Annotated in this window: 44 protein-coding genes and 6 pseudogenes (2 of these 50 only partly in view); 32 read left to right on the top strand and 18 right to left on the bottom strand. The window is 59.4% G+C overall.

Going from position 1 to position 57671, the window contains the following annotated elements:
- On the bottom strand, window positions 1-684 hold the 5' portion of the coding sequence (locus AC0L7L_RS14205) for an Ldh family oxidoreductase (protein ID WP_473509679.1). Its footprint begins 321 nt before the window's first position; the window shows 684 of its 1005 coding nt (coding positions 1-684); its start codon is at window positions 682-684; its stop codon lies beyond the left edge, outside the window.
- Between the two features lie 106 nt (window positions 685-790).
- Between AC0L7L_RS14205 and AC0L7L_RS14200 the strand changes: the two genes are divergently transcribed.
- The 5 genes and pseudogenes from AC0L7L_RS14200 to AC0L7L_RS14180 all read left to right on the top strand — a co-directional run bounded on the left by AC0L7L_RS14200 (window position 791) and on the right by AC0L7L_RS14180 (window position 5692).
- Window positions 791-1477 (top strand): GntR family transcriptional regulator, encoded by a 687-nt coding sequence (locus AC0L7L_RS14200; RefSeq protein WP_272212672.1) that lies wholly within the window; start codon window positions 791-793, stop codon window positions 1475-1477.
- Window positions 1474-3048: pseudogene (locus tag AC0L7L_RS14195) on the top strand (sugar ABC transporter ATP-binding protein); the annotation flags it as partial. The gene AC0L7L_RS14200 and the pseudogene AC0L7L_RS14195, both read left to right, overlap by 4 nt.
- A pseudogene (locus AC0L7L_RS14190) lies at window positions 3029-4025 on the top strand (ABC transporter permease). The pseudogenes AC0L7L_RS14195 and AC0L7L_RS14190, both read left to right, overlap by 20 nt.
- A 39-nt stretch (window positions 4026-4064) precedes the next feature.
- Window positions 4065-5030 (top strand): substrate-binding domain-containing protein, encoded by a 966-nt coding sequence (locus AC0L7L_RS14185; RefSeq protein WP_473509676.1) that lies wholly within the window; start codon window positions 4065-4067, stop codon window positions 5028-5030.
- Between the two features lie 68 nt (window positions 5031-5098).
- Entirely contained in the window at window positions 5099-5692 is a 594-nt protein-coding gene (locus AC0L7L_RS14180) for a DJ-1/PfpI family protein (protein ID WP_473509674.1), read from the top strand.
- Between the two features lie 389 nt (window positions 5693-6081).
- Here AC0L7L_RS14180 and AC0L7L_RS14175 read toward each other — a convergent pair whose 3' ends face one another.
- From AC0L7L_RS14175 to AC0L7L_RS14165, 3 genes are read right to left on the bottom strand one after another with little or no spacing between them, the layout of a single operon-like run.
- Entirely contained in the window at window positions 6082-7080 is a 999-nt protein-coding gene (locus AC0L7L_RS14175) for a LacI family DNA-binding transcriptional regulator (RefSeq protein ID WP_473509672.1), read from the bottom strand.
- A 48-nt stretch (window positions 7081-7128) separates the two neighbouring features.
- Window positions 7129-8118 carry an ABC transporter permease gene (locus AC0L7L_RS14170; RefSeq protein WP_272212666.1) on the bottom strand — a complete coding sequence of 330 codons (990 nt, stop codon included), beginning with the start codon at window positions 8116-8118 and terminating at the stop codon, window positions 7129-7131.
- A gap of 12 nt (window positions 8119-8130) precedes the next feature.
- Window positions 8131-8871, bottom strand: a complete 741-nt coding sequence (locus tag AC0L7L_RS14165; protein ID WP_473509670.1) for an ATP-binding cassette domain-containing protein — start codon at window positions 8869-8871, stop codon at window positions 8131-8133.
- A gap of 152 nt (window positions 8872-9023) precedes the next feature.
- On the opposite strand from AC0L7L_RS14165, the gene AC0L7L_RS14160 reads away from it, so the two are divergent.
- From AC0L7L_RS14160 to AC0L7L_RS14140, 5 genes are all read left to right on the top strand, one after another.
- The gene (locus AC0L7L_RS14160) at window positions 9024-10007 is read left to right on the top strand and encodes an NAD-dependent epimerase/dehydratase family protein (RefSeq protein ID WP_473509668.1); all 984 of its coding nucleotides are present in this window, start codon (window positions 9024-9026) and stop codon (window positions 10005-10007) included.
- Between the two features lie 45 nt (window positions 10008-10052).
- The gene (locus tag AC0L7L_RS14155) at window positions 10053-11045 is read left to right on the top strand and encodes a substrate-binding domain-containing protein (RefSeq protein WP_272212659.1); all 993 of its coding nucleotides are present in this window, start codon (window positions 10053-10055) and stop codon (window positions 11043-11045) included.
- Window positions 11046-11178: 133 nt separating this feature from the next.
- The gene (locus AC0L7L_RS14150) at window positions 11179-12126 is read left to right on the top strand and encodes a sugar-binding protein (protein WP_473509666.1); all 948 of its coding nucleotides are present in this window, start codon (window positions 11179-11181) and stop codon (window positions 12124-12126) included.
- 102 nt (window positions 12127-12228) lie between these two features.
- Window positions 12229-13725 carry a sugar ABC transporter ATP-binding protein gene (locus AC0L7L_RS14145; RefSeq protein ID WP_473509664.1) on the top strand — a complete coding sequence of 499 codons (1497 nt, stop codon included), beginning with the start codon at window positions 12229-12231 and terminating at the stop codon, window positions 13723-13725.
- Between the two features lie 12 nt (window positions 13726-13737).
- Window positions 13738-14739, top strand: coding sequence for an ABC transporter permease (locus AC0L7L_RS14140; protein ID WP_473509662.1), 1002 nt, complete (start codon window positions 13738-13740; stop codon window positions 14737-14739).
- A gap of 281 nt (window positions 14740-15020) precedes the next feature.
- Here the strand turns inward: AC0L7L_RS14140 and AC0L7L_RS14135 are convergent, their stop codons facing one another.
- A complete protein-coding gene (locus tag AC0L7L_RS14135) occupies window positions 15021-15668 on the bottom strand; it encodes a TetR/AcrR family transcriptional regulator (RefSeq protein ID WP_272212652.1) in 648 nt (215 codons plus the stop codon).
- A gap of 213 nt (window positions 15669-15881) precedes the next feature.
- On the opposite strand from AC0L7L_RS14135, the pseudogene AC0L7L_RS14130 reads away from it, so the two are divergent.
- Window positions 15882-18378, top strand: a pseudogene (locus AC0L7L_RS14130) (beta-glucosidase).
- On the opposite strand, the pseudogene AC0L7L_RS14125 reads toward AC0L7L_RS14130, so the two are convergent.
- The 3 genes and pseudogenes from AC0L7L_RS14125 to AC0L7L_RS14115 form a co-directional block, all read right to left on the bottom strand.
- Window positions 18364-19153, bottom strand: a pseudogene (locus AC0L7L_RS14125) (ABC transporter ATP-binding protein). The pseudogenes AC0L7L_RS14130 and AC0L7L_RS14125 sit on opposite strands and share 15 nt — an antisense overlap.
- On the bottom strand, window positions 19150-20187 hold the full coding sequence (locus AC0L7L_RS14120; protein WP_272212648.1) for a FecCD family ABC transporter permease: 1038 nt from the start codon (window positions 20185-20187) through the stop codon (window positions 19150-19152). The pseudogene AC0L7L_RS14125 and the gene AC0L7L_RS14120 overlap by 4 nt, the downstream one beginning before the upstream one ends.
- Complete coding sequence (locus AC0L7L_RS14115) at window positions 20184-21152, bottom strand: ABC transporter substrate-binding protein (RefSeq protein ID WP_473513942.1); 969 nt, start codon at window positions 21150-21152, stop codon at window positions 20184-20186. The genes AC0L7L_RS14120 and AC0L7L_RS14115 overlap by 4 nt, the downstream gene beginning before the upstream one ends.
- Window positions 21153-21630: 478 nt before the next feature.
- On the opposite strand from AC0L7L_RS14115, the gene AC0L7L_RS14110 reads away from it, so the two are divergent.
- The 10 genes from AC0L7L_RS14110 to AC0L7L_RS14065 all read left to right on the top strand — a co-directional run bounded on the left by AC0L7L_RS14110 (window position 21631) and on the right by AC0L7L_RS14065 (window position 31207).
- The gene (locus AC0L7L_RS14110) at window positions 21631-22452 is read left to right on the top strand and encodes a PaaX family transcriptional regulator C-terminal domain-containing protein (RefSeq protein ID WP_473509659.1); all 822 of its coding nucleotides are present in this window, start codon (window positions 21631-21633) and stop codon (window positions 22450-22452) included.
- Between the two features lie 227 nt (window positions 22453-22679).
- Complete coding sequence (gene pcaF / locus AC0L7L_RS14105) at window positions 22680-23885, top strand: 3-oxoadipyl-CoA thiolase (protein WP_272212646.1); 1206 nt, start codon at window positions 22680-22682, stop codon at window positions 23883-23885.
- A gap of 19 nt (window positions 23886-23904) precedes the next feature.
- The gene (gene paaA / locus AC0L7L_RS14100; RefSeq protein ID WP_272212645.1) at window positions 23905-24903 is read left to right on the top strand and encodes a 1,2-phenylacetyl-CoA epoxidase subunit PaaA; all 999 of its coding nucleotides are present in this window, start codon (window positions 23905-23907) and stop codon (window positions 24901-24903) included.
- A 27-nt stretch (window positions 24904-24930) separates the two neighbouring features.
- Window positions 24931-25215 (top strand): 1,2-phenylacetyl-CoA epoxidase subunit PaaB, encoded by a 285-nt coding sequence (gene paaB / locus AC0L7L_RS14095; protein WP_174802953.1) that lies wholly within the window; start codon window positions 24931-24933, stop codon window positions 25213-25215.
- 38 nt (window positions 25216-25253) lie between these two features.
- Window positions 25254-26051: a 1,2-phenylacetyl-CoA epoxidase subunit PaaC gene (gene paaC / locus AC0L7L_RS14090; protein WP_473513940.1), complete on the top strand. Its 798-nt coding sequence runs from the start codon at window positions 25254-25256 to the stop codon at window positions 26049-26051.
- Window positions 26045-26578: a 1,2-phenylacetyl-CoA epoxidase subunit PaaD gene (gene paaD, locus AC0L7L_RS14085; RefSeq protein WP_473509656.1), complete on the top strand. Its 534-nt coding sequence runs from the start codon at window positions 26045-26047 to the stop codon at window positions 26576-26578. The genes paaC and paaD overlap by 7 nt, the downstream gene beginning before the upstream one ends.
- A gap of 14 nt (window positions 26579-26592) precedes the next feature.
- Window positions 26593-27669 carry a 1,2-phenylacetyl-CoA epoxidase subunit PaaE gene (gene paaE, locus AC0L7L_RS14080; RefSeq protein ID WP_473509654.1) on the top strand — a complete coding sequence of 359 codons (1077 nt, stop codon included), beginning with the start codon at window positions 26593-26595 and terminating at the stop codon, window positions 27667-27669.
- The gene (locus AC0L7L_RS14075; protein WP_473509652.1) at window positions 27659-28429 is read left to right on the top strand and encodes a Phenylacetic acid catabolic protein; all 771 of its coding nucleotides are present in this window, start codon (window positions 27659-27661) and stop codon (window positions 28427-28429) included. Before paaE ends, AC0L7L_RS14075 begins: the two co-directional genes overlap by 11 nt.
- Window positions 28430-28507: 78 nt before the next feature.
- Window positions 28508-30589 (top strand): phenylacetic acid degradation bifunctional protein PaaZ, encoded by a 2082-nt coding sequence (gene paaZ, locus AC0L7L_RS14070; RefSeq protein WP_473509650.1) that lies wholly within the window; start codon window positions 28508-28510, stop codon window positions 30587-30589.
- 3 nt (window positions 30590-30592) lie between these two features.
- Window positions 30593-31207, top strand: a complete 615-nt coding sequence (locus AC0L7L_RS14065; protein WP_272212636.1) for an acyltransferase — start codon at window positions 30593-30595, stop codon at window positions 31205-31207.
- Window positions 31208-31213: 6 nt separating this feature from the next.
- On the opposite strand, the gene AC0L7L_RS14060 is transcribed toward AC0L7L_RS14065, so the two are convergent.
- The 4 genes from AC0L7L_RS14060 to paaG all read right to left on the bottom strand — a co-directional run bounded on the left by AC0L7L_RS14060 (window position 31214) and on the right by paaG (window position 34488).
- Window positions 31214-31813, bottom strand: a complete 600-nt coding sequence (locus AC0L7L_RS14060) for a TetR/AcrR family transcriptional regulator (protein WP_272212635.1) — start codon at window positions 31811-31813, stop codon at window positions 31214-31216.
- Between the two features lie 87 nt (window positions 31814-31900).
- On the bottom strand, window positions 31901-33217 hold the full coding sequence (gene paaK / locus AC0L7L_RS14055; RefSeq protein ID WP_272212634.1) for a phenylacetate--CoA ligase PaaK: 1317 nt from the start codon (window positions 33215-33217) through the stop codon (window positions 31901-31903).
- A gap of 27 nt (window positions 33218-33244) precedes the next feature.
- Window positions 33245-33691, bottom strand: coding sequence for a hydroxyphenylacetyl-CoA thioesterase PaaI (gene paaI, locus AC0L7L_RS14050; RefSeq protein ID WP_272212633.1), 447 nt, complete (start codon window positions 33689-33691; stop codon window positions 33245-33247).
- 2 nt (window positions 33692-33693) lie between these two features.
- A complete protein-coding gene (gene paaG / locus AC0L7L_RS14045; protein ID WP_272212632.1) occupies window positions 33694-34488 on the bottom strand; it encodes a 2-(1,2-epoxy-1,2-dihydrophenyl)acetyl-CoA isomerase PaaG in 795 nt (264 codons plus the stop codon).
- Window positions 34489-34587: 99 nt separating this feature from the next.
- Between paaG and paaN the strand changes: the two genes are divergently transcribed.
- The 11 genes and pseudogenes from paaN to AC0L7L_RS13990 all read left to right on the top strand — a co-directional run bounded on the left by paaN (window position 34588) and on the right by AC0L7L_RS13990 (window position 50667).
- The gene (gene paaN, locus AC0L7L_RS14040) at window positions 34588-36240 is read left to right on the top strand and encodes a phenylacetic acid degradation protein PaaN (protein WP_473509647.1); all 1653 of its coding nucleotides are present in this window, start codon (window positions 34588-34590) and stop codon (window positions 36238-36240) included.
- A 48-nt stretch (window positions 36241-36288) separates the two neighbouring features.
- The gene (locus AC0L7L_RS14035; RefSeq protein ID WP_272212629.1) at window positions 36289-37431 is read left to right on the top strand and encodes an ABC transporter substrate-binding protein; all 1143 of its coding nucleotides are present in this window, start codon (window positions 36289-36291) and stop codon (window positions 37429-37431) included.
- A gap of 94 nt (window positions 37432-37525) precedes the next feature.
- A complete protein-coding gene (locus tag AC0L7L_RS14030) occupies window positions 37526-38398 on the top strand; it encodes a branched-chain amino acid ABC transporter permease (RefSeq protein WP_473509645.1) in 873 nt (290 codons plus the stop codon).
- A 4-nt stretch (window positions 38399-38402) separates the two neighbouring features.
- Window positions 38403-39359: a branched-chain amino acid ABC transporter permease gene (locus AC0L7L_RS14025; protein ID WP_272212627.1), complete on the top strand. Its 957-nt coding sequence runs from the start codon at window positions 38403-38405 to the stop codon at window positions 39357-39359.
- Window positions 39356-40138, top strand: coding sequence for an ABC transporter ATP-binding protein (locus AC0L7L_RS14020; protein WP_473509643.1), 783 nt, complete (start codon window positions 39356-39358; stop codon window positions 40136-40138). Before AC0L7L_RS14025 ends, AC0L7L_RS14020 begins: the two co-directional genes overlap by 4 nt.
- Window positions 40125-40826, top strand: a complete 702-nt coding sequence (locus AC0L7L_RS14015; RefSeq protein ID WP_473509641.1) for an ABC transporter ATP-binding protein — start codon at window positions 40125-40127, stop codon at window positions 40824-40826. Before AC0L7L_RS14020 ends, AC0L7L_RS14015 begins: the two co-directional genes overlap by 14 nt.
- Before the next feature lies 1 nt (window position 40827).
- The gene (locus tag AC0L7L_RS14010) at window positions 40828-42807 is read left to right on the top strand and encodes a 3-hydroxyacyl-CoA dehydrogenase NAD-binding domain-containing protein (RefSeq protein ID WP_473509639.1); all 1980 of its coding nucleotides are present in this window, start codon (window positions 40828-40830) and stop codon (window positions 42805-42807) included.
- A gap of 454 nt (window positions 42808-43261) precedes the next feature.
- Window positions 43262-43444: a hypothetical protein gene (locus AC0L7L_RS14005; RefSeq protein WP_473514030.1), complete on the top strand. Its 183-nt coding sequence runs from the start codon at window positions 43262-43264 to the stop codon at window positions 43442-43444.
- Window positions 43445-43544: 100 nt separating this feature from the next.
- A pseudogene (locus AC0L7L_RS14000) lies at window positions 43545-43724 on the top strand (transposase); the annotation flags it as partial.
- A 621-nt stretch (window positions 43725-44345) separates the two neighbouring features.
- On the top strand, window positions 44346-49310 hold the full coding sequence (locus tag AC0L7L_RS13995) for a beta strand repeat-containing protein (protein WP_272212619.1): 4965 nt from the start codon (window positions 44346-44348) through the stop codon (window positions 49308-49310).
- Window positions 49311-49584: 274 nt separating this feature from the next.
- Window positions 49585-50667 (top strand): ABC transporter ATP-binding protein, encoded by a 1083-nt coding sequence (locus AC0L7L_RS13990; RefSeq protein WP_272212618.1) that lies wholly within the window; start codon window positions 49585-49587, stop codon window positions 50665-50667.
- A gap of 101 nt (window positions 50668-50768) precedes the next feature.
- Here the strand turns inward: AC0L7L_RS13990 and AC0L7L_RS13985 are convergent, their stop codons facing one another.
- From AC0L7L_RS13985 to AC0L7L_RS13960, 6 genes and pseudogenes are all read right to left on the bottom strand, one after another.
- The gene (locus AC0L7L_RS13985) at window positions 50769-51611 is read right to left on the bottom strand and encodes a carbohydrate ABC transporter permease (protein WP_272212617.1); all 843 of its coding nucleotides are present in this window, start codon (window positions 51609-51611) and stop codon (window positions 50769-50771) included.
- Complete coding sequence (locus AC0L7L_RS13980; RefSeq protein WP_272212616.1) at window positions 51611-52492, bottom strand: carbohydrate ABC transporter permease; 882 nt, start codon at window positions 52490-52492, stop codon at window positions 51611-51613. Before AC0L7L_RS13980 ends, AC0L7L_RS13985 begins: the two co-directional genes overlap by 1 nt.
- A 173-nt stretch (window positions 52493-52665) precedes the next feature.
- Window positions 52666-53943 (bottom strand): extracellular solute-binding protein, encoded by a 1278-nt coding sequence (locus AC0L7L_RS13975; protein WP_272212615.1) that lies wholly within the window; start codon window positions 53941-53943, stop codon window positions 52666-52668.
- A 146-nt stretch (window positions 53944-54089) separates the two neighbouring features.
- Window positions 54090-55597: pseudogene (gene arfA / locus AC0L7L_RS13970) on the bottom strand (arabinosylfuranosidase ArfA).
- A gap of 126 nt (window positions 55598-55723) precedes the next feature.
- The gene (locus tag AC0L7L_RS13965) at window positions 55724-56650 is read right to left on the bottom strand and encodes an ArsR/SmtB family transcription factor (RefSeq protein WP_272212612.1); all 927 of its coding nucleotides are present in this window, start codon (window positions 56648-56650) and stop codon (window positions 55724-55726) included.
- Between the two features lie 242 nt (window positions 56651-56892).
- Window positions 56893-57671: the 3' end of a glycoside hydrolase family 3 N-terminal domain-containing protein gene (locus AC0L7L_RS13960; RefSeq protein WP_272212611.1), read on the bottom strand. It continues 1612 nt past the right edge of the window; 779 of the gene's 2391 nt are visible here — the last part of the coding sequence; its start codon lies beyond the right edge, outside the window — the gene reads right to left on this strand; its stop codon occupies window positions 56893-56895.

Here is a 57671-nt window from a genome sequence, read left to right as displayed (position 1 = left end):
GCCGTATCCCTTGGCGTCGCCGAAGGGCGCGATCGCGCCGGTTCGCGCCGCTTCGGGATCGGTAGTGCGGCGGCCGTCCGCATCGACGGCCCAGTCATCCGGTATCGGCGCGCCTGTCATGGCGTGGTGATGTATCTTCCCCATCGAGACGCGACTGGTTGCGATGTCGAGGATAAAGGGTTCGGCTCCGGTAGGGATGCCGATGGCGATCGGGTTGGTTCCCAGCATCGCTTCCGTGCCGCCATAGGGATGGACCAGCGCTTCGCTGGTGGTCATCACGATGCCGATCAATCCCCGCTTTGCCGCGGCCTCGACATAATAGGCGAGCATCCCGATGTGGTTTGCGTTGCGGATCGAGGCCAGCGCGATGCCCTGTTCGGGCGTCACCGCCGCAAGCTGCTCGATAGCGCGCATCATGACGACCGGACCGAGCCCGCGCTCGCCATCGATGGTGAAAGCGCCGGAACCAGTGCGGCGCGCCTTGCCGTCTGCGACCGGATGGGCAAGTCCGGCCCGCAAACGCGCAATGAGCCGGGGCAGTCTTTGTACGCCGTGGGACGGCAGGCCCCGCAGTTCCGCTTCGATCAGAAGGTCGGCTTGAAGTCGGGCATTCGAGGACGCGACCTGCTGCGCAACAAGTGCTTTCTCCGCGACCTCCCGCAGATAACCGGCCGAAACCAACAAATGCCAACCCTCCCAAATCAAATCGTATATGATATTGTATTTGACATTCGATATCATATCGGGAATAAATTGAGCGATGTCAAGAATGCAGAGTAGGGAGGTTCAGATGGCTGCAGCGACGGATCACGACCACAAAGGCGGGTTCGCGCGGCCTTTGAGCATTTCCGAAAGCGTTCACGAGCAGATCTACCAACGCATCATGTCGCTGGAGATTCTGCCGGGAGCCCGGATCCCCATCGACCAGTTGGCGCGAGAACTGAATGTTTCCCAGACCCCGGTGCGCGACGCCCTCACGCGGCTTGAGCGCGAAGGGCTGGTGCGCAAGGCGCACCTGATCGGCTACTCTTCCGCACCGCAGCTCACACCGAAGGAATTTGAAGAGCTGTACAGGTTCCGGCTGATGCTTGAGCCGGAGAGCGCCCGACAGGCTTGCCTCAGATTGACCCCTGAAAAACTTGAGCGGATCGTGAGCGCCGCTGCGGACATGGAGAAGGGCGAGCAGCCCGTGACCCGCAACAGCCGCTATTCCCGTTTTGCGCGGGCGGATGCGCATTTTCACGACGAGATTCTGAAGGTTGCAGACAACGAGTTCGCCCGGCAGGCGCTGAACGACCGGCACATCCACCTGCATATCTTCCGCCTGATGTTCCACAGCCGCGTGACCCAGGAGGCGCTGGAGGAGCACGAGCGCCTGCTCGCTGCATTCCGCGCGGGCGATGCGGACGCCGCTTACAATGCAATGTACGATCACATCGAGCGGTCGCGTGACCGGCTCGCGGCGGCCTTCGAATGAGCTTCGCTGCGACTGATACCGCCTGCACTGGCACAGTGCAGCAAGAACCTGTGCTCCGCGCCGAGGACCTTTCCAAGGCCTATGGCCCGATCACGGTCTTGAGCGATGTAACGCTGGATATCCGAGCGGGAGAAGTGCACGCGATCATCGGCGAGAATGGCGCTGGCAAGTCGACCCTGATGAAGCTTCTTTCGGGTCACGCCAAACCGACAGGCGGCGCGATGTCGATGTCCGGAAAGCCGGTTGTCTTCGCAGACGCCGTTCAGGCCGAAGATGCCGGGGTCGTCCTGGTGCATCAGGAAATCCTGCTCGCCGCCGATCTCACCGTGGCCGAAAACCTTTTTCTGGGGCGCGAATTGTCCCGCGGCTTTGCAGTCGATGACCGGATGATGAACCGCCGCACGGCCGAGGTGCTGGCTCGCGTCGGCTCCACGGCGCGCCCCACCACGCGGGTGGGCGATCTGCCGCTCGCGCAGCGGCAGCTTGTCCAGATCGCCCGCGCCCTGCTCGACGATCGCAAGGTCGTGATCCTGGATGAGCCGACAGCGATGCTGGCCAATGACGAAGTCGACGCACTTCTGGACATCGTCAGGAACCTGCGCGCGCACGGTGTCGCGGTGCTCTACATCTCGCACCGGCTGGAAGAGGTCGAGGCGCAGGCCGATCGCGTCACCGTGCTTCGCGATGGCAAAATGATCGGCACCTGGCCTGGGCAGGAACTCGATCAGCGCCAGATGGCCGAATTGATGGTCGGGCGGGAACTGTCGATGCTTTATCCGCCGAAACGGGAGCAGGCGACCGCGGAACCGAGTCTGAGCGTCGAGGAGCTCTCGGTCGACCACGGCAGGTTCGCCGGCTCCTTCAGCGTCCGGCCGGGAGAAGTCCTAGGCATTGGCGGCATGATCGGGGCCGGCCGCACGGAACTGATAGAAGGGCTCATGGGACTTCGCCCCGCCCAGGCGCGCGCAATCTCGATCAACGGCACGCCCGTTGCCAAGCCCGACGTCGGTTCGATGATGGCCGCAGGCGTCGTCTACCTGACCGAAGACCGCAAGGGCAAAGGCCTCCTTCTCAACGAGGGATTGGGGCCGAACCTCACATTACAGGCACTCGACATGATTCTTCCCGGCCTGCGTCTCAACCGCAGGAAGGAAGCAAGCGCCGTGCAGTCGGCTGTCCAGGATTACGACATCCGGGTTCGCACACTCTCGGTGGAGGCCGGGCAGCTTTCGGGCGGCAACCAGCAGAAGCTGCTGCTGGCCAAGGTGATGCTCGCCGAGCCCTCGGTCGTCATCATAGACGAGCCGACGCGGGGGGTCGACATCGGCAACAAGAGCCAAATCTACCACTTCGTCGACGACCTCGTCCGGGCCGGCAAGGCCTGCATCGTCATCTCGTCGGAATTGCCTGAACTCGTCGGCCTGTCCGACCGCGTGCTGGTGATGCGTGGAGGACGTTTCGTTGCCGAACTGACGGGCGACGACATCACCGAGCAGAACGTCGTCTATGCGGCCGCAAGCAGCAGACATGATACCCAGGGAGGAGACGCGCATGAGCAGCGCAGAAATAACAACGCTTCCGGAAAGAGAGGGCTTCAAGATACGCTGGAGCGATCTCGCTCCATTCATTGCCCTGGCATTGATCGTGCTGCTGGGCACGATGATCAATTCCAACTTCATGGCGACGAACAACATCCTGAACGTCATCACGCGCAGCGCCTTCATCGCCATTATCGGCGTCGGCGCGACCTTCGTGATTGCCACCGGAGGACTGGATCTGTCCGTTGGCTCAATGCTGGCCTTCGTCGTCGGCATCATGATCATGGCCATGAATGCGCTTGTCCCGTGGCTTGGCCCCTGGGCCATCCCGGCGGGGGCGCTGGTCGCGCTGGTCGTGGGCTCGCTCTGCGGGTTGCTGAACGGTCTGATCATCACCGTGGGGCGCATAGAACCCTTCATCGTCACGCTCGGCACAATGGGGATTTTCCGCGCCTTCATCACCTACCTGACCGATGGTGGCTCGCTGTCCATTGATCGCAGCCTGCGCAATGCCTACCGGCCTGTGTATTTCGGTGATTTCCTCGGCATTCCCTATCCGGTCCTGATCACCGCTGTTATCGCCCTGCTCGGCGCTTTCATACTCTACCGGACAGAAATACGGTCGCCGTGTCACCGCCGTCGGGTCGAATTCAGACGTCGCGCGGTTCTCCGGCGTACATGTCGGCCGGGTTCGGACCATGGCCTTCGTCATTCAGGGCTTCTGTGTTGCCGTCGCAGCCATCTGCTACGTCCCGCGCCTTGGCGCCGCCACTCCGACCACCGGTCAGCTCTGGGAGCTTCAGGTCATCACGGCCGTCGTTATCGGCGGCACGCTTCTGCGCGGCGGCAAGGCCCACATCTGGGGCACCGTTGCCGGCGCTCTCATTCTCGAGGTTATCGCCAACGTCATGGTTCTTTCGGACATGGTGTCGGAATACCTCGTGGCTGCGGTCCAGGGGGCGATCATCATCGTCGCCATGCTGGCTCACCGCTTCACCAGTTCTCGCTGAAGGGGCGAGGCTCATATCTAAACAGAGGAGGAGGAAACTATGACAATCAAGACCGGAAGGCTGGCGCTCCTGTCAGCCACAGTGGTGGCGGGAACGCTGTTCGGGCACGCCGCATTCGCCCAGGACAAGGAATTCACCATCGCGGTCTCCGTACCGGCGGCCACACATGGCTGGACAGGCGGCGTGGTCTACCATGCCGAGGAGGCGGAAAAGCAGATCGAGGCCGCGTTCCCGAATATCGACGTTATCGTCTCAACAGCCTCGTCAGCGACGGCACAGGTGTCTTCACTGGAGGACCTGTCGGCGACGAACGAGCTCGACGCTCTAGTGATCCTGCCCTTTACGTCGGAGGAACTGACCGGCCCGGTGGAGCAGGTCGCCTCGAATGGCACCTTCATCACCGTCGTGGACCGGGGTCTTTCGGATCCTTCGATCCAGGACCTTTATGTCGCAGGCGACAACATCGCCGTTGGTGCAAACACGGCGAAGTGGCTGGTCGAGAAACTGGGCGGAGAAGGCGAGATCGTCGTGCTGCGCGGCATCCCCACCGTGATTGATGACGAACGCATCCAGGGTTTCAAGGATGTCATCGACCAGTCCGACATCGAGATCCTCGACATGCAGTATGCCAACTGGAACCAGGATGAAGCCTTCACCCTGATGCAGGACTACCTCGCACGCTATCCGAATATCGATGCGGTCTGGGCCAATGACGATGACATGCTGCTCGGCGTCATCGAAGCTGTCGATCAGGCCGAACGGGAAGACATCAAGTTCGCCCTTGGTGGTAACGGCATGAAACAGGTGATCGAGATGGTGAAGGCGGGCGACGAGCGGACGCCCATTTCCACGCCTTACCCGCCGTCCATGATCGCCTCGGCCATGTATATGACCGCGGCGCAATTTGCGGGTCAGGCGCCGATGCGCGGATCGTTCAAGCTGGATGCCCCGCTGATCACCCCCGAGAACGCGGACCAGTTCTATTTCCCCGACTCCCCGTTCTGAACCGAAACACCCTGTCCGGTCGCTCTCGCAGCGGCCGGACGTACCATTCCCATAATCAGGAGATCGAGATGAGCGGCAAGAAAATCCTCATGCTCACCGGCGAATTCACGGAAGAATATGAAATCTTCGTCTATCAACAGGGTATGGAGGCCGTCGGTCACACGGTTCACGTCGTCTGCCCGGACAAGAGCGAAGGCGACCTGATCAAGACATCGCTCCATGATTTCGAGGGTGATCAGACCTACACCGAAAAGCCAGGCCATTTCGCCGAGATCAACAAGACCTTCTCCGAAGCCGAGGCCGAGCTCGACAGCTATGATGCGGTCTACGCCGCAGGTGGTCGCGGGCCGGAATATATCCGGACCGATCCCCGCATCCAGGCGATGGTGAGGCATTTTCACGATGCCGGGAAGCCCATCTTTACGATCTGCCACGGCGTGCAGATCCTTATGGCTGTGCCCGGCGTCCTCAAGGGAAAAAAGGTCGCTGGTCTCGGCGCTTGCGCGCCGGAGGTAGCGGCGGTCGGCGGGACTTTTATCGACGTCGAGCCGAAAGAGGCCTTCGTTGATGGCACGATGGTATCGGCTAAAGGCTGGACCGGTCTCGCCGCCTTCATGCGTGAGTGCCTCAAGGTCCTCGGCACGGAAATCCGTCACACTTGAGCGACCGATAAGGCAAAAGTGCAGGGTCGCAGAAACGCGGCCCTCGCCACCTGTCCGGACCACATTGCCCCAGATAAGGGGGAGTGGGGTCGAGGATATCGCCAGTCGCTTCTGTGAGAGCTGCGGTTTTGCGCCGATAGCAGTCTGGCAAATAGATGATGTGGTCCGCCAGCAATCTGCATGACAGCCCTCGGTCCGATCTTGTACCTGAACGTAGTGTCCTTGGTAGCGCGGTGTTCATCGGCGCTGTCCGGCAGGAGCGGGTTGTTTAAGCCAGCGCCTGACTTGAAGCAGTTCCGATGACCGATGGTATGATGAACCTGCGCTCCCTCGCTGAGAAGAGCGCCGACGCCGCGTCGGTGGTGCTCAGATTGCCACCACCCAAGCAGTTAACCTGAAATACGTTCGATCAGTGGGCATTCGACCTTGAGTTGGTCGTGCGTGCTGGTCAGTCCGCCGGTGATGTCGTCCAGTAGTTCGACGGCCATCGTTCCCATCGCAAACATCGGGAGATGGAAGGTCGTGAGTGGGGGCATGGTGAATTGCGCGATATCGCGGTTGTCGAAGCCAACGACGGCGACGTCTTCCGGGATGGACTTTCCGAGCTCCTTGAGCGCTTCCAGACAGCCGATCGCCATCAGATCATTGGCGCAGAAAATGCCGTCCGGCGGCGCGGGAAGCTTCATCAGTTCGTGGGTCTTTTCATAGCCGGACGAGGGTTCCCAGTTGCCGTAATGAACGAGCTTCGGGTCATAGGCGAGATCGTTGCTCGCAAGCGCCTGCTTGTAACCGCGCAGGCGGTCGCGGGGGTTGTCCAGGCCCTCCTGGCCGTTGATGAGCGCGACGCGCTTGCGACCGCCTGCGATCAGCCGTTCCGTCGCAGCCCGTCCTCCGGCGACGTCACCCGGCACGATTGAAGGCAGCCTGCGTTGCTGGTCGTAACAGTTAACGAGCACAGTCGGGGCATCGAGAAGCGCTTGAGGCGGATCAATCTTGCGGGTCAGTATGGTGCCGAAGATATATCCCACCAGCGTCTGGCTTTCGCAGATTGAAAGCACGCCTTCATCCGGGTCTTCGCCCTTGCGGAACACCCCAAGCGTGACGATGATACCGAGTTCAAGCGCCTTTTCGCGGGCGCCTTCAAAGGCGAGCGCCATCCATGGGTCGGTCGTAAGCTCGTCGACGATGAAGACGATGACCTTGGCGGCCGTGTGGCTGGCTGCTGCCGACTTGTTTGAAAGGCGGTATCCCAGCGCCTCGGCCGCATCGAATACCCTCTTGCGCGTGGCTTCACTGAAGCGCGCGCCGGAACTGCCATTGAGAATGAGGGAAACTGTGGCCTGAGAAACGCCAGCGCGCGCCGCGACATCCATCATCGTCGGTTTCAATGCATTCTCCATTACGAACGGCGCTGTCATCCGGGTGACCTGCAGGCTTCACGATCTGAAATGCCTGATTCGGTCGAATGCCACCGCAATAATTATGAACGTACCTATGAACATTCCCTGCCAGAATGTCGAGATGCCAAGAAGGATCAGGGAGTTGCGAATGACCTCGATCAGAAGTGCGCCGACGACGGCACCGATGGCTGTGCCTTCGCCGCCTGCGAGATTGGCACCGCCGATCACAGCGGCGGCAATCACGGTCAGTTCGAGCGCCTGACCGAGATTGGTCGTGACGCTGCCGAGCCATCCGGCCATGAGGATACCGGTGATCCCCGCGGTGAAGGCGGAAAACATATAGATACTGACCTTCAGGCGCTTGACCGGAATGCCGGTCAACCGAACCGCATTCTCATTGCTGCCGATGGCATAGACATGCTGGCCCCATCGCGTCCATTTCAAAACCAGCGACATGATGACCGCTAAAAAGGTCAGGGCGTAAAGCGGATGCGGAATGCCAAGCGTGGAGCCGCCGCCAATCCACAACAGCAGATCATGGTCGGGCCCAAACTCCCAGATCATCTTGTTGTCGGAGAGAACCATGGCCAGCGACCGGGCGGCAGACAGCGTGCCTAGCGTGACGACGAAGGGCGGCATGCCGCCATAGGCGATCAGTACGCCGTTCAACAGCCCCACCAAAAGGGCCGCACCCAATGCCATTGGCGCGGCAAGCCAGAACGACATGCCGCCAGACATCAGCACGCTGATCACCATGGCGCTCAGAACCACGGACGAGCCCACAGAAAGATCGATGCCACCGGCGGCGATCACGATGGTCATGCCGATCGCAATGATGCCGACGAAGGCAAAGTTGCGGGCAACATTGAAGAGATTTCTTTCGCTGGCGAAGGTATCGGTGAGCAGGCTCAGCGCCAGGCAGGCGGCGATTGCAGCGATGAAAACCCAGAACAACTGCTGGGTTGCGATCTTGGACAGCCAGTTGCGATGCTGGCTTCTTGATATCACGTGGTCGATTGTGGTCATCGGTCTGCCTTTCTATGCCGCTTCGATCGCGCCGGTGATGAGGCCGGTTACTTCTTCTGGAGAGGATTGCGCCGCAGGTTTGCTGGCGACCAACTCGCCTCGCCGCAACACGGCAATCCTGTCGGCGACGCCAAAGACATCCGGCATCCGGTGACTGATGAGGATGACGCTGATGCCCTGATCCTTGAGCCTGAGGATCAGATCGAGGACCTCCTTGACCTGCCGGACCGAGATCGCGGCCGTCGGCTCGTCCATCATCACAATCTTGGGATTTGAAAGAAGGGTCCGCGCGATCGCGACGGCCTGGCGTTGCCCGCCCGACATTTTTCGGACGAGATCGCGTGGGTGCGTCTCCGACTTGAGTTGTCGGAAGAGGTTGCCCGCGATCTCGTTCATGTGACGGTAGTTCAGATATCTCAGGGGGCCGACGCCGTGCATGGCCTCGCGACCGAGAAACACGTTCGAGGCGGCCGACAGGTTATCGCAAAGCGCCAGATCCTGATAAACGACCTCGATCCCCTGCCTCTGGGCATCCCGCGGCTTGTTGAAAACAACCGCTTGTCCGTCGATGCGCATTTCACCGGCAGAGGGCGCAAAATTGCCGGCGATGATTTTCACAAGTGTGCTTTTGCCCGCGCCATTGTCGCCCATCAACCCAAGCACCTCTCCCGGCTCCAAAGCAAGCGACACCGAAGACAGGGCCTGAATGGCCCCGTAGTTTTTCGATATTCCTGACAAAACAAGTCTCGACACAAATTCCCTCCCTCTTGTTCAGCGCCCGTTAGAAGAGCACGAAGCTCTCCCCGCCTCCAAGGCTATAACTAAAATCAATAATAACTTGACTTAATATTATTAGTAAATAATTATCTCGACGGACACAAGGAAATATCGAGAGGGGATTGCTGATGAAGCTGCTTGTCACGGGTGCGGCTGGAAAAGTGGGGCAGGTGTTTCTTCCCGCTTTTCTGAGCGAGCAGCGCTTCTCGGGCTGGGAGGTGGTCGCACTTTGCAACAACCGCGTGATCGAAACAGACGATCGCCGGGTGACCGTGATCCGCGGCTCGATGGCAGACGACCAAACCGTTGAACGGGCACTGGAGGGCGTCAGCCACGTGCTTCATCTGGCAGCCGTAAAGGAATCGCCCGACCTTGCTATCGATGTCGCACTCAAGGGGCTTTATCTTCTGCTGGATCGGTTCCGTCGTTCACAGAACGCCCGCCAGTTCATGCTGCTCAGCGGCGATTGCGTTGTCGGCCATATTTTTCAGAACTACGCCGCACCTATCACCGAAGCGTCTCCCCGACGGGCCTATCCGGGGATCTATGGGCTGACCAAGGTGATGGAAGAGGTGATGCTGGAACAGTTCGGCATCCAGTATGACCTCCATTACACGATATTGCGGGCGCCCTGGATCATGGAAAAGGATGACTTCAGACATGCCTTCGCACTGGACGACGCCCAGTTTGGCGGCCCGCCCTGGGAAACGCTCGTTGATGAGACGACGCTCCAAACGTTGCGCCGTGGCGATTTTTTTCCCGCGATGCACGATGCAAGTGGCGGCTTTCTGAAGCGCAACTTTATTCATGTCGATGATCTGGTTGGTGCGATCCTGCTGTCGATCGACAACCCGAACGCCTATGGCGAACTGTTCAACATCGCGATGAACGACCCGGTTGATTACGGCGAAGTGTCGAAGCTGCTCGAAACCAGCCGACAGGTGCAGCGGGCGGACATAGCGACGCCGTTTCACAGCAACTGGCTGGACAATGCCAAGGCCCGCAAGGTGCTGGGCTGGCGTCCCGAGATCAGTCTCGAAGAACTCGTTGAACGTGCATGGAATTACAGGCGCGGTGAGAACGATCCGCGCATTGTCTGGTATCCCGGCTGAGGAAGGAGCCTTTGTCGGCGATCTCAAAGAGGAGGAGAAACTGCAATGAAAATCAGATATTTGGCAATAACCGCCCTGTCGGCGGCCATGCTTCTTGCCGGTCAGGCGGGGGCGCAGGATAAGAAGACGCTGGCGATCGTGGTCAAGGGGCTCGACAACCCGTTCTTCGAGCAGATCAATCTGGGCTGCAAGAAGTGGCTTTCCGAGAACATGGACAGCGAATACGAGTGCCTTTACACAGGACCTGCGTCGTCGTCAGACGAAGCCGGCGAAGTGCAGATCGTTGATGATCTGCTGACCCGCGGCGTTGCGGCTATTGCGATTTCACCATCGAACGCACCCGCCATGGCCAATCGCATCCGCCAGATTGCTCCGGACGTGCCGGTCATGACAATCGATGCCGACTTCCTCGAGCAGGATCGCGATCTGCGCTCGACCTATCTTGGCACCGATAACTACCTGATGGGCGTCAAGATGGCCGAAGAAGCCAAGATGCTTCGCGCTGATGGCGGCACCGTCTGCCTGCAGCTCGGCAATGTCGCGGCCGACAACATCAACGCCCGCGCTCAGGGCTTCCGTGACACCATCGCCGGTGAAAAGAAAGTCGACAGGCTCACAGGCCAGAATGGCTGGACCGAGATTGAGGGGTGCCCGGTATTCACCAACGACCAGGCGGATCTCGCCAACCAGCAGATGTCGGACGTGTTCACCGCCAATCCGGATCTCGACGCCTTCATTCTGATCGGCGGCTGGGCCCAGTTTGCCCCGCAGGCCTATACACAGGTGACGGACCAGGTGATGGACAGGTTGAAATCCAAGGACCTGATCATCATTGCGGGTGACACGCTGCCGCCGCAGACCAAAGCCTTCCGCGAAGGTCGCAGCCACGTACAGGTTGGCCAGCGCCCCTTTGAAATGGGCTATCGGGCACCTGACGTCATGATCCAGCTGATCAATGGCGAAAAGGTCGATGACCCGCTGTTCACCGGGCTCGACGTCTGCACCGCTGACGCCCCGGGCTTCTGCGAGAACAACTGAGACCTCGGGCGGGTGGCCTGCTTTCAATGTGGCCCCCCGCCCGCGAGGCGCGGTGTTTTGCAACGCTCGGGCGCGTGATGGGAACACCATCTTCAACCTGATGAGAGCGATCCGAGGGTCGCGGGAGGACATCATGAAAACAACATCAATGATCCTGGCAACAGCGGTTTTCGCTATAAGCGCGACGACCGCAATGGCCGACGATAAACCGGCTCTCGCCTTCGTCGTCAACGCCGCATCTGACTTCTGGAAACTGGCCGAGGCGGGCGTGAACGCGGCGCAGGCAGAACTTCCGGGCTATGAGCTGCAGTTCCGCTATCCGGCACAGGGCACAGCCGCCCTGCAAAACGCTCTGATGGACGATCTGGTTGCCGCCGGCACCGACGCGATCATGATCTCCTCGGCCGATCCGAATAACTCGATCGACGCATTCAACCGCATTGCAGCCCAGGTTCCGCTGTTCACGACCGACAGCGATGCCCCCCAATCCAACCGCATCGCCTATCTTGGGTCCTCAAACACTGAGGCCGGCATTCAGGCCGGCGAGATTGCCGTCGGCGCCATGCCGGACGGCGGTAAATGCATGGGGTTTGTCGGTTTCCTCGGCGCGGACAACGCCAAGGAGCGCATTGCCGGCTTTCGTCAGGCCGTCGACGGCAAAGGCATAGAACTGGTGGATGTGCGCGGCGATGACGTCGATTTTGCCAGAGCCCGATCGAATGTTGATGACGTGCTTGCAGCCAGCCCCGACATCAACTGCATGGTGGGTTTTTATTCCTACAATCCGCCCAAGATCTACGAAGCGCTGCAGGCAGCAGGAAAGCTGGGTGACGTCACGGTCATCGCCTTCGATGAGGACCCGATCACGCTGGGCGCTGTCCGGGAAGGTTCGTTTGCGGGGACCGTGGTCCAGGACCCCTATCAGTGGGGTTATCAGGGCATGAAGCTGATGGCCGCCTATCTCGAAGGTGACAAGTCGGAAATTCCGGCAGATGGGCTGATCATCGTTCCCACAAAAATCATCGACAAGGCCAATGTCGATGCCTTCGAGGCTGAGCTCAAGAAGCGCATCAACGGCTAGAATTGACTAGGGAGATGCGGCGGCCCTCCTGTCGCCACATGCATTTCCCGCCCGTGCGGGCTTCCCGTTCCGCACGGGTCAATCAGACAGCTTGAGGACGGCATGGCACGGATCCAAAACCCCATCTCCCTGCGACTGGCCGGCATCACCAAGGTCTATTCCAGCGTCATCGCCCTCAACGATGTATCCCTGGACATAAGGGGCGGCGAGGTGGTCGGGTTGATCGGTGAAAACGGCGCCGGGAAATCAACGCTGATGAAGGTGCTCGGCGGTGCGATCCGGCCGGATGAAGGCGAGATCGTCATTGACGGTGTCAGCATGGCAAACCTTACAGCCGCCCGCGCATTGTCGCATGGCATTGCTTTCGTTCACCAGGAGCTGAACCTGTTTTCCAATCTCGATGTCACCGCCAACGTCATGCTGGGGCGGGAAATCCGCAGGGGCATTTTCATCGACCGCAAGGCGATGGAAGACCGCGTCCGCCCGCTGCTTGATATGCTTGGCACGCGGTTCGGCCCTTCCGATGCGGCCTCGGAACTCTCGCTTGCCGATCAGCAATTGCTGGAAATCGCGCGGGCGCTGTCGACCAATGTCAGGCTGTTGATCCTCGATGAACCGACATCGAGCCTGACCCTGTCGGAGACGCAACGCCTGCTGAAGGTCATCCGTCTTCTTCGCGACGATGGCGTCGCCGTGCTGTTTATTACCCACCGGCTGGGCGAGGTGGAGGAAGTCACCGATCGCGTCGTCGGCCTGCGTGACGGCAGGAACGCCGGAGATCTGTGCAGAGCGGAGATCGGCAAGAAGGCCATGGTGCGCCTGATGATCGGTCGACCGGTTTCCGAATTCTACGAAAAGCCCGATCAAAATCGCGGCGCGGTCGTGCTCGAAGCGCGGGGGCTGCGCACAGCCGCCTATCCGCACGAGAGCGTCGACCTTACACTGCACGGTGGTGAAATCCTCGGCCTTGCGGGACTTGTGGGCGCGGGACGTTCTGAGCTTGCGCGCGCCATTTTTGGCATCGATCCGGTCCAGCAAGGGGTGGTCACGGTCTCGGGAAAACCGATTTTGACGGGCTCGGTGCCCGAGGCGATCAAGGCCGGTATCTGCCTGGTGCCCGAAGACCGCAAGTCCGAGGGGCTGTTCCTCGACTTCGAAATCTCACAGAATATTGCAATGCCGAGCCTCAGTACCCTGTCGCGACACGGTTTTGTCGATCGGCGGGCCGAACGCGAACTTGCCATATCGGCGCGCGAAAAGCTCGCGATCAAGGCGACGCGGCTTGATCGGCCGGCTGGCGAGCTTTCCGGCGGCAATCAGCAGAAAATCGTGCTGGCGAAGTGGCTGGCCACACGCCCTAAGGTTATCATTCTGGACGAGCCGACCCGCGGGATCGACGTCGGCGCCAAAGCCGAGGTCTATCGCCTGATGCGCGAACTGGCCGCAGGAGGCACGGCGCTTTTGATGATCTCGTCGGACATGGAGGAGGTGATCGGCGTATCGAGCCGGGTCGCTGTCATGTGCCGTGGCCGGATCGCCGGGATGCTGGAACATGAGGAGCTGTCGGAGGAAAATATCCTGCGGCTTGCTGTCGGATAGAAGGTCATGACAATGAATAGAAAAGATCTGGGACTGGCGGTTCTGGTTTTCTGTGTTGGTGCGATTGTGGCGCTGGTCAATCCACGGTTTCTGTCGCCGATCAACCTCGCCAACACAGCCAATCTGATCGGACTCTTCGGCCTGTTCTCCATCGCTGAAGCCTTTGTTATCGTGACCGGCGGCATCGAGCTTTCAGTCGGTTCGGTGATCGCGCTTCTGGGCGTTATATTTATCGACCTCATCGCCACGCACGGGGTAGCGTGGCCGGTCGCCCTTGCGATCGTTCTCGTGCTGGCCGTTTTCATCGGGCTCCTGCATGGCCTGCTGGTGACCAGACTGAAGCTGCAGCCCTTTGTGGTGACGCTGTGCGGCCTGCTGATCTATCGCGGGATTGCGCGTTTCTACACGCGCGACGGCACGGCCGGGTTCAGCTTCGGGAGCGACTTCCCCGCGCTCGAATATCTCGTCGCCGGACGCACTGCGGGCATTCCGCACTCTGTCATCGCGTTTGCCATTGTCGCGATTATTTCCTGGTTTGTGCTGCATCGAACGGTTTTCGGCCGGCATCTTTTTGCGGTGGGCAAAAATGAAGAGGCCGCCCGCTATTCCGGGATAAACACGCGGCGCGTGATTGTTTCTGCCTATGTGCTCTGCATGCTGCTGACCGGTCTCTCCGCCATCTTCTTCGCGATGTATACCCGCTCGGTGCAGCCGGCCTCGCACGGCAATTTCTATGAGCTTTACGGCATCGCGGCGGCGGTGCTAGGCGGGTTTTCGCTGCGTGGCGGCGAGGGCTCGATCATCGGTGTCGTTCTTGGCGTCATCCTGCTTCAGGTGCTCCAGAACCTCGTCAACCTTCTCGGCATTCCCTCATCCCTGAACTTCGCGGTTATGGGCAGCGTCATTCTGGCCGGTGTGATCACCGACACGCAGTTCTCTGCCTATCGCGAACGGCGCCGGCATCGGGCCACGATGTCTCTCGTTGATAAACCGGCAAAGACGCCTCGACGTTAGTCCTGTTTGGTCCTTTGTCTCTTTCGCGCACGGATAACATGCGCAAAAGCATTTTGCCTGTCGCTCGCGCGCAATACAGTGGCAACGAAATCGACCGAACAGCATAAACGGCGGAGTCTTTACCGTGATAGGCGTCCAGAACCTCCGGTACGACTCCTTGATTGATTGCTATCGTCGGTTATTCGAAGGGGTAGAGAAGGCCGACGGAAAGGCGCCAGCGGTCGAGAACCCTCATCTTGCCGACGATGAGCAGCGCTTCCTGCTGTTGCTCCGAGGGCATGTCACGCCGTCGCTGTGCTGCACCGGCCTTTAAAGCTGTCGATATAGTTTGCGAAGACCCTGGTCATATCGATCGTTTCGCCCGAGCGCAGCCATTGCTCCTGCAAACCATCCATCACGGCTATGACTTCGAAGGCGAGCTCGTTCGCGTCGAGAGCTGCATCGAAAGACCCCTGCGCCTGTCCGGTCCTGAACGCACCGGCGATCATGGCGTGGGTTTTTCGGGTTCGCTGTTCGAACCAGGTGGCGGCTGGATGGTCCGTCGACAGACTTTCGACCGAGAGAAGGGCGAATGCGCGGATCACACCCGGGATTGACTGATTATATCGCACGATCTCCACCAGCGACCCGAGAAATGCCAGCCAGTCGCTTTCCGCCGGCAGCATATCGGCTGTGACTTCGTCACGCTGTTCCAGCACGGCCAGCAGCAGGTCGGTCTTGCTCGGAAAATGGTGCAGCAGACCGGGAAGCGTAAGCCCCACGTCTGCCGCTACGGTGGCGATGGCTGCATTCTGATAGCCGGACTGGCTGAACACCCGAACCGCGGCTTCGACAATTTCTGCGCGGCGGCGCCGGCCCTTGCCATAGCTGCCCCGTGCTCCAGAAGGCGCTTTGTTTGCCTTTCGTTCAGTCCGGTTGCTGTCGGCCATGTCGGCTCTTCTCCTTCTTTCGCCAGAATATACGAAGCCATATAGAATTTAAAAACCTAGCGAATAGTAGTTTTTTGTGGTTTCCTGTTTCCGGTATCGGTTGCGCGACCGTGCGTGCCCGCGGCCCGTGCAGGATAGCGCATGGGGAAGCCTGCTTTCTACAGTGGCTCTCCACCTCAGGTCGGGCTTTGTCGAAAAGAAAAAGAGGCTTCCATGAACTACGACCCGAAAACCGGAAATCCCGTCGACATCGAACGTCTTCTGGAGCAACTGACCCTGGAGGAACAGGTGTCGTTGATGGCCGGCGCGGACTTCTGGACAACCGTTGCCGTTCCACGCCTCAACATCCCGGCGGTGAAGGTCTCCGATGGCCCCAATGGCGCGCGCGGCGCAGGCGGGCTGACCAACGGGAACCCCGGCTGCGGCTTTCCCCTGCGCGATCGCGCTCGGTGCGGGCTGGAACAGCGATGCGGCTTATGAGATGGGCGCCGCTCTCGCCGCCGAGGCCCGTTCGAAAGGCTCCCGGATACTGCTGGCGCCGACGGTCAATATCCACCGCTCAGGTCTCAATGGCCGGAACTTCGAATGCTATTCGGAGGACCCAACGCTGGCATCCATGCTCGCGGTTGCCTACATCAAAGGCCTTCAGGACAATGGTGTCGGGGCGACGATCAAGCATTTTGTCGCCAATGATTCGGAAATCGAACGGCAGACTATCTCGTCCGACGTCGACGAACGCACACTGCGCGAAATCTATCTGCCACCCTTCGAAGCAGCGGTCAGGAAGGCTGGTGTCTGGGCCGTGATGACCGGGTATAACCGCCTGAACGGCGTTCATATGGACAGCCAAAAATGGGCGATGACGGACGTCATGCGCGGCCAGTTCGGCTATGACGGTATCTTCATGTCTGACTGGTTTGGCACGAATGGGACTGCGGAACCGGTCAATGCCGGACATGACCTCGAAATGCCGGGCCCCACGCGCCACCGGGGAGCCAGGCTGCTGGCTGCCGTAAAAGCGGGGGAAGTCGATCCGGACACAATCCGTTCTGCTGCACGCCGTCTGCTGGTTTTATTCGAGCGCGTCGGCGCGTTCGAAAGCGCCGGTCCCGAGCCCGAAACGACGCGCGACCTGCCTGAAACCCGCGCGCTGATCCGCCGTCTCGGCGCGGAAGGCGCGGTACTTTTGAAGAATGAAGGGGGGCTTCTGCCGCTCAAAAGCGATGTGTCGATTGCCGCGATCGGTCCTAATGCAGGTGTATCGCGCCTGATGGGGGGTGGTTCGGCACAGATCAATGCGCCTTACCGGGTGACGCCCATCGATGGACTGAAGGCTGCCTTCGGCGACAGCCGGGTCGCTTATGCCAAGGGCTGCTCCAACAACCGGCTGACCCAGATCCTGAAGTCTGACATCAAGCTTTGCTTTTTTCACGGGCGCAGACTTGAGGGCGAGGTCGTTCACACCGAACAACAAACCGAGCTGGACTGCTTCTGGTTTGATCTTCCTTTGCCGGATTTTAACCAGAACGACTTTTCGGTGCGTGCTGAAACCATCTTCAAGCCGGAAGAAACCGGGACATATCGTGCAGGCATGACGAATGCCGGCCTTGCTCGCGCCTTTATCGACGGTGCGTTGTTGATCGATGGCGAGAGTGACTGGGAAAAGGGCATGAATTTTTTCGGTACGGCCAATGATGAACGGCAGGTCGAAATCGAGCTGCAGGCTGGCAAGAGCTATCGTCTCGTCATCGATTATTGTTCTCCGGATACCGCCGACCCCGGGATCACGGTTCGCGCGCTCCGGTTCGGAATCGAAAAGACGATGGGACAGCAGGACATCGACGATGCCGTCAGGCTCGCCGCTGGAAAGGATGCTGCAATTTTGTTCGTCGGTCGCCAGGAGGAGTGGGACAGCGAAGGTCACGATCTGCCGGACATGGTCCTGCCCGGCGCCCAGAACGCACTGATCGCGGCGGTCGCGGCGGTCAACCCGAACACGATTGTGGTTCTGCAAACCGGCGGACCGGTGGAAATGCCGTGGCTCGACAGGGTGACATCGGTGATCCAGTTCTGGTATCCGGGGCAGGAGGTCGGCCATGCTGTTGCCGATGTGCTGAGCGGAGTCGCTTATCCGGGTGGACGTTTGCCGCAAACCTTTCCGCTACGCATGAAAGACAATTCGGCATGGAGCGATGACACGCTGACCTATCCCGGTAAGGGCGGGCATGTGCGCTATGACGAAGGTGTTTTCGTGGGATACCGCCATCACGACAGCTTCAATGTTCCGACGCTTTTCCCCTTTGGCTTCGGTCTGGGCTACACCGAGTTTGACTGGGGCGACGCAAAGGCAGACGCCGGGGTCATGACAGAAGCCGGTATTGCCGTGACCGTGCCGCTCGCCAATACCGGCAAGACCGATGGCGTCGAGGTGGTTCAGCTTTATGTCCGGCCCGATACCATGAAGGCGGACGTGCCCGTTGCCCGGCCCGAAAAGGAACTGCGCGCTTTTGCCCGTCTGAAGCTCAAGCCAGGTGAACGCGGGACAGCCGAACTGCGCGTCTTGCCGCGCGATCTGGCCTATTTCAACATCGGACGCCAGCGCTGGGTTGCGCCTGCGGGACGGTATGAGCTTGTCGTTGCTGCCGACGCGGGCGATATCCGTCAGCGCCTGCCGGTTGACCTGCAGGCTGAATGGTCAGAACCGGCCTGAACGCGCTGGCTCAGAGGGCTGGAAGTGGATCTGGGGGCGGCCGTGATGCGGGGAAGTTCTGACGGTCGCGGCGACCCGGAAAACGTTTCCGATCAGCTCTTCCGTCAGCACGGCCTCCGGCGCGCCGGAGGCAACAACGCTACCGTGCTGCAGGACGGTGATCCGGTCGCAGAACATCGCGGCAAGATTGAGATCGTGGAGTGCGACGATGCTGGTCAAGGCCAGCTGCCGGATCGTTTGCAGAATTTCGATCTGGTGATGAATATCGAGATGGTTGGTCGGTTCATCCAGAAACAGAACCTGCGGGCTCTGGGCAAGGGCCCGGGCAATGTGAACGCGCTGCCGTTCGCCGCCGGAAAGGGTCTGCCAGGACTGGCCCTGCAGATGCTCCATGCCAACCTGCCTGAGCGCGCTCGCCACTGCATCCTGATCGGCAGGCGTCCAGCCTGAAAGGGCGGAACGGTGTGGGGTCTCGTCCCAGCCGCACCACATCGCGAACGGAAACGTTGGTGTCTGTCGCGGCATTCTGCTGGACGAAGGCTACCTGCCGTGAAAGCGCACGCCGCGGCACATGGGCAATGTTCCGGCCCGCGATCATAACATTGCCCCGATCCGGCCTTTTCAGCCCTGCAAGCAGTCGCAGAAGGGATGATTTGCCTGAACCGTTCGGCCCGATCAGCCCCAGCGTTTGGCCTTCCGCCACATCAAGACTGATATCGTCCACGATGGTCTTGCGGCGGACACCCCAGGATAGACTTTCGGCAACCACACTCATGTTTGCGGCCTCGCGCGATAAAGAATGACGGCAAAGAAGGGAACGCCCACAAGTGCTGTCACGACGCCGATCGGAATCGTTTGCTGGGCGACGAGCACCCGCGAGGCAATATCGGCAATGACCATGAACACGGCCCCAAGAATGGCCGAGGCGGGGAGCAGCCGCATGTGCACAGGTCCCACAACATAGCGCGCCGCATGCGGGACCACCAGTCCGACAAAGCCGATGGCGCCGACCTGGCTGACGATTGTTGCCGTCATTAGTGCCGTCAAGCCGAACAGGATCAGACGTGTGCGGGCAACGGGTATGCCCAGCGCCGCGGCATCTTCGTCGCCGAAGGTGAAGGCATCGAGTGTTCGTGCCATACATATGCAAATGACAAGGCAGAAGCACAGGACGACAGCGAGCAACTGAAATTGCGGCCAACGCACACCGCCAAAACTGCCGAGAAGCCAGAACATGACGCTGCGTGCCTGCTGCGCGCTTGCGGATGTCGTGACAATATAGGCAGTGAGCGCATTGAAAAGCTGCGAAGCGGCGACACCAGCCAGAATCGTGTGACTTGGGCCGCTGGTGGCGCCATTCGAAAGAATGGCCACGAGCGCGAATGCGGCAAATGCGCCGACAAACGCACCGAGCGACAGCGACATGACGCCCGCACCGATGCCCAGCACGATAACGCAGACGGCACCCGTCGAGGCCCCGGCCGACACGCCCAGCACAAACGGTTCTGCCAGCGCGTTGCGCAAGAGAGCCTGCAGGATAGCTCCGCATATCGCCAGGCCGGCACCGCAAAGGGCCGCGACAAGGCTACGGCTCAGCCTCAGATTCCACACCACGCTTTCCTCGATTTTCGGCACATCAGCGGCAGTGAGGCCGAAATGGTTGGTCACCGAGAGAAAGACGGTCCTGATCGGAATGTTGTACTCGCCGATCGCGGTCGCGAAGGCTATGGTGCCGATCAGGATAATGGCAGAGACTGTCAGAAGCAGGACGAGCCTGAGACCGCCTCGGGAGTCGCCGTCCGTGCTCATTCGGACAGGTCGATCGTCTTGAGCTGACCAGCGATCTCCTCGGCACCATAAAGCGTGCGGATGCTGGGGTTCATGGCTGCGCCGCTCATCACCACGATGCGGCCCTTGCGGACGGCTTCCATCTGGCTCACGGTCGGGTCCGACTGAAGAAACGCGATCTTGTTCTCGGCCTCGTCGAGCTCCCAGCGGTTACGGTCTACCTGTGTGGCAACGATGACGGTCGGATCGGCTGCTATGATGCCTTCCCAGTTGGCTGTCGGCCATTCCGCCTTGGTTTCCAGTGCATTGTGCCCACCCAGAAGATCGGCGATGAATCCCGAAGGACCGTTGCCACCGCCCAGATAGGCGTCATCTGCCGGTGATGCGCTGGAAAACCAGAACAGGAAGGTCAGGTCCTCATTCTTCGAAAAGGTGTTGCGCAAGGCAGCCTCGCGCGTCTTGAAATCCGCAATCACGGTCTGGCCGCGATCCTGCACGTCAAAAATGCGCGAAAGGTCGTCGATTTCCTGGTAGAGCAGGTCCATGTTCCAGAGCTGATCGCGGCTGCCATAGGCATCGCCAGTATCCTGCGTTGTTGAGCAGGCGCTGGGGGAGAGGTAGGCCGGAATATCCAGGTCTTCGAAGTCTGCGCGCTTGGCGACCTTGCTGTCGGGCCCCATCAGCGTGGTCAGCATCGCCGCAACAAAATCCGGCCGTTGCTGAAGAACGGATTCCAGTGTCGGGAACTCGACGGTCAGCAGCTTGATCTGATCATTGGCATCCGCCAGTTCGGGAAGAACATCATTGGGCCAGAAAGCCGTGGCGGCCATCTTGTCTTCAAGGCCCAGCAAAAGCATGATCTCAGCGCTGTTCTGGCCAAGCGCCACCGCGTTTTCAGGTGCCTTTTCGAAGATGACGCTCTCCCCGCAGTTTTCTATCGCAAGGGGGTAGGTGGTGGAGGCGGCCAAAGCCGGGACAGACGTCATAAACGTGACGAGGCAACCGACAAAGCTAAGTTTTTTCTTCGTATTCATAGCGGGTCCTGTTCGCTTGTAACTTTGGCCCGCTCCTTAGAATTGGTGGCTCTTTAAATCAAGACAAAAAAAGTCATGTTAAATGACGGCTTTGCCCCAAGATGCCTCGTGCCTGCCTCCGGAGGTTCCTTCGATCAGGTTGCAGCACATGCTCTCGGCAAGACCCTCGCGGCGGCACAATGCAGCGATACTAACCAGCCGCGAAAGCCATCCAGCACGATACGGGTCTCTTCCTCAGTCGAATCGGACCTACGTGTGGCCTGGCGAATATCTCTAATCGTCTTGTCTGCCGTCGGTTTTTGTTTCAAAGGCGTTGAGATGGAACATTTGAAAACACAGTTGGATTGGCTTAACTCGATGTCCGAAAAAACGGCAGCAGACCAGTGATATGGAAAGAGCATCGCATCGACGAATAGGGAGTGCAGCAGAAGTGCACGCGCTTGTAGGCACAGCCAGCCCGCGCGCAAGTGGCTTTATCGTCACGCTATACGGTGATGTCGCGGCCCCGCGCGGGGGTACTTTGTCAATGACAACGCTGATCGAGTGCTGTGCGGCTCATGGTGTTTCTGAAAGTCTGGTGCGTACGGCAGTCTCGCGACTTGTCGAAAACCGCCGACTTGTCGGCGAGCGGATCGGGCGCAGGAGCTATTACCGGCTGACGAAGGCCGCCGAGTTGGAATTTTCCGGTGCGGCGGAAATCCTTTATTCGCCGCCGCTGCCGCCTGCACATTTCCTGCTGGCGCTCGGGGCGCGCGATCTGCCCGAAGGCTGGGTCAGGATCGGCCCGGAAGCAGCGCTTGCGCCGGAGGGAACGGGCGGGCCGGACAGCGCGGTCCTCACAACGCAAATGCTTGACGGGGTCGGGAACCTGTCAGACTTTGCCCGCCGTCTTTGGCCCCTCGACGCGGTTGCCGCCGCCTACCGCGATTTTATCACGACGTTCGCGCCGGTGGACGATGCGCTTTCTTCCGGTTTTTCTTTTGACGGGGCGACGGCGCTCGCGCTGAGGTTGCGGCTCGTGCATCTTTTTCGTGCGGCCGCACTTGCCGATCCGCGCCTGCCGGGCGATGCGCTGCCCTCAGGCTGGCCGGCCGCAATCGCGCGCCGGCTTTTTGTAAGGCTCTATCTCAAGGTGACGGCTTCTGCCGACCGCCATATCGGTCTCACATTTCAAAACAGCGATGGTTTCCTTCCGGAAGGCACCGCTACTACCCGTTTTCGGGTCGCCTCCATGAAGCGCGAGATCTCATAGTAGATCAATTAAAATCAGCATGTTAGGCTATTCGAGAGCCAAAACATCACACTAAATGGAATAAAACCCTTTTTGTGTGATGTTTTATGCGTTATATAAGTGACCGGTCGGTCGGTGAATTGAGGGTTCCCGACTGAGTGTCGGGCAAATGCGGTCCAGGAGACCGCTGGCCAGGACAAGACGTTTTGCTGCGACAGCCGGGACCTGTCGCCGAAGGAGGAGCATTCATGGCACAAGCCTTTATCTGCGACGGAATACGCACGCCTGTCGGCCGCTACGGCGGAGCGCTCTCGTCTGTGCGCGCCGATGATCTAGCGGCCGTGCCGCTTTCAGCGCTTCAGGAAAGAAACAGCAAGGTTGACTGGGAAAGCGTCGATGACGTCATACTCGGTTGCGCCAATCAGGCGGGCGAGGACAATCGTAATGTGGCGCGCATGGCCGTGCTGCTCTCGGGCCTGCCTGTCGGCGTACCGGGCACCACGGTCAACCGGCTTTGCGGTTCCGGCATGGATGCGATCGGCTTTGCCGCACGAACGATTCGCGCCGGCGACGGTCGTCTGATGATTGCCGGCGGGGTGGAAAGCATGAGCCGCGCGCCCTTCGTCATGGGCAAGGCGGAAGCAGCTTTTTCCCGAAAGGCGGAAATCTACGACACCACCATCGGCTGGCGCTTCAAGAATAGGAAGCTCGACAGCGCGCTCGGCACCCACACCATGCCGGAGACCGCTGACAATGTCGCCGCCGACTACAATATCGCGCGAGAGGATCAGGACCGGTTTGCGGCGATGAGCCAGGCGCGCTGGAAGGCCGCTCAGGATGCTGGAGTCTTTGCCGGGGAGATCGTCCCGGTAACCGTTCCCCAGAGAAAGGGCGCACCGATTGTCGTCGACACCGACGAACATCCGCGTCCTGGTACCACCGCCGAGGTTCTGGCAAAGCTGAAAGGCGTCAATGCGCCGGAACTTTCGGTCACCGCCGGCAATGCCTCGGGCGTTAATGACGGTGCGGCGGGGTTGCTGATCGCTTCGGAAGAGGCGGCAAATGCCAACGGGCTTACCCCGAAGGCCCGGATCGTTGCCATGGCTGCTGCCGGCGTCCCGCCGCGCGTCATGGGTATCGGCCCGGTTCCGGCCACTCGAAAGGTGCTGAAGCTTGCCGGGCTCACGCTTGCCGAAATGGATGTGATTGAGCTCAACGAAGCCTTTGCCGCGCAGAGCCTTGCCGTATTGCGCGAACTCGGGCTGCCGGATGACGCGGCTCATGTCAACGCCAATGGCGGCGCGATTGCCATCGGCCATCCCCTCGGCATGTCCGGCGCCCGTCTGGTGCTGACAGCGGCAAACCAGCTTCACCGCACCGGCGGACGATTTGCTCTTTGCACTATGTGCATTGGCGTCGGCCAGGGCATCGCGATGATTATCGAACGGATCTGATCAAGGAGGCCTTGAGACCATGTATGCACAGATGGTGAAATCAGAAGGCATGAAATCCAGCGAAGACATGTCGCCGGAGGAACTGGCCTTCCAGGAGCGCATTGACCGCGGCGAGAAGATCGAGCCGAAGGACTGGATGCCGGAAGGCTACCGCAAGACGCTGGTGCGCCAGATCGGACAGCATGCCCATTCGGAAATCGTCGGCCAGCTTCCGGAAGGTAACTGGATCACCCGCGCGCCATCGCTGGAGCGCAAGGCTATCCTGCTGGCAAAGGTGCAGGACGAGGCCGGTCACGGGCTTTACCTCTATTCCGCCGCCGAAACGCTTGGCGTCTCGCGCGACGACCTGATGGAAAAGCTGCATGACGGGCGGATGAAATATTCCTCCATATTCAATTATCCGACGCTGAACTGGGCTGACATGGGCGCGGTTGGCTGGCTGGTCGATGGTGCCGCGATTATGAACCAGGTTCCGCTGCAGCGCACGTCCTTCGGGCCCTATTCGCGGGCGATGATCCGCATCTGCAAGGAAGAGAGTTTCCACCAGCGTCAGGGCTATTCGATCATGATGAAGATGGCCTTCGGCACACCAGAGCAGAAGGAGATGGCGCAGGATGCGCTGAACCGCTTCTGGTACCCCTCGCTGATGATGTTCGGACCTTCCGACAAGGATAGCGTCCATTCGACCCAGTCGATGGCGTGGAAAATAAAGATCAACACCAATGATGAGCTGCGCCAGAAATTCGTCGACCAAACGGTCCCGCAGGCAAAATATCTCGGCCTGTCGATCCCGGACGACAACCTTGCCTGGAACGAGGAGAAGGGCGGCTACGACTTCTCCGAGCCCGACTGGTCGGAATTTTTCGAGGTGATCAAGGGTAATGGTCCGTGCAACCACGAACGTATCGCCGCCCGTCGCAAAGCCTGGGATGACGGCGCCTGGTTTCGTGATGGGCTCAATGCTCATGCCGAGAAGGATGCGCGACGTGCGAAAGCGCCGGGCGCAGCCGCCGAATAGACCGAAACGTTTTCAAGGGAGGAAAACATGTCCAAGGAATGGCCGCTCTATGAAGTCTTCATCCGGGGTCAGCACGGTCTGAACCACCGCCATGTCGGCAGCCTGCACGCACCCGACGCGGAAATGGCGATACGCCACGCCCGCGATGTCTACACCCGCCGCAAGGAAGGCGTGTCGATCTGGGTGGTGAAGTCGAACGATATCACCGCATCCTCGCCTTCGGAAAAGGGCCCGCTCTTCGATCCGGCCGAGAGCAAGGCCTATCGTCATCCAACCTTCTTCGATATCCCGGATGAAGTGGGGCATATGTGATGATTGCGACCGTCGAACATACGGGCAATGTCACGCCGATGGCGATCTCGACGACGCCCGATCCCTTCATTGGTGATGAAGCCCTGCGCGCTGTCTTCTTCGAATGGCTCTGTCGCCTAGGCGATACCACGCTGGTGCTCGGGCACCGCGTTTCCGAATGGTGCGGCCATGCGCCCGTGCTGGAGGAAGATATTGCCTTTGCCAATACCGCGCTTGATCTGATCGGCCATACACAGATGTGGCTCGGGCTTGCCGGCGAGGTCGAAGGCGAGGGCCGCAGCGCCGATAATCTTGCCTATCTGCGCGACGCTGCCAAGTTCCGGAACCTGCTGATCGCCGAATTGCCGAAGGGCGATATCGGCATCACCGTGATGCGCCAGTTCCTGTTCGATGTCTGGCATTTTGCGCTCCTGAAGCAACTGACGGAATCGAAAAGCCCGCGCGTTGCAGAGATCGCGGCAAAGGCGGTCAAGGAGGCAGCCTATCATTTCGAGCGCTCTGCCGATCTGGTGATCCGGCTTGGCGACGGGACCGATGAAAGCCACAGACGCATGCAGGAGGCGCTTGATTACCTCTGGCCTTATACCGGTGAGATGTTCATCACCGATGAAGTCGACCGGCAGGTGGCGGAGGCGGGGATTGCCCCTGCACCCGATACGCTGAAGGCCGAATGGGACCGGACGCTTGCCTCGGTGCTTTCCGAAGCGACACTGAAGGCGCCGGACGGCGGCTATGCCCATACGGGTGGCAAGACCGGCCGGCACACGGAACATCTGGGCTTTATCCTTGCCGAGCTGCAGTTTCTGCAACGGGCCTATCCGGGAGCGGAATGGTGAGCACTGCAACCACCGTTTTGCCCTCGCCGGAAGAGGTGATGGCCTGGCTTTCCGAAGTGCCAGATCCCGAAATTCCGGTGATTTCGGTCACCGAGCTCGGCATCGTGCGCAAGGTCAGCCATGACGGGGGGACACTGGTCGTCACTGTGACGCCGACCTATTCCGGTTGCCCGGCCGTCTCACTGATCAATCTGGAAATCGAGGCCAAGCTTCTGGAGAAGGGCATCGAAGACTTCCGGATCGAGCAACAGCTTTCCCCGCCCTGGACCACCGACTTTCTGAGCGGGGAGGCGCGGGAGAAGCTTCGCGAATACGGCATCGCCCCACCGATCGATGGCACGGCTGCCGATGGAAGGCTTGTTGCCCGCGCGGCCCGTCTTTCCGGCCGATCAAATCTCGTCATTGCCTGTCCGCGCTGCGGTTCGGGCAATACGGAACGCGTTTCCCAGTTCGGCTCGACCCCCTGCAAGGCGTCATATCGCTGCAAGGATTGTCTGGAGCCGTTCGATTATTTCAAGTGTATCTGAGGAGGAGTGTTCAGATGGCACGGTTTCATCCGCTGGAAGTGACTGACGTTCGCCGCGAAACAAATGATGCGGTGGTTCTGACGCTGAAGCCCCGCGATGAGGATGCGGGCGTCTTCGGCTTTACCCAGGGTCAGTATCTGACCTTCCGCCGTCAGTTTGACGGTGAGGAGGTGCGCCGGTCTTATTCGATCTGCGCGGGTCTCGACGAGAATTGCCTCAAGGTCGGCGTCAAACGTGTGGAAGGTGGTGCCTTTTCCACCTTTGCCAACGAGGAACTGAAGCCTGGCGACGTCATCGAGGCGATGCCGCCCATGGGTAAGTTCTTCACGCCGCTCAGTGCCGATGTGGGCAAGGACTATCTCGGCTTTGCCGGCGGTTCCGGCATCACACCGCTACTCTCCATCGTCAAGACAGTACTGGCCCGCGAGCCGCTCTCGCGCTTTACGCTGGTCTATGCAAACCGGCAGATCAAGTCGATCATGTTCCGCGAAGAGCTGGAAGACCTGAAGAACACCTATCTTGGAAGGCTTTCCGTGATCCACGTGCTGGAGAGCGACAGTCAGGAGATCGATCTCTTCACCGGCCGGATCGACGAGGCGAAGCTGGAAGCCTTCTTCAATCTCTGGATCGATCTTCCTGCCGTCGATACCGCCTTTATCTGCGGGCCGGAACCGATGATGCTGACCATTGCCGCATCGCTGAGGAAGCACGGCATGAAGGACGAACAGATCAAGTTCGAGCTGTTTGCCTCCTCGCAGCCCGGCCGCGCGCAGCAGAAGGTGGTTTCAAAGGCAGCTGCGACCGCTGGTGAGACAGTGGAAATTCAGCTCAAGCTCGATGGCACCACGCGGTCCTTCACCATGCAGCGTGACGGCACGGCGGTGCTCGATGCGGCGCTTTCCCACGATATCGACGCGCCTTACTCCTGCAAGGGCGGCATCTGCTCGACCTGCCGGGCCAAGGTTGTCGAGGGCGAGGTCGAGATGATCAGCAACCACGCCCTGGAAGATTACGAGGTGAGGGCGGGCTATGTGCTTTCCTGCCAGTGCCTGCCGCTCTCTGAAAAGGTGGTGATCAGCTATGACGAATGACATGTCGATTGCCCAATATCTGGCCGAAGGCGGCAAGCTTTCCTCGCCGGACAACCCCCCGCCGCTCTACCGCGCGGAACTGATGCGGATGATGTCCTCCTTCGTTGACAGCGAGCTGGCGGGATCGGCGGGCTTTGCCTCCGCCATCAACTGGGCGCCCGGCATTGCCGAGCGCATCGCTGCAAGCCGTATCGTCCTGGAAAAGGCCGATCATGCCGAGCGTGTACTCGATCTGATGGGCGATTTCGGAACCGATACGGCACTCTATAATCGCGCGCATAGCTGGGCGGCGAGGCTTCCCCGCGATGCGGAGATCGATCCGCGTCGGATGGGCGGGGATATGCGGCTTTCCGTCTTCCACTACCCCTTTGAAAACTGGACCGATGCGGTGGTGATGAACGTGCTGATGGGGCTTGCGACCGTCATCCAGCTTGAGGAGATGACGCACGTCTCCTACACGCCCTTCGCGGAGGTGCTCCGGGCCGTGGCACCGCGCGAGAAACGGCATACGGAGCTTGGGCTCGAAGGCTTGCGCAAGCTTGCTGAATCCGGGGAAGGCGGCAAGGCCGCGCAGATGGCGGTCGCCTACTGGCATCCGCGCGTTGCCGCAACCTTTGGCCCGGCGGTGTCCGAACGCTTTGCCCGGCTTTCTCGCTTCGGCCTGCGTCACACGGAAAATGATGCGCTCAGGACCCGGTGGCAGAACGAAGCCCAAAGTGTTCTTGAAGAGTGCGGGCTGAAAACACCCGTGGCGGCCTGATCGCCGCTCCCACAACATTTCATAAGTCCTGTCTGGTCCCCCTGGTGGCCGGCAGGGCCGACGAGGAAGGATATCCCCATGACTGAGACGGCAGCACGCCGCCTTGAGAGCTATGTGGTCGGCTCCTGGCAGACGGGATCGGGGGCGGGAAAGCCGCTTGCCCATGCCGCAACCGGTAAAACCGTCGCGCTGATTGGCGCCGAAGGGCTGAAATTCGCCGATGCGCTGGCCTATGGTCGCGAGAAGGGCGGCAAAGCGCTTCGGGCGATGACCATTCACGAGCGCGCGCTGATGCTGAAGGCGGTTGGCATGGCGCTGATGGAGCGCAAGGAGAAATTCTACGTCGAAAATACCTGGACCGGTGCCACGCGTCGCGATGGCTGGGTGGATATCGAGGGCGGCATCGGCACGCTTTTGACATTCGCGTCCAAGGCCAGGCGCGAATTGCCGAACACGAAGGTGTTGAGCGAGGGCGATGTCGAGCCGTTGTCGAAGGATGGCAGCTTCATCGGTCGTCATATTCTGACGCCGATGAAGGGGGTTGCGATCCATATCAACGCCTTCAACTTTCCCGTCTGGGGGATGCTGGAAAAAATCGCGCCGGCACTGATTGCCGGCATGCCCTGCCTTGTCAAACCTGCCTCGCAGACGGCCTATCTGACCGAGTGCGTCACCCGCGCCATTATCGAAACCGGGATCTTGCCGGATGGTGCGCTGCAGCTTGTCTGCGGAAGTGCTGGCGATCTTCTCGATCATGTAACCGGTCAGGATGTCGTCACCTTCACCGGTTCCGCGACAACGGGGCGCAAGTTGAAGACCGGTGCGGCGATGGTCGAAAATTCCGTACGCTTCAATATGGAGGCCGATAGTCTTAATGCCGCGATCCTCGGTGCCGACGCAGGGCCCGGCACGCCGGAATTCGATCTCTTTATCCGTGAGGTGGCCAATGAGATGACCTCGAAAGCCGGGCAGAAGTGCACTGCAATCCGCCGTATCATCGTCCCGCGCGCCCACGAGCAGGTTGTGGTCGAGGCGATGTCAGCACGACTTTCCAAGGCGACAATCGGCCTGCCGGACGACGAGAATGTCCGCATGGGCGCGCTGGTCTCGCTTTCCGATCGGCACGGCGTACGCGAGAAGATCTCGGCACTTTGCGGTGATGGCGAGATCGTTTACGGCGACCCAGACAATGTGGCGCTCGTTTCGGGAGACCCGGAAAACGGTGCCTTCATGAGCCCAGTTCTCCTGCGCTGCGAAAAGCCTTTTGAAGCGAAGTCCGTTCACGATGTTGAAGCCTTCGGTCCAGTCGCAACCGTGATGGCCTATGATGATGGGCAAGAGGCGGTGGCTCTGGCCGAACGCGGCAAGGGATCACTGGTCTCCTCGCTGTTTACCAATGACGGCACGGTTGCCGCAGAGATTGTTACCGGCCTTGCCGCCTATCATGGCCGCGTCATGATCGGCAATCGCGGCTCGGCGAAGACCTCAACAGGTCATGGCTCACCGCTTGCGCCGCTGATCCATGGCGGTCCGGGACGGGCCGGCGGTGGTGAGGAAATGGGCGGCATGCGCGGGGTGAAGCACTTCATGCAGCGCACCGCCGTGCAGGGAACGCCCGATATGCTGACCGCTATCACCGGAGAGTGGGTCGATGGCGCGGACAGTCATCGCGGCAAACACCCTTTCCGCAAATCGCTCGAAGAACTGAAGATTGGCGATCAGATCGTCACGGAAACCCGCACGATCACCCGTGAGGATGTCGAGCACTTCGCCGAATTCACCGGCGATACATTCTACGCCCACATGGACAGCGATGCAGCCAAGGCCAATCCCTTCTTTGAGGACCGGGTGGCGCATGGCTATCTGATCGCGTCATTTGCGGCCGGACTGTTTGTGGACCCGGATCCTGGCCCTGTGCTCGCCAATTACGGCGTCGACAATCTTCGCTTCCTCACGCCGGTCTATTTCGGCGACACGCTCAGGGTGCAGTTGACCTGCAAGGTGATCAATCCGCGCGAAAATGCCGGCCATGGCGAGGTTCGCTGGGATTGCCGCGTCACCAACCAGAAAGACGAGGTCGTCGCGCAATATGATGTTCTGACCATGGTCGCCAAGACCTGGCCGCTTGCCGCCGGAGAGCTTGAACAGATGGTGGGCTAAGCAATGGCTGTCTATGCCTATGACAATATCGTGCCGGTCATTGACGCCCAGGCCTATGTTCATCCTGACGCGGTGCTGATCGGCGATGTGATTGTCGGCCCGCAATGTTTTGTCGGGGCGGGCGCGGTGCTGCGCGGTGATTTCGGCCGGATCGAGATGCATGAGGGCTCCAACGTTCAGGAGACCTGTGTCTGCCACTCCTTTCCGGATCGCGATGTCGTCGTCGGTAAATATGGCCATATTGGCCACGGCGCGGTGCTCCACGGCTGCCGTGTCGGTGAAAACGCCATGGTCGGCATGAATGCGGTGGTCATGGACGAGGTGGTTGTCGGAAAAAATGCCATCATCGGTGCCATGGCCTTCGTCAAGCAGGGCTTTGTCGTGCCGGACGGCATGCTCGCCCATGGCAATCCGGCACGGGTCATCCGCGCGCTCACAGATGAGGAGGTCGCCTGGAAGAAGGGCGGAACCGATATCTACCGTCAACTCGCCTTCGAAGCTGAAGGCAGAACGAAGCTGGCCGAGCCGCTTACTCATGTCGAGAAAAACCGCCGACGGATTGAGGCCCCGCGCTATGATCCGCTGATGTTCGCACGTGTCGGCGAGAACAAGGGGTAAGGGCGGCTAACGGACCGCCTTGACGCCTTCCAGAAGCAGCGTTGTCGCGATAGCCGCATAGTCTTCGCGTGTGATCTTTCCGCCTTCGCGAAACCACATATAGACCCAGTTCATCATACCAAAAAGCGACATGGTGACCGGCATCAAAAGCGGGCGTTCCGGCCGGTCGAGCTCGGGGTGGATCTCGCGGATCACTGCGGAGAACCGGCCGACAATGCTGCGTTCGAGCGCGCGGATCCGCTTGGTCTGCTCGGCGGAAAGAGCGGGAGCGGCATTGAGTTGCACTTTGTGCTGGTCATCGGCGCCTCGATATTCGTTCAGCACCGTCATCACCAGCTTCTCTAGTCTTGCCTTGTGTTCCAGGCTCGGGTCGTCGGCCGCTTCAAGGGCGGCATCGAGCGCCTCCAGGTGCGTGGCGATGATCGCGAAGATCAGTGCTTCCTTGGAGGGGTAGTAGTGATAAAGCAGCGCCTTGGAGACGCCGGCCTCACGCGCAATCTGCGACATCGAGGCCTTTTCCATGCCCTGGGTGGCGAAGACATGTGCTGCGTTCAAAAGCAGGCCGTGCCGCTTTTCCTCGAAATCATTGGCCCTTGTTCTCGCCATGGCTCTCTCAAGACTCCTTGTAGGCAGGCAGAAGGGGCGATTTCGCCCCTTTTATCACTCGCTCATCGAATGACCAGCCAGTCGTGATCATTTCGGTCGATTGTCAACCACGCGCTTCGCCTTGCCTTCCGACCGGGCGACGCTTTCAGGATCGCAAACGTCGATTTTCGTCGAAACGCCGATCACCGATTTGATGTGGTGCGCCAGTTCCTTCGCCGATGCCATCCGTGCTTCGGCAGAGGACTGTTCAGGAGTGCACTCCACATGAACCGTCATCACGTCCATGCGTTCCCTGCGGGTCAGTTCGATCTGGAAATGCGGGCTGAGACCGCTGCATTTCAGAATCATCTCTTCGATCTGGGTCGGGAAGATGTTGACGCCGCGCAGGATTATCATGTCGTCGGAACGACCGGTAATCTTCTCGATACGGCGCATCGAGCGCGCCGTGCCAGGCAGGATGCGCGTAAGGTCGCGGGTGCGGTAGCGCACCATCGGCAGACCTTCCTTGGTCAGTGTGGTAAAGACGAGTTCGCCCATCTCGCCGTCCGGCAGAACGTCACCGGTCTGGGGATCGATGATTTCCGGGTAGAAATGGTCTTCCCAAACGTGAAGTCCATCCTTGGTCTCCACGCATTCATTGGCAACGCCGGGACCCATGATCTCAGAAAGGCCGTAAATGTCGACGGCGTGCATGTCAAAGGCGTCCTCGATCTCCGCCCGCATCGCATTGGTCCACGGCTCGGCGCCGAAAATGCCGACCTTGAGCGAGCTTTCGCGCGGGTCGATGCCCTGGCGGCGGAACTCGTCGAGAATCGACAGCATGTAGGACGGGGTGACCATGATGATCTGCGGTTTGAAGTCGCTCATCAGCGTCACCTGACGCTCGGTCATGCCGCCGGAGATCGGAACCACGGTGCAGCCGAGCCGTTCGGCGCCATAATGCGCGCCGAGGCCGCCGGTAAACAGCCCATAGCCATAGGCGACATGACAGATATCGCCGGCGCGTCCACCAGAGGCGCGGATCGAGCGCGCCATCACATTGGCCCAGATATCGATATCGTTCTTTGTATAGCCGACGACTGTCGGGCGTCCGGTCGTGCCGGAGGAGGCATGAATACGCGCAAGCTTTTCGCGCGGAACCGCGAACATGCCGAAGGGATAGGTGTCGCGCAGGTCCGTCTTCACCGTGAACGGGAATTTTGCCAGATCGGCAAGCGCCTTGAAATCGGACGGGTGTACGCCGTTTTCATCAAAGCGCTTGCGATAGAAGGGCGAGTTATCATAGGCGTGGTTGAGCGACCAGGTCATGCGCTTCTGCTGAAGGGCGGAGATTTCGTCGCGGCTTGCCATCTCGATCGGATCGAGGATTTCGCGGGACGGTTTCAGACTATTGATGGCGTTCATGTTTTCCTCCTCGAAAACGGTTGCCGCTCAGGCTGGCAGCAGCGTGCCGTTAATGGTGCGTGCATGGCCGCGGAACTCGGCGATCACCGTCCCGTCCTCCCGGCTTACGCGGATATCATAGATACCGGACCGGCCTTTTCGTGAAACCTCGCGCGCGATGGCGGTCAGCCGGTCACCACGTGCGGCCGGTGCGGTGTAGGTGATGGAGCAATGCTGGGCGACGGTCAGCTGATTATAGGTGTTGCAGGCAAAAGCGAAGGCACTGTCGGCAAGCGTGAACAGATAGCCGCCATGTGCATTGCCATGGCCATTGGTCATCGCATCCGTCAGCGTCATGGAAAGCGTTGCCTCGCCGGGGGCGATATGTTCAAGCCGCATACCAAGGCGCTGAGAGGCATTGTCGTCATTCCACATCGCCTTCGCACAGGCTTCCGCAAGTGCCTGCGGGTTCATCGGCTCAATCGTTGTGTTCATGCTTATTTTCCCTTGAAGACCGGTACGCGCTTTTCCAGAAAGGCGGTGACGCCTTCGGCGTAGTCATCTGTGCGACCCGCCTCTCGCTGGCAGTCGCGCTCCATGTCGAGATGGGAGGAGAGTTCGTTGGTGGATGCCGCCTGGATCAGCCGTTTGGTGAGCCCCAGCCCCTTTGTCGGTCCGGCGGCGAATTTCTCAGCAAGACCGGTCGCTTCTTCCATCAGTCTGTCGTCATCAACAGCCTTCCAGATCAGGCCCCAGTCTTCCGCCTTTTCGGCAGGAAGCGGCTCTGCGGTCATGGCAAGCGCCTTGGCGCGCGGCTCGCCGAGCGCCCGTGTCAAAGACCAGCTGCCGCCCGCATCAGGAATGAGTCCGATTTTCGAGAACGCCTGGATGAACTTGGCCGATTTCGCGGCGAAGACGATATCGCAGGCAAAGGCGATATTGGCGCCAGCACCTGCCGCCACGCCGTTGACGGCCGCGATCACCGGCTTTTCCAGCGTGCGGATCAGCCGCAGGGTCGGATTGTAATAGGTTTCGAGCGTTTCGCCGAGATCCGGCTTTTCGGTCATCTTGCGCGGGTCGCGGTCGCCAAGATCCTGCCCCGCGGAAAAGGCGCGGCCCGCTCCTGTCAGAAGCACCGCGCGAATGTCTGCCTCGTTATGGGCGCGCTCCAGCGCCGCCCGCAAAGCGAGGTGCATATCGACATTGAAGGAATTCAGTTTGTCGGGGCGGTTGAGCGTCAGGGTCAACACGCCGTCTTTCAACGTGGCGAGCACGCTTTTATGATCGGTCATTTTTTCCTCCCGCCGCACTCTCCTCAAGCGCGGTTGATAATTGTTGTTGCATAAACCGTCCGGTCGGTCAATAATAGACATCAGAATTTGGGAGGAGACATGACGAACCTTTACGATCGCCATTCCGTGCTGTTGGCGCGGGCGGTGGAAGCGTTGCGGACCCGTGCATTCTGGACGCCCTTTCCGGAGGTGCCGTCGGGCAAGGTCTATGGCGAAACTGCCAAGGCAGAGGGGCTTGCCGCCTTCGAGGCGCTTGTTGGCAAGGCTTTCGACATGCCGGGTCATCCTGAAATGCGCCGCGTCGGCCGCGAGAATGCACCCTGGGGCAAGGCGCTTTCCATCTCCTATCCGGCGAACGATCCTGCTACGCTGATCGCGGCCTCGCAAAAGGCGGCCGATAAATGGGCGTCCGTGGATCCGGAAACCCGCGCCGGTATTCTTCTCGAAGCGCTGACGCGGCTCAACGCGATGAGCTTTCTCATCGGCCACTCCACCATGCACACTACCGGTCAGGCTTTCCCCATGGCTTTTCAGGCCGGAGGGCCGCACGCGCAGGATCGCGGCCTGGAGGCCGTTGCCGCCGCCTATTCTGAAATGACCGGCAGCGCGACCGCCGTCACCTGGGAGAAGCCGCAGGGCAAGCACGCCCCGATCACTCTTGAAAAGCGCTGGCGCATTATGCCGCGTGGAGTGTCGCTGATGATCGGCTGCCAGACCTTCCCGAACTGGAACGGCTACCCCGGCCTGTTTGCAAGCCTTGCCACCGGCAATACCGTGATCGTGAAACCGCATCCGGGGGCAATTCTGCCGCTGGCGTTAAGCGTGAAAGTGCTGCGTGACGTGCTGGCCGAGGAAGGATTTTCGTCTGATGTTGTGCTGCTGGCTGCCGATGAGCCGGGTGCGGAAGTGACAAAGGATCTGGTCGAAACGCAGGCGTTCTCGATCATCGACTATACCGGTTCTTCCGTCTTTGCCGCGTGGCTGCGGAAAAATGCAGGCAGCGCCCTCGTCTTCACCGAGGAGACCGGAGTCAATTCGATCACCATCACCGGCACGGATGATTTTGCCGGCATGTGCGACAATATCGCCTTTTCGCTGTCGCTCTATTCCGGCCAGATGTGCACCTCGCCGCAGAACATCTATGTGCCGCAAGGCGGGATCGAAACCGATGCGGGTCACAAGCATTTCGAGGATGTTGTCAGCGGCATTGTTGCTGCTGTTGACCGGCTCCTGAGCGACGGAGCCCAGGCTGCTTCCATTTGCGGCGCGATCGCCAATGCCTCGACATTCGAGCGCGTCGAAAAGGCGAGACAGGCTGGACGCGTTGTGCGCGAAAGCCGCGAGACCGGTTTTGGTTCCTCGGCAACGCCGCTTCTCGTGGTGGTGGACGATCGAGAGGGCGGACCCGAGCGCAATGAATGTTTCGGCCCGGTTTCCTTCTTCATCGCCTGTGCCGACGCTCATGATGCGATCGCGAAGGCCGCCGCCATCGCAACCGAAAAGGGGGCGGTCACGGCAGCACTTTATGCCACGGATGGCGCCCTGATCGAGGAGGGGGCGACGGCCTTCGCAAGGGCCGGCGTCAATCTCTCGGTGAACCTCACCGGCAACATTTATGTCAATCAGTCTGCGGCCTTCTCGGACTACCACGTCACGGGAGCTAATCCTTCAGGCAATGCAAGCCTGACCGACACCGCCTTTGTTGTGCCGCGCTTCCGGCGCGTCATGATCCGCTGGCCCAGGGCTGCCTGAAACGCAGCCTGTCAGCTTTGTTTTGGATAAATCAGGGAGGAGTATCCAATGAAATTCATGTCCACCACGGCCTTGGCTATGCTTGCCACATTCGGCCTTGCAACGGCTGCAAGCGCAGAGATCAAGCTCGGGGCCAGCCTTTCGGCAACCGGCCCGGCCGCATTCCTTGGCGACCCGGAAGCCAAGACCATCGAGATGCTGATTGATGACCTCAATGCCAAGGGCGGCATCAATGGTGAGAAAATCGATCTCACGCTTTATGACGATGGCGGCGACCCGAACAAGGCCCGCACCTTCGCCACCCGCCTGATCGAGGATGACGAAGTGGTCGCCATCATTGGCGGCACCACCACGGGCACATCAATGTCAATTCTGTCGGTCGCCGAAGACGAAGGCATTCCCTTCATCTCGCTTGCCGGGGCCATTCAGATCATCGATCCGGTGAAGGACTATGTTTTCAAGACGCCGCACACCGACCGCATGGCCTGCGAGAAGATCTTCGACAACATGAAGAAGAACGGCATCACCAGGATCGGCATGATCTCGGGTACGGATGGTTTCGGCGCATCGATGGAAGCCCAGTGCAAGGAGGTTGCCGGCAGCTATGACATCGAGATCATCGCTGACGAGATCTATGGCCCGAGCGATGCCGACATGACACCGCAGCTTACCAAGATCAAGAACACTGAAGGCGTCGAGGCGATCCTCAACCCGGGCTTCGGTCAGGGCCCGGCGATCGTCACCCGTAATGCCAGCCAGCTCGGCATCGAACTGCCGCTCTACCAAAGCCATGGCGTTGCCTCCGACAGCTTCATCGAGCTCGTCGGTCCGGAAGCCTCCGAAGGTGTCCGCCTGCCGGGTACGGCGCTTCTGATTGCCGATATCCTGCCGGAAGACGATATCCAGCGCGACGTCGTCATGGCCTACAAGACCGCCTACGAGGACAAATACGACCAGAACGTCTCGACGTTTGGCGGCTATGCCAATGATGCCTTTCTGCTGATGGTCAATGCCATGGAACAGGCCGGGGGCGAAGACCCCGATGCCATTCGTGAAGCGCTGGAGGCGACTGACGGTCTCGTCGGCACCACCGGCGTTTACACCATGGGTCCGGACAACCATCTCGGCCTCGATCTTTCCGCCTTCCGCATGCTCGAAATCGAGAATGGCGGCTGGAAATCGATCAACTGACGATTTGAAAGGCACCCCGCGCCGGCAAAGGCGCGGGGCGTTCGCCGCGGGAAACCCACCCGCTCCTCAGGCTGTCACCGTTCGGGATCCATCCATGGACGCATTGATGCAATTCATTCTGTCGGGTTTTACGGTCGGTGCGGTCTACGCGCTGGTCGCGCTCGGCTTCACGATCATCTACAACGCCTCGGATGTGGTGAACTTCGCGCAGGGCGAATTCGTCATGCTGGGCGGCATGATCACCGCTTTCACCTACGCCGCCGGCCTGCCGCTGCCGCTTGCCGGCCTGCTGGCCATCGTTGTCACCGCTGCCGTCGGCGTCGCACTCAACAAGCTTGCGATCGAGCCCGCGCGCGGTGCCCCGGTGGTCTCGCTGGTGATCATCACCATCGGCGCCTCGATCTTCATCCGCGGCGTTTCGCAGCTTGTCTTCGACAAGCAACTTCACCGTTTCCCTGCCTTCTCCGGCGACGAGCCGATCCACATTCTCGGCGCGACCATCCTGCCGCAGAGCCTGTGGGTCATCGGTGGCGCTGTCTTTGTCTTCGTTGGTCTGTGGGTTTTCTTCACCAAGACGCTGACCGGCAAGGCGGTACTCGCGGCGGCCAACAACCGGCTTGCAGCGCAGCTCGTCGGCATCAACACCAACTGGGTGATGACGCTTTCTTTCTCGTTGTCGGCCGCGATCGCCGCCCTTGCGGGCGTCCTGATTACCCCGATCACGCTGGTCAGCTACGATGTTGGCGTGGCGCTGGCGCTCAAGGGCTTTGCCGCTGCCATGCTTGGCGGCATGGGAAATCCGAAAGGCGCGCTCGTCGGTGGCATCGCGCTCGGCCTTATGGAAGCGCTGACGGCTGGCTATATTTCTTCGCAATACAAGGAAGCCGTCGCCTTTATCGTGATCCTTGCCGTTCTGTTCGTCATGCCGCAGGGCCTGTTCGGCGCAAGGTCGACAGAGAGGGTCTGAAGCCATGACAGCACACTCCAAATGGATCCAGATTGCAATCGTCGCGGCTCTTGTCGCCGTCCTGCCCTTCTTCTTTCCCTCCGGCTATTATTACCGCGTCGGCGCGCTGATCTTCGTCAACGCGCTTTCGGTCATCGGCCTGGTGATCCTGATCGGTTATGCCGGACAGATTTCGCTGGGGCATGCGGGCTTTGCCGGTATTGGTGCCTATTCCTGTGCGCTTGCGCCGGAATATCTCGGCCTTCATCCCGCGCTTGCCGCCGTTCTGGGCGCGGTGATTTCCGCAGGCGTCGCAGCGCTCATCGGCAGGCCTATCCTGAAGCTGAAGGGGTATTATCTGGCCGTGGCAACGCTCGGTTTCGGTATTCTGGTTTCGCTGGTGCTGACCAATGAGCGCCAGCTTACCGGCGGTCCCGACGGCATGGCCGTGCCGGAACTTGGCCTGCGCGACCTTTTGCGCGACATGGGCTGGCGTCTGTCGGGTGGCGAGTTCTGGTACGCTATCTGCGGCATCGTGCTTGTCGTCGGTGTGTGGATCGCGCTGAACCTGGCCGCAAGTCCGACCGGCCGCGCCATGCGCGCGCTGCACGGCTCGGAAGTCGCCGCCCGCACTGTTGGCATCGATGTGGCCCGCGTCAAGCTGCAGGCCTTCATGATTTCCGCCGTCTATGCCTCGGTGGCAGGTTCGCTGCTGGCGCTGCAGAACCGCTTCATCACCCCGGATGTTGCGGGATTCATGCATTCCATTGAAATGGTGTCGATGGCCGTGCTCGGCGGTGTCGGCTCCATTCTCGGCGCCATGCTGGGGGCAGCGATCCTGACGCTCCTGCCGCAGGTGCTGACCGTTTTTGCCGAATATGAACAACTCGTGCTCGGCGCCATCATGATCTCGGTGATGATCTTCCTGCCGCGCGGGCTTCTGCCCTCGATAGCGGCCAAACTGAAGGGGAGGGATGAATGAGCCTGCTCGACGTTCAAGGTCTTGGCATCTCCTTCGGCGGCCTGCGTGCTGTCAACAATGTCAGTTTCTCGGCGAAAGCCGGCGAGATTGTCTCGGTCATCGGACCGAATGGCGCTGGCAAGACCACACTGTTCAACATGATCTCCGGCGTCTATCTGCCGGGGGAGGGCAAGGTGATGCTGGATGGCCGCGACATAACTGCCAAGCAGCCCGACCGACTGGCAACGCTCGGCCTGACGCGAACCTTCCAGAACTTGCAGATATTCCAGGAAATGACTGTGTTGGAAAATGTCATCGCCGGTTTTCATCTTCAGGAGAAGGGCGCACTTGTCGCTGACCTTCTTTCTCTTCCGGCCTCGAAAAAGCGGGCGGTGGAGGCGAAAAAGGGAGCCGAGAATCTGCTTGCGCGTGTCGGCCTGCAAAAAGCGGCCGAACGCCAGGCAGGTAACCTTTCCTACGGTGCGCTGAAGCGGCTTGAAATCGCCCGAGCGCTTGCCGTTTCTCCGCGTGTTCTTTTGCTCGATGAGCCGGCGGCAGGCTGCAACGCAGTGGAAACCGAGGAGATCGACCGGCTGATTGCCGAACTCGCGCAGTCGGGCATCGCCATTCTTCTCGTCGAGCATGACATGAAGATGGTGATGCGCATTTCCAATCATATCGTGGTGCTCGATCACGGCGAGAAGATCGCCGAGGGCGATCCGGAGACCGTATCGCGCAACAAGGCGGTGATTGCCGCCTATCTCGGAACAGAAGAGGAGGTCGCCGATGCTGACGGTTAAGGGCCTGCGCTCGGCCTATGGCCGCATCGAGGTGCTGCACGGCATCGATCTTGAAGTGAAATCCGGAGAGATCGTTACCGTGGTCGGCGCCAATGGTGCGGGCAAGACGACGCTTCTGAAATGTCTGTCCGGCCTGCAGCCGGTAACCGACGGCGAGATGATCTTCCGCGGCGAGGTAATGACCACAGTACCGGCCTTCAGGCGGCTTAAGCTCGGGCTTGCCCAGTCACCGGAAGGCAGGCAGATATTCACCAATCTTTCGGTTGAAGAAAATCTGAGGCTCGGGGCCTTCCTGTTCACCGATGATCGTGTCGAACGGGATATGGAGGACGCCTTCGTGATGTTCCCGATACTGAAAGAAAAACGCCATCTTGTCGCTGGCGGACTTTCCGGAGGGCAGCAGCAGATGCTGGCAATCGCCCGCGCATTGATGGGCAGGCCTACCTGCCTCCTGCTGGACGAACCTTCCATGGGGCTGGCGCCGTTGCTCGTCGCCCAGATCTTCGATGTGGTGAAGGCGCTCAAGGCTCGCGATGTCACTGTGCTTTTGGTGGAACAGAACGCCTATGGCGCGCTGAAGATCGCCGATCGCGGCTATGTGATGGAAACCGGCCGAATCACCATGGAAGGGCCGGCAGCAGCCCTGATCTCTGATCCTCAGGTGCGCGAGGCCTATCTTGGAATCTGATATGACGAATGTAATGACCATCGACCATCGTGGCCCTGTGGCCGTAGTGACCGTCGATAATCCGCCGGTCAACGCTCTGTCGAATGCGGTGCGTGCCGCGCTGATGTCCGCCGTCGACACACTCGACGCCGATGATGCGGTGAAGGCCGTAGTGCTTGCCTGTGCGGGCCGTACTTTTATCGCCGGAGCGGATGTGCGCGAATTCAACCTGCCGCCCGAAGAGCCGCATCTGCCCGATGTGGTCGCCGCAATCGAGGATGCCAACAAGCCGTGGACGGCCGCCATTCATGGTTCTGCACTGGGCGGCGGTTTCGAGATTGCCCTCGGTTGCCGCTTCAGAATCGCTGACACCAAGGCCTCTGTCGGCCTACCGGAAGTGACCCTCGGTCTGATCCCCGGCGCTTCGGGCACGGTGCGTACGCCGCGCCTGGCGGGTGTCGAAACGGCGGTCAAACTTGCCGTTTCCGGCCGGCCGATAAAGGCAAAGGCGGCGCTCGAAGCGGGGTTGATCGATGCCGTTGCCGAGAATGATCTGCTCGAAGAGGCTGTCTCTTTCGCCGAACAGAGGCTGGAAGCGCCGCTATCACCGAAGACGCGCGAGCGGTCAATCGTTCCGCCTGCCGATGATTTCTGGGCAAATGCCAAAAAGAACGCGGCAAAACCGGGGCATCGCGCACCGCTGGAAGCGCTCGCTTCGATCCGCTTTGCCGTGGAGAACTCTTTCGATGCTGCGATGGCGCATGAACGGGAGACGTTTCTCGAACTACGCGCCTCGAAGGAGGCGGCTGCCCTTCGTCATGTCTTTTTTGCCGAGCGTGCGGCGATGCGCCCTGAAAGTCTCAAGGGCGTCGAGCCGCTGGTCCTTTCTTCCGTCGGCGTGATTGGTGGCGGCACGATGGGCGCGGGCATTGCGGTTGCCGCGCTCAATGCCGGGTTCACCGTGACGCTGATCGAGCGCGACGAGGTGGCGGTCGACCGCGGTATCCACACAATCGACGGTATTCTTGCCGGATCCATCAAGCGTGGAAAGCTCAGTGAAGCGGGGCGCGCCGAACTGATGGCAAACCTTGGTGGCTCCACGGATTACGATGCGCTGCGCGAATGCGATCTGGTGATCGAGGCGGTTTTCGAAGAGATTTCGGTCAAGCGCGCCGTCTTTGAAAAACTTGGCAGGGTCTGTCGGGGCGATGCCGTGCTCGCCACCAACACCTCCTATCTCGATCCGCGCCTGATTGCAGCGGGCCTGCCCAATCCGGAACGCTTCGTCGGCCTGCATTTCTTCTCGCCGGCCCATGTGATGAAGCTGCTCGAGATCGTGCCGGTGCCCGAAACATCCGACATAGTCCTTGCGACGGCCTTTGCTCTCGCCAAACGGCTCGGCAAGGTTCCGGTGCGCGCAGGCATCTGCGAGGGTTTCATCGGCAACCGGATACTGAAGCGCTATCGTGCAGCGGCGGAGGGCTTGGTTGAACTGGGTGTCGCCATTGCTGATATCGACGCGGCCATGCGCGGCTACAATTTCAAGATGGGGCCGTTCGAGGCGCAGGATCTCGGCGGTCTCGACATCGCCTTCCTTCAGCGTGAGGGGGCACGGGCGAACGGTGAAGACGTGTCGGAAACGCTCTCCGATATTCTCGTGCGCGCCGGACGCAAGGGCCAGAAGACCGGCGGCGGCTGGTACGATTATGAACCGGGAAATCGCAAGCCGATGATCTCCGACAAGGCGTATGCGCTGCTGAAAGCCCGGATCGCCGGCAGCACGACGCTGACCGCGGAGAAAATCGCTGCAAGACTTGTCGGTGCGATGGCGGATGAGGGGCATGCTATCCTTGCTGAAGGCATTGCCGAAAAGCCTGCTGATGTCGATCTCGTCGAAATCCACGGCTACGGTTTTCCGCGTCACAAGGGGGGCCGATGTTCGCCAAAGGCGGCTGACCTCCTTTACAAAGGTGTTGCTATACGCCTCAAATCCCTTTTTTGATATGCGTCAACTTGTAGCGGAGCGTCAGCTTGATTGAGCTAGACTGAAAGTTTACTTGGGAAGCAATGAATTCAGACAATTGCAAGCCATGAACGCAAAGCCCCGTAGATCACCTGGAATTTCGTATGGGAAGCGTGCAGGGGCTGCTATTGCCCTTGGAGAGGGATTTGCCCACGGTGAAACATGGCCAGGATGGCGTCTTATGCTGCAATGGGTTGCTGCACAGGCTTATGACACTAGCCGGAACTTCGTTCGCTGGGCATTCAATAGGCCCAGCGGCGGTTAAAACCGCTTTTCAGTCTGGATAACGGACCTATGCCGTGTTCGCGCATGCAATACGAGCGCGTTTCAAACTGAAACGAGGTAACGCGACAGCAAACAATGCAGCCGTCACCGCCGCTCCTGAGGTAGGCCTTCTCTCGAAGCGACACCGTAAAATAATAGCAAGTAAAAAGTGAAAACGATGATTTGGGTTCCTATAGTTCTCGGTGTGTTCAAAATCGGCGTGCTCGGCACGGCGATGTTTTTTGCAATCAAGTCGCACTACGATGGAGAAAAGGAGCAAAAGAGAGAGCGTGAAGCCAGCGGGCTGGATGCACCCGCCGAGTACACCGTTGATGCCTCAAAGCCCGATTAAAAAGGCGGTGGCTGTTCCGTCTCAAAGCCTTTGAGACAGCTAGAGTTTAACGGGTGAGGGAGGATTTTGGCTCATCATAGCTCATGCAAAGGAAGTGACGATGAGACAGAAATCCGGGCAGCAGAAACCGACGGCAGACAAGGCGATTGACGATATCTGCCGTGCCACCCGAAAATCCTACTCGGCTGAAGAAAAGATCCGCATCGTGCTGGAAGGCTTGCGTGGCTAAGACAGTATCGCGGCTCTGTGTCGTCGCCAGGGTATTGCCGCAAGCATGTACTAGATAGGGTCGAAGGAATTTCTCGAGGCCAGAAAGCGGAGCCTCCGGCCTGATCAGAAGATGGTAAAGCACGCCAGACGCGAGTAGTAGCCTGATGATTGTCAACCCGACCGCTGGCTAGGCGCTGGAGCTACCTGTTCCGAATTAAAGTGATCAATGCCCGTCCTACCGAACCGTTTGTGACATCGATAGTCGCGATCGCAGATCGGCCGGAAACCATTTTGCCGACCTCCTTCTGGCTCGAATCACTCGGGCGTTCCGTCGAGCGATGCAGTGCCTTTCGTATTGCCTAGGTTGAATTTGGCTTACCCAGATTGAATTTGGCGAGCGAGCTGTTTCAGCAGGGAGGCCGCGCCTCTCGTCGAGCTAAACGCAACGGGCGCTGGTCCCGTTTGCGTCGAGAGGACACCGGGTGTGAATGCAACCAGATAAATTTCAATTTGATATGTACATTGTTTGAACATTAAGTTATTGCGAACGTTAGTTTAGGCTAATGGAGGAAGATAATGAGCAGAACTGTGTGTATTCAAGTCGAGATCGGACGCAGTTTCGTCTTCCTTCCGAAAAGGCCTTCTAGGCAAAACCGCACTTTCTGGCGCGTTGGCGCTTGGCTTCGCGGTGATGGCAGCGTCTCCCGCTCTTTCGGCCGATCGTAGCTGGAAAGCCTTTACGTTCAACGGAAATTTCGTGACCGGATCCAACTGGCAGGGAAATACAGCGCCGGGCGTTGGCGATGCGGCGACCATTGGCGTCTCAACTAGTTCGCCCTGGCTTGATCAGGCTTATACCGTTCAGTCCGTTACCGTCGGTAATCTTGGGAATTTCACAATACGCAACGGTGGCAACCTAACCGCTGACACGTTGACCACCAACACTGGCGGAAGTATCACAATTGATAATGGCGGTGCGTTCAGCGGGGCGGTGAGCGTGAATGGCGCCAGTGGTTTCGATAATTCCGGAACCGTGACCGGCACGACTGCGATTTCCGGCGGCGTGGTGACCAATAACAGTGATGGTGTTCTTGATGGTGCCACCACGATCTCAGGCGGGATCACCACCAATAACGGCACGATCAACGGCGCGACGACGGTTTCCGGCGCGCTGACCAGCTTCACCAACACCGGCACGATTGACAATACGCTCGGCATCACCGGCGGCGTTGTCAGCAATAGTGGGTCGGTCACCGGGATGGTGACCAATTCTTCGGCCGGTCTGCTCGTCGTTCCAGGCTTCACGAACCAAAGCGGTGGCACAGTCGGCGGGCTGACCAATTCCGGTATTGCCGTCAACGAGAACGGCGGTTCGATCGGCACGCTTTCCAACACCGGCGGCACCTTCAGCAATTCGGGAACCGTGACCGGCACGACTGCGATTTCCGGCGGCGTGGTGACCAATAACAGTGATGGTATTCTTGATGGTGCCACCACGATCTCAGGCGGGATCACCACCAATAACGGCACGATCAATGGCGCGACGACGGTTTCAGGCGCGCTGACCAGCTTCACCAACACCGGCACGATTGACAATACGCTCGGCATCACCGGCGGCGTTGTCAGCAATAGTGGGTCGGTCACCGGTATGGTGACCAATTCCTCGCTCGGCCTGCTTGTTGTTCCAGGCTTCACGAACGAGGCCGGTGGCACGGTCGGCGGGCTGACCAATTCCGGTATTGCCGTCAACGAGAACGGCGGCTCGATCGGCACGCTTTCCAACACCGGCGGCACCTTCAGCAATTCGGGAACCGTGACCGGCACGACTGCGATATCCGGCGGCGTGGTGACCAATAACAGTGATGGTGTTCTTGATGGTGCCACCACGATCTCAGGCGGGATCACCACCAATAACGGCACGATCAACGGCGCGACGACGGTTTCCGGCGCGCTGACCAGCTTCACCAACACCGGCACGATTGACAATACGCTCGGCATCACCGGCGGCGTTGTCAGCAATAGTGGGTCGGTCACCGGTATGGTGACCAATTCCTCGCTCGGCCTGCTCGTCGTTCCAGGCTTCACGAACGAGGCCGGTGGCACAGTCGGCGGGCTGACCAATTCCGGTATTGCCGTCAACGAGAACGGCGGTTCGATCGGCACGCTTTCCAACACCGGCGGCACCTTCAGCAATTCGGGAACCGTGACCGGCACGACTGCGATTTCCGGCGGCGTGGTGACCAATAACAGTGATGGTATTCTTGATGGTGCCACCACGATCTCAGGCGGGATCACCACCAATAACGGCACGATCAACGGCGCGACGACGGTTTCAGGCGCGCTGACGGTCTTCACCAATAACGGCACGATTGACAATACGCTTGCGATGTCTGGCGGTATTGTTACCAACACTGCAAGCGGCATGGTGAATGGCGCCACATCGGTCAGCGGCGGTGTGTTCACCAATATCGGGACGGTCGACAACACGCTTGATGTGTCCGGTGGCATTGCCACGAACACCGGAATGGTGAATGGCGCCACATCGGTTAGCGGCGGTGTGTTCACCAATACCGGGACGGTCGATAACACGCTTGATGTGTCCGGTGGCATTGCCACGAACACCGGAATGGTGAATGGCGCCACATCGGTCAGTGCCGGCGCGTTTACCAATAGCGGCACGGTTGGCAACACGCTCGACGTCTCCGGCGGCGTGGCGTGGAATTCTGGCATCGTCACGGGCGCTGCTTCGGTCTCGGGCGGCCTTCTCACCAATACCGGAACGCTGCAAAGCACGCTGGATGTGACCGGCGGCTTTGTTGCGAATGAGGCAGGCGGCGATGTTATCGGTCTCACCACCATCTATGACGGCGACGTGACCAACGGGCTGGTCTCCGGCGCGAATTTCGGAACAGTGGTCAACTATTCGACAGGTGCGGTCAATTCCAACGGATTCACCAATGGCAGCTTTGGCCGTACGGAAGTCCTTGTGAACCATGGTTCGGCGGTAAACCTGATCGGCGGATCCATCGGCACGGTTGCCAACGAGGCCGGGACCTTCACCAACAGCGGCAGCATTGACGGCGCGCTCGTCGTCAATGGCGGCTTTGTCAACAATAACGGCGATGGCCTTCTGAATGACGGTACGGTCGGTGGCCTGACGACGATCAGCAATGATGGCGTTGTGACCAACAGCGGTCAGCTTGCCGATGTGATCAACAGCTCCTCTGCCGGCGGTGGCGGCTATGGCTTCGTCAATCAGGACGGCGGTACGGCCGGTGCCCTGACCAATAGCGGCAATGCGATCAACCAGGCTGGCGGCACGCTTGCCTCGGTCTTGAACACGACTGGCGCCTTCTCCAATGCCGGTGCTGTTACCGGCGCGCTGGACGTAACCGGCGGCATGGCTGACAATACCGGCTCGGTTGCGGGTCTGACGACGATCAGCAATGACGGCGTTGTGACCAATAGCGGCCAGCTTGTCGATGTGATCAACAGTTCGTCCGCTGGCGGCAGCGGCTATGGCTTCGTCAACCAGAGTGGCGGTATGGCCGGTGCCCTGACCAATAGCGGCAACGCGATCAACCAGACAGGCGGCACGCTTGCCTCGGTCTTGAACACGACTGGCGCCTTCTCCAATGCCGGTGCAGTTACCGGCGCGCTTGACGTAACCGGCGGCATGGCTGACAATACCGGCTCGGTTGCGGGTCTGACGACGATCAGCAATGACGGTGTTGTGACCAATAGCGGCCAGCTTGCTGGTGTGTCCAACAGCTCGTCCGCCGGTGGCAGCGGCTATGGCTTCGTCAACCAGAACGGTGGTATGGCCGGTACCCTGACCAATAGCGGCAATGCAATCAACCAGACAGGCGGCACGCTTGCCTCGGCAACCAGCAATGCGGGTCTCTTCAAGAATGAGGGCGTGATCAGCGGAGCTCTTGCGGTCAATGGCGGCTCGGCCGATAATACCGGCAGCGTTGGCGGAACCGCTGATATCGGCAGCAACGGAGTGTTGACCAATAGCGGTCAGATTGACGGCCTGACGACCAATAACGGCGTGTTGATGACCACCGGCGTGCTGAATGGCGGGTTGACGAACAACGGCATTGCCGCCATTCGCGGCACGGTCAATGGCATGATTGTCAACAACAATGCGATTGACGATACGTTCGTTCTGACCGGAGACCTTTCCGGTAACGGGAAGCTGGATAACCGGGGCACGTTCACGGCTTGGGGCGGCCATACGATTTCGGGCATCGACATCGAGAACAACGGCACGCTCAACGCCTCGAACTACAATACCGACACAAATGCGCTGAAGGACGCCGGTTCATCCACGACGACACTCACGGTTGACGGCAATATCTCCCGGGGCGGACGCATCGCGCTGGGAACCTACGCCGATACGACCACCGATCAGATCCGCGTGACAGGCAATTTCTCCGGTGATGACTATGATCTGGCGCTCTACGGTCTCAATCACCTCGACACACCTGACGAACGCACGCTGATCGCGATAGACGGCACCTATTCGGCTGCAATCGGTGACGTCTACGGACTTGGCAATACCGCCAATCCGCTGATCGTCAACAGTGTCCGCGAGACATCCAATGCGGTGATCCTGGCAACGTCGCTCGACATGGTGCCGATCAGCGGCACGCTTGGCGGCATCTATGCCACGCAGGCCTTCACCGGCCTCACCACAAACCGGTTTGATGACAGCTATGTTACCGCGGTCGATGGTGCGCAGAAGGGTTGCGGTGCGGGCAGCTACACCCGTATGAATGGCGGCACCCTCGAAGTCGCCTCAACGGCATCGTCGGCCGGTTCCGCTTCCGCAAAAACGAACTCAAACACCACTTTCGGGGGTGTTGAACTCGGTATCGATTACGGATGTTTTGATCTCGGACAGAACGGCGGGCAGGTTAACTTCGGCCTCCTCGGCGGCTTGAGCTCCGGTTCGGTCAGCAGCAACGATACGGTCGCCGGCATCGGCTACAGCGGGCTGAGCAAGTTCGACCAGCAGTATTTCGGTGCCTATGCTTCGTATTTTGCCGGACCGTTCATTGCCGAATTGCGCACGACCTATGGCCAGACATCCTATGACATCAACCAAATGCGTCTGGCACCGGGTCTTTCGACCACGGTCTTCGACCAGGACGGTTTCGATGCTGACCAGTACACGGCATCCGGATATCTGGGCTACAGCTTCGACATGGATCGCCTTTCGCTGATGCCTTCGGTGGGCCTGTCCTATTCGAACAGCAGCTTCAACGATGATCTGCGGGTGGCCAGCGGTTCACCGGCGCGGATTTCGTTCGGCGACATGGAAACCCTTGTCGGGTCGATCGGTCTTGCGGCCTCGACATCGTTCATTCTTGAGGACAATAACGGCACCATCGAGCCATTCCTTGCCGGCACCTACTACAACAACTTTGCTGATGATCCGACGTCCAATTATGTCTCGTCTGCGGGTATCCGGACGCCGATCACCACATCGACGGTGGACAGCTACGGCGAAGTAAGCGTTGGCTTCAACTATCTGGCGCCAGCGATTGGTAATATGCGCCAGCTTTCCAGCCAGCTGCGAGCCGATTTCCCGGTTGGTGACGATGTTTCGGGCGGGCAGGTCTCGCTGTCTGTGCGCGTCCAGTTCTAGGCTAAGCTTGCGTAGGTCGGAGCCGGAAGACGATCAACACGTCGATGGCAAAGCAGAATAGAAATGTGACTGGCGGTGCGTGATGCGCCGCCAGTTTTTTTGCTTATGGTGGGTAATTTGGCCACCCTGAGCCGCCGTCAGGCTGATGATTGCGAATGTGTATCGTTGGGGCGGGCTTGTGCTTTTCCCGAAAATCCTGCCGGAACTTTATACGATATCTTGACTTCTGGTGCAGACCGGAAAGAATGGTTCGAAAGCCTTTCGGGAGGACAAAATGGCTCCAATCAAGCTTGAGAACGTTTCAAAGAGTTTCGGGAACGTCAATGTTATCAATGATATCTCGCTTGCGGTGGAAGCCGGCGAACTTATGGTGTTTCTCGGGCCTTCTGGATCTGGAAAATCGACGCTGCTGCGCATGATCGCCGGGCTCGAGACCATCGACAGCGGTGCATTGATGATTGATGACGTCCGCAGTGAAAATCTCGCACCGGGCCAGCGCAATGTCGCGATGGTGTTCCAGAACTATGCGCTCTATCCGCATATGACAGTGCGCGACAACATGGCGTTTGGTCTGCGCAATATCGGTATGAGCGCGGATGAGATCGACGCCCGCGTGCAGGAAGCCGCGCGCATGCTGGAGATGGTAGAGCTGCTGGAACGGCGACCCGCCCAGCTCTCCGGCGGTCAGCGCCAGCGCGTGGCAATCGGCCGGGCAATCGTCAAGGAACCAAAAGCCTTTCTGTTTGATGAGCCGCTCTCCAACCTCGATGCGGCGCTGCGCGTCAGAACCCGTGTCGAGCTTGCCCAGTTGCACAATCGCATGAAGGCGACGATGATCTATGTGACCCACGACCAGACCGAGGCGATGACGCTCGCCGACCGGATCGTGGTGCTCAACAATTGCCGGATCGAGCAGATCGGTACGCCGATGGAGGTGTATTTGCGGCCCGCCTCACGCTTCGTGGCGGGGTTTGTCGGTTCGCCGGGCATGAATTTCATTGAGGTCGATCTCGCCGGAGACGGCACGCAGATAGCGCGTCTCAATGATGGTTCTGCGTTGAAGGTTGATATCCCCGAGATGGCACCCGGGCGCTACGAGATGGGTGTTCGCCCTGAAGCCATAAGGGTGGTGGAGGATGAGAACGCAGAAGAGGTCACCACCACGGCGACGGTCGGCGTTGTCGAACGGCTCGGTGAACGGACCTTGCTGTACTGTACCCTTGCCGATGGAACCGAGTTGATCGCTACCGACAGCGGGCGTTCCGAGACCAGAACCGGCGATCAGGTCCGTCTCGCCTTTGACGCGACCGCACTTCATCTCTTTGATGAAGCGGGGAATGCCTACCACGTGCATTGATCCGCTTCACCCTCTGATCTTCGAAGCAACAACGCCGAGGCGCAAGGCCTCGGCGTTGTTGTTTAATCATAACAGGAAGTGCAAGCGGAGTTGGTGCCGATCTATCCCTTTATGCCGGCGGACAGCGTGATGGCCTCGGTCACCTTGCGCTGGAAGATGAGATAGGCGACCGCGACAGGAAGACCGGCCAGAACGGCTGCGGAAAGTTCCCGGGCATAATAGACGCCGAAGGCATCATTGACCTGGGTGATGCCGACCGTGATCGTCATCATCTCGGTCTTGGTAACCGCCAGGAACGGCCACAGAAACGCATTCCACGACCATATAAAGGTGACGATAGCGAGCGCGGTGGTGACGCCCCAATTCATCGGCATATAAATGCGCGTGAGGATGCGCCATTCGGAGGCATTGTCCATCGCCGCCGCCTCGCGGAAATCCTTCGGCACGTTGTCGAAGAACTGCTTGTAAACGATGATGACCACCGGATGGATCAACTGCGGCAGAACGATCCCGGCCCAAGTGTTGATGAGGCCAAAACGTGCCATCAGTTCAAAGTGGTTTACGATGAGTACCTGCATCGGCACCATGAAGCTTGCCAGGATAAGCCACCACAGAACCCGTCGGAACGGGAATTCGAGCTGCGAAATCGCATAGCCGCAAAACAGAGACGAACCAACGGTCAGCACCGTGATGGCGACCGCGGTGACGATGGAATTCACATACCAGATGCCGATCTGGGTTTGCGTGAGCGCGGCATAATAATGCGAAAAGGTCAGGTTTTCCGGCCATAATTCGATATAGCGGCGCACCACCTCGTCTTCCGGCTTCAGTGAGGAGATCACACCCCAATAGAGCGGAAAGGCCCATAGGATTGCGACAAGGATCGTCAGCAGTGTGATCACGAGGCCAACGAGGTTCAGGCGTTTTGCTGTTGTTGCAGTCATCATGCCCGCCCCTTTGAAAGCCGTGTGAGCTGGAAATTCAGCACGGATACCACGATGACGAGGATGAACAGCACAACGGCCGCCGCAGCGGCGCGGCCACCCTGGTCATACTGGAAGGCCCGCTGAAACACGTAATAGACCAGCACCAGATTGTCGTTTGGTCGTCCGCCGACCGAAAACAGATAGACCTGGTCGAAGATCTTCAACTGCAAGATCAGCTGGATCGTCAGGACCAGCGCCGTCACCGGCCACATCAGCGGCCATGTCAGCTGCCGGAATGTCGTCAGGCGCGATGCATTGTCGAGCGCTGCCGCCTCGTAGATTTCGACGGGAATGGAGCGGAGCCCGGCCAGGAAAAGCAGGATCGAAAAGCCGGCAGTCCACCATATCGTGATAACGCCGACCGCCGGCATGAACCAGACTGTCGATTTGAACACCGGTACCCGATCGACACCCAGCATGTCGAACACATACATGGCGATGCCGAACTGGAAGTTCAGCGTCCAGTCCCAAATCAGATAGACCACCGAAACCGGCAGAATATAGGGCAGGAAGAACAGTGCCAGAACGAGGGCCTGCAGCCGGCCTTTCAGGCGGCTGACGCCCAGTGCGATGGCAAAGGCAACCAGGGCGCCTGGAATGACGGTGATGGCGACGAAATAGGCCGTGTTCCAGAACGCGGTGTTGAAGCGCCGGTCACCCCAAAGGCGGGTATAATTATCGAAACCGACAAACTCGCCGCTACCGATCAGCGGCGCATTCTGAAACGACGTGATGAACAGCCGGATGGTCGGATAGACAAAGATCAATCCGTAAATGGCGACGAACGGAGCGATCAATAGCAGAGCGACAATCGCTTCGTTCCGTTTGTTGCGGAGCATGATGGGCCTCGGAAAAACGTGCAGCTGTCGGGCGAAATGGTCGCCAGCGGTAGAGCAGGTCCGGCAAAAATAAGCACCAATTGTGCGTCCGGACCTGCGTCAATCAAGAGGCCGATGTGTGTCTGAGGTTCTATGAAATGCAGACACACATCAATGCCGCTGACCCTCAACGATCATTGCAGATCGTTGAGCTCGTATTTGATTTCTTCCACCGCCTCGGCCGGCTCCATCTCGCCGTTGAGGGTCGGGACGAAATAGGTGGACATCACGTCATAGATCGGCCCGGCAACGCCTGCGAGCGTCGATTTGGGGTCGAAGATCATGTTTTCCGTCACGCTTGAATAGGTGGCGTTCGGCTGCATGGCCTGGTAGTCCGCCGATTGCGTGACAGGGCCATAAGCCGGGATATGGCCGGCGGTTGCCCAGAACAGCGAGTTTTTCGCCATCCACGAAATCACCTCCAGCACGGCGGTCTTCTTCTCCGGGCTCATGTCCTTGCCTGCATTGGCGGGAATGGCAAATGTGTGGCTGTCTGCGTAGGTTGCGGGATGGTCGAAGATCACCGGAAGCTCGACAGCGCCCCACTCAAACAATTTGCCCTGATCCTTCAGGTCGATCATCGTCGGAACTTCCCAGACACCGTTGATCATCATCGGTGATTCACCGGAGGTGAACAGCGCAACGGTCGCGGGATAATCGGTATAGGTGGTCTGCAGGCCGTCATTGGTCCAGCCCTGAAGTACGCCCAGCGCGTTCTCCAGCTTTTCGGCGTTGTCGCCAGCGAGGAACTCGCCATCGGTCATCAACTCTCCGTCTTGCTGGCCCACGAGGGAATAGACGGTGCGGAACATGAAGGTGCCGTCAGCCGTGGTTGAGGCCAGAGGAAACTTGGCGCCTGCCTCCTGGAGGCCCTTCAGCGTGGCTTCAAAGCCTTCGCGGGAATCAAGGCCTTTAGGCTTGCCGTCCTCCGTCAGCAGACCCGCTGCGGCCAGCGCGTCCTTGTTGTAGTAGAGCACGATCGGATGGGTATCGAACGGAACGGCGTACTGCTTTCCGTCCACTGTCACCGCGTCCCAGGTCGCGGATGCGTAATCGGCTTGCGAAAGGCCCATTGTCGACCAGTCATCGGGCGTGATCTGCTGCAGAATGCCCTGGCTGACGGCAAGCGGAATACGGCTTGCATGATAGGTCATGATGTCGGGACCTTCGCCGATCGCGGCAGAGGTGCGGACCTTGGCATAGAAGGGCGTACCCCATTCCAGCGTCGTCGCGTCGATGGTGATGTCACCTTCGTGCGCGGCGTTGAACTCAGAGATCAGCTGTTTCATGCGAACGCCGTCGCCGCCGCTGAGAAAGTCCCACCAGGTAACTGTTTCCTGGGCCTGTGCGGCGGTGGCAAACACACCCGCCGCGACAATCGCGCCCATGGCTACACCGAATACTTTCGCCATCTTATTCTCCTCCTCGTTTCAATACGGCCTCCCGCCGTATGGTTGGAACTTCCGGAGTGCCGCATCGCATTCAAGAAAGATGCGGCGCACCGGCATTCTTCGAAATCACGCATTAATGCGAACGTGGCACTCCCCTGCCTGATGCGTTATAGCGTTACCCGGATCATCGAATAGGAGTAGGGGGAACCGTAACCGAAACCTTGCCGCCTGAAAGGCTTGCGCCATCCTGCTTTACGGGTTTCACGTTTCCCGGGTTCTCCCTGGTATTCACCGCTTCGAGATCGTCATGCTTGATCAGTGTGTGCTCGACCGATTTGGCATCGCCGAACCGCTCAAGCGCGAGATCGATCGTCATGGACTCTTCTCCGTGACGGTTGATCGCAAAGAAAGTCAGTGTGCCTTCGTCTGCATCGTGAACGCCTGTAATGTCGAGATAGCGCACATTCGCCGCGATATCTGCATTGTAGGTTTCGCAATCGACATCAAGGGCGAGCGCTGTTCCCCGTCCGTAACGCGAGGCGAACTGGAACGGGTAGTAGATCGTCTGTCTCCAGGCAGCGCCGCCAGGCGCCGTCATGATCGGCGCGATCACGTTGACGAGTTGTGCGATGCAGGCGATGCTCACAACATCGGAACGCCGGATGAAGGTGTTGAGGATGCAGCCGACCTGCAGCACGTCCTCGAAATTATAGATATCCTCGAGAAGCACCGGCGCGTGCGGCCAATCCCACTCCTTCATTCGCTGTTCGTCTGCCTCGCGCTCATGATACCAGACATTCCACTCATCGAAAGAGATCTTTACGTCTTTCTTTGAACGCTTCTTGGCTTTTACATAGTCGATCACGCCGCTGACCGAGCCGATATAACGGTCAAGCTTCTCCGGAAGTGCCAGGTATTCGCGCGTATTCTTCTCGTAATTCATGAAATACATGTGCAGCGAAATATAGTCGACCTGATCATAGGTCTCGTCCAGAACCGTCGCCTCCCACTGCGGGAAGGTCGGCATTTCCGAATGGGACGAGCCGCAGACAACCAGTTCAAGCTTGTCGTCGAAGGACCGGATCGCCTTGGCGGTTTCATTGGCGAGGTGGCCGTATTCGGCGGCGGACTTGTGGCCGACCTGCCAGGGGCCGTCCATCTCGTTGCCAAGGCACCAGAGTTTGACGTTCCACGGATCAGCCTGGCCGTTCTTGCGGCGCAGGTCGGACCAGTAGGTGCCACCCGGGTGATTGACATATTCGACGAAATTGCGCGCAGCATCGAGCCCGCGTGAACCGAGATTGACGGCGAGCATCATTTCGGTGTTGGCGGCTTCCGCCCATCGTGCGAATTCGTGGATGCCGACCTGGTTGGATTCAGCCGTTCTCCAGGCAAGGTCGAGACGGGTGGGGCGTTCGCTCTGTGGGCCGATCCCGTCTTCCCAGTTATAGGCCGAGACGAAATTGCCGCCTGGATAGCGGCAGATCGGGGTATCGAGTTCGCGGACAAGATCGATGACATCGCGACGCATGCCGTTTTCGTCCGCTGTGGGATGGTCAGGTTCGTAGATGCCGGTGTATACTGCCCGCCCGAGATGCTCGAGGAACGAGCCATAGAGCCTTGGGTCTATTGTGGAAATGGTGAAGTTCTTGTGCGCGGTAACGCGGGCCTGCATGTTCTCTCCTCCGAAATCTAATTCTTGGTATAAACCAATATTTCTGGATAATAAAGACCCGATCAATCCTTTCGTCAAGCGGCTTTTCGAAGGTCGGTGTTGTTCGGGTGAACTTTCGTTCAGTCGCTATTTGGTGGTCAGGCGCAGAACGATATCCTGATCGTAATTGCCAAAGCCCTTGCCGAAAATGTTGATGCCGCCGGGGTGGCGGGCATCCTCGCGCACACTTACGGCTAGGCGGATCGAATGCCGTTGAGCGAGCTTGAGATCGTCGAGACAGACATCGGACATCTTGACACCGTCGACATAGGAGCCGGCAGGTGTTACGCGGAAACGCTTGAGCATGCCGTATTGCGAGCCGTTCAGCTTCCACCAGTCCGGGGTAAATACGCCACGACGGTCGCCGAAATCGCCGGGCGAGGTCCACTGTCCGATATCGACGCCATTGATGGTGATGGTGATGTCCGACGGCCAGTCCGGATTGGTTCCCGGCATTTCGGATGAAAGTTCCATCGAGAATTCGAGCTCGGTGATTTCGCGGTTGTCGAGCCGGGCGTTGTTTGGAAACTGGTATTCAACCGAACCGCGCGTGAACCAGATCAGTCCCGCCTTCATCCGTGCCGGATCGAGGAAGCTGTCGGGCACGTCCAGAAGTCCTATAATGCCTTCGTCGGTACACAGTCCGCATGGTGCGCTCACATCGAAGGCAGTGTAGAGCCCGACGGGCATGGCGACCTCGATGCCGTCATTGCGGCGTTCTTCCGTCGCATCGCCGAACACAATCGCGATCTCATCGTAGATGTTGGTGCAGACTTTCTGGTTGCCCTTGCGCGCACGCTGGCTCTCTGTGCGGATCAGGCCGGCATCCTCCAGCAATTGCACGCTCAGCGACACCGTCGACTGCGGAAGGTTCAGAATTTCGCCGATTTCCTTGACGTTCAGTGCACCTTTGCGGCGCAGCAGCTTGAGGACAGCGACGCGCGCTGGCGCTGCAAGCCCCTTGATGACATGGAAATCCTTTTCAGGATCAACGACGAGAAAGTTACGTGGCATGGGTGTTCACTGCTGGGAGGCTGTTGTCAGAAAACTTTCATATCAGGATTCTTGGCTCGGTCAAACACCAATGGAAATGGGCGTAAAGCGGTCATGCAGTTCGGCGCTTGGCCGGAAACAGACCGGTACTCCATCACGCAGCAACAGAAAGCCCCCGCAACAAGGGCGGGGGCTTTCACAGGATCGCATCAGGGCTGAAGCCTGTTAATATACTTCTATTGTCTGCGGGAAGGTCAAACCGGTTACGGTTTTACCACCTGAAAGCCGCTCAGCATCCGCCAGTCTGCGGGAAGTTTTCTGCGCTCGCCGGTCAACTCAACTCTGGTTTTCAGTTTGATGTCACCGCTCGATGCACCGATCATCAGCGTGAAGAAACCGGGTTCAACAACACGGAAGCCTTCATAGCCGGTGAAGTTCAGCATGTCGGTGGGCACTTCAAAGGTCAGCCGTGCGCTTTCGCCGGGTTTCAGGTCAAGCTTGCCGAAAGCCTTCAGTTCCTTGACCGGTCGCACCAATGTAGCGATCTCGTCGCGAACATAGAGCTGAGGCACAGCAATGCCTTTGCGATTGCCAGTGTTTGTGACTGTAAATGACAGTCGCACGGTGCCCGTTTCAATATCGACAGTCTCGCTTTCCAGCGCCACATCGGAAAAGTCGAAGCTCGTGTAGGAGAGGCCATGACCGAAGGGATAGCGGCTGCCGAAATGCCGCGCAATCGGCGTGCCGGAACTCTTGAAGCTGTGATTGTAGAAATAGGGTGCGGCGCCGACATTATGCGGGATCGACAGCGTCAGCCGGCCGGAAGGTTCCACCGCGCCGGTTAGAACGCTTGCAAGCGCGGTGCCGCCCTCCTGGCCGGAGAAGAAGGTCATGACCTGGGCTGCGATCCTGTCTTCCGCGCCACCGAGATTGTATGGGCGGCCCGAGGAGATGACGGCGATCACCGGCTTGCCGGTTTCAATCACAGCATCAAGCAGTTTCTGCTGCACACCGGGCAGTTCCAGCGTGTCGGTATCGGAGC

The sequence above is a fragment of the Martelella sp. K41-7 genome (genome assembly GCF_055808365.1).
The sequence above is the reverse complement of the archived record's forward strand: the minus strand, read 5'-3'. Positions and strand labels throughout refer to the sequence as shown.

Bases quoted from the DNA above. Each gene is read 5' to 3' on its own strand.
- AC0L7L_RS14200 (WP_272212672.1), top strand. From the start codon at position 791: ATGGCTGCAGCGACGGATCACGACCACAAAGGCGGGTTCGCGCGGCCT.
- AC0L7L_RS14185 (WP_473509676.1), top strand. From the start codon at position 4,065: ATGACAATCAAGACCGGAAGGCTGGCGCTCCTGTCAGCCACAGTGGTG.
- AC0L7L_RS14180 (WP_473509674.1), top strand. From the start codon at position 5,099: ATGAGCGGCAAGAAAATCCTCATGCTCACCGGCGAATTCACGGAAGAA.
- AC0L7L_RS14170 (WP_272212666.1), bottom strand. From the start codon at position 8,118: ATGACCACAATCGACCACGTGATATCAAGAAGCCAGCATCGCAACTGG.
- AC0L7L_RS14160 (WP_473509668.1), top strand. From the start codon at position 9,024: ATGAAGCTGCTTGTCACGGGTGCGGCTGGAAAAGTGGGGCAGGTGTTT.
- AC0L7L_RS14155 (WP_272212659.1), top strand. From the start codon at position 10,053: ATGAAAATCAGATATTTGGCAATAACCGCCCTGTCGGCGGCCATGCTT.
- AC0L7L_RS14150 (WP_473509666.1), top strand. From the start codon at position 11,179: ATGAAAACAACATCAATGATCCTGGCAACAGCGGTTTTCGCTATAAGC.
- AC0L7L_RS14145 (WP_473509664.1), top strand. From the start codon at position 12,229: ATGGCACGGATCCAAAACCCCATCTCCCTGCGACTGGCCGGCATCACC.
- AC0L7L_RS14140 (WP_473509662.1), top strand. From the start codon at position 13,738: ATGAATAGAAAAGATCTGGGACTGGCGGTTCTGGTTTTCTGTGTTGGT.
- AC0L7L_RS14135 (WP_272212652.1), bottom strand. From the start codon at position 15,668: ATGGCCGACAGCAACCGGACTGAACGAAAGGCAAACAAAGCGCCTTCT.
- AC0L7L_RS14120 (WP_272212648.1), bottom strand. From the start codon at position 20,187: ATGAGCACGGACGGCGACTCCCGAGGCGGTCTCAGGCTCGTCCTGCTT.
- AC0L7L_RS14115 (WP_473513942.1), bottom strand. From the start codon at position 21,152: ATGACGTCTGTCCCGGCTTTGGCCGCCTCCACCACCTACCCCCTTGCG.
- pcaF (WP_272212646.1), top strand. From the start codon at position 22,680: ATGGCACAAGCCTTTATCTGCGACGGAATACGCACGCCTGTCGGCCGC.
- paaA (WP_272212645.1), top strand. From the start codon at position 23,905: ATGTATGCACAGATGGTGAAATCAGAAGGCATGAAATCCAGCGAAGAC.
- paaB (WP_174802953.1), top strand. From the start codon at position 24,931: ATGTCCAAGGAATGGCCGCTCTATGAAGTCTTCATCCGGGGTCAGCAC.
- paaC (WP_473513940.1), top strand. From the start codon at position 25,254: ATGGCGATCTCGACGACGCCCGATCCCTTCATTGGTGATGAAGCCCTG.
- paaD (WP_473509656.1), top strand. From the start codon at position 26,045: ATGGTGAGCACTGCAACCACCGTTTTGCCCTCGCCGGAAGAGGTGATG.
- paaE (WP_473509654.1), top strand. From the start codon at position 26,593: ATGGCACGGTTTCATCCGCTGGAAGTGACTGACGTTCGCCGCGAAACA.
- AC0L7L_RS14075 (WP_473509652.1), top strand. From the start codon at position 27,659: ATGACGAATGACATGTCGATTGCCCAATATCTGGCCGAAGGCGGCAAG.
- paaZ (WP_473509650.1), top strand. From the start codon at position 28,508: ATGACTGAGACGGCAGCACGCCGCCTTGAGAGCTATGTGGTCGGCTCC.
- AC0L7L_RS14065 (WP_272212636.1), top strand. From the start codon at position 30,593: ATGGCTGTCTATGCCTATGACAATATCGTGCCGGTCATTGACGCCCAG.
- AC0L7L_RS14060 (WP_272212635.1), bottom strand. From the start codon at position 31,813: ATGGCGAGAACAAGGGCCAATGATTTCGAGGAAAAGCGGCACGGCCTG.
- paaK (WP_272212634.1), bottom strand. From the start codon at position 33,217: ATGAACGCCATCAATAGTCTGAAACCGTCCCGCGAAATCCTCGATCCG.
- paaI (WP_272212633.1), bottom strand. From the start codon at position 33,691: ATGAACACAACGATTGAGCCGATGAACCCGCAGGCACTTGCGGAAGCC.
- paaG (WP_272212632.1), bottom strand. From the start codon at position 34,488: ATGACCGATCATAAAAGCGTGCTCGCCACGTTGAAAGACGGCGTGTTG.
- paaN (WP_473509647.1), top strand. From the start codon at position 34,588: ATGACGAACCTTTACGATCGCCATTCCGTGCTGTTGGCGCGGGCGGTG.
- AC0L7L_RS14035 (WP_272212629.1), top strand. From the start codon at position 36,289: ATGAAATTCATGTCCACCACGGCCTTGGCTATGCTTGCCACATTCGGC.
- AC0L7L_RS14030 (WP_473509645.1), top strand. From the start codon at position 37,526: ATGGACGCATTGATGCAATTCATTCTGTCGGGTTTTACGGTCGGTGCG.
- AC0L7L_RS14025 (WP_272212627.1), top strand. From the start codon at position 38,403: ATGACAGCACACTCCAAATGGATCCAGATTGCAATCGTCGCGGCTCTT.
- AC0L7L_RS14020 (WP_473509643.1), top strand. From the start codon at position 39,356: ATGAGCCTGCTCGACGTTCAAGGTCTTGGCATCTCCTTCGGCGGCCTG.
- AC0L7L_RS14015 (WP_473509641.1), top strand. From the start codon at position 40,125: ATGCTGACGGTTAAGGGCCTGCGCTCGGCCTATGGCCGCATCGAGGTG.
- AC0L7L_RS14010 (WP_473509639.1), top strand. From the start codon at position 40,828: ATGACGAATGTAATGACCATCGACCATCGTGGCCCTGTGGCCGTAGTG.
- AC0L7L_RS13995 (WP_272212619.1), top strand. From the start codon at position 44,346: ATGGCAGCGTCTCCCGCTCTTTCGGCCGATCGTAGCTGGAAAGCCTTT.
- AC0L7L_RS13990 (WP_272212618.1), top strand. From the start codon at position 49,585: ATGGCTCCAATCAAGCTTGAGAACGTTTCAAAGAGTTTCGGGAACGTC.
- AC0L7L_RS13985 (WP_272212617.1), bottom strand. From the start codon at position 51,611: ATGACTGCAACAACAGCAAAACGCCTGAACCTCGTTGGCCTCGTGATC.
- AC0L7L_RS13980 (WP_272212616.1), bottom strand. From the start codon at position 52,492: ATGCTCCGCAACAAACGGAACGAAGCGATTGTCGCTCTGCTATTGATC.
- AC0L7L_RS13975 (WP_272212615.1), bottom strand. From the start codon at position 53,943: ATGGCGAAAGTATTCGGTGTAGCCATGGGCGCGATTGTCGCGGCGGGT.
- AC0L7L_RS13965 (WP_272212612.1), bottom strand. From the start codon at position 56,650: ATGCCACGTAACTTTCTCGTCGTTGATCCTGAAAAGGATTTCCATGTC.